This window comes from Bradyrhizobium sp. NAS96.2, assembly GCF_001908235.1.
Taxonomy (GTDB): Bacteria; Pseudomonadota; Alphaproteobacteria; order Rhizobiales; family Xanthobacteraceae; genus Bradyrhizobium.
Genome location: NZ_LGHK01000060.1, coordinates 1 through 57671 on the forward strand (window position 1 = coordinate 1; position 57671 = coordinate 57671).

Annotated in this window: 40 protein-coding genes and 7 pseudogenes (1 of these 47 running past the window's edge); 25 read left to right on the forward strand and 22 right to left on the reverse strand. The window is 64.1% G+C overall.

Features of this window, described 5'->3' with window-relative positions:
* Positions 1 to 106, reverse strand: a pseudogene (locus tag AC628_RS46130) (hypothetical protein); the annotation flags it as partial.
* Positions 107 to 671: 565 nt separating this feature from the next.
* Here AC628_RS46130 and AC628_RS46135 point away from each other — a divergent pair.
* Positions 672 to 875 (forward strand): annotated as a pseudogene (locus AC628_RS46135) (tetratricopeptide repeat protein); the annotation flags it as partial.
* Positions 876 to 1481: 606 nt separating this feature from the next.
* Here AC628_RS46135 and AC628_RS14330 read toward each other — a convergent pair.
* Positions 1482 to 3611, reverse strand: coding sequence for an acetate--CoA ligase family protein (locus tag AC628_RS14330; protein WP_074127454.1), 2130 nt, complete (start codon positions 3609 to 3611; stop codon positions 1482 to 1484).
* Positions 3612 to 3828: 217 nt separating this feature from the next.
* Between AC628_RS14330 and AC628_RS14335 the strand changes: the two genes are divergently transcribed.
* The 3 genes from AC628_RS14335 (at position 3829) to frc (ending at position 7682) form a co-directional block, all read left to right on the forward strand.
* Positions 3829 to 4524, forward strand: coding sequence for a GntR family transcriptional regulator (locus tag AC628_RS14335; RefSeq protein ID WP_074127455.1), 696 nt, complete (start codon positions 3829 to 3831; stop codon positions 4522 to 4524).
* Positions 4525 to 4613: 89 nt separating this feature from the next.
* A complete protein-coding gene (gene oxc / locus AC628_RS14340; protein ID WP_074127488.1) occupies positions 4614 to 6344 on the forward strand; it encodes an oxalyl-CoA decarboxylase in 1731 nt (576 codons plus the stop codon).
* A gap of 60 nt (positions 6345 to 6404) precedes the next feature.
* Positions 6405 to 7682: a formyl-CoA transferase gene (gene frc, locus AC628_RS14345; protein ID WP_050630319.1), complete on the forward strand. Its 1278-nt coding sequence runs from the start codon at positions 6405 to 6407 to the stop codon at positions 7680 to 7682.
* Positions 7683 to 7919: 237 nt separating this feature from the next.
* Here frc and AC628_RS14350 read toward each other — a convergent pair whose 3' ends face one another.
* Together AC628_RS14350 and AC628_RS14360 are read right to left on the reverse strand one after the other, a co-directional pair.
* Positions 7920 to 8495, reverse strand: coding sequence for a YybH family protein (locus AC628_RS14350; protein ID WP_083632900.1), 576 nt, complete (start codon positions 8493 to 8495; stop codon positions 7920 to 7922).
* A gap of 192 nt (positions 8496 to 8687) precedes the next feature.
* On the reverse strand, positions 8688 to 10229 hold the full coding sequence (locus AC628_RS14360) for an ABC transporter substrate-binding protein (protein ID WP_083632903.1): 1542 nt from the start codon (positions 10227 to 10229) through the stop codon (positions 8688 to 8690).
* A 373-nt stretch (positions 10230 to 10602) separates the two neighbouring features.
* On the opposite strand from AC628_RS14360, the pseudogene AC628_RS14365 reads away from it, so the two are divergent.
* The 4 genes and pseudogenes from AC628_RS14365 to AC628_RS14380 all read left to right on the forward strand — a co-directional run.
* A pseudogene (locus tag AC628_RS14365) lies at positions 10603 to 10892 on the forward strand (formyl-CoA transferase); the annotation flags it as partial.
* Between the two features lie 262 nt (positions 10893 to 11154).
* A complete protein-coding gene (locus AC628_RS14370; RefSeq protein WP_074127458.1) occupies positions 11155 to 11670 on the forward strand; it encodes an inorganic diphosphatase in 516 nt (171 codons plus the stop codon).
* 208 nt (positions 11671 to 11878) lie between these two features.
* Entirely contained in the window at positions 11879 to 12361 is a 483-nt protein-coding gene (locus AC628_RS42885; RefSeq protein WP_143201601.1) for a hypothetical protein, read from the forward strand.
* 235 nt (positions 12362 to 12596) lie between these two features.
* A pseudogene (locus AC628_RS14380) lies at positions 12597 to 13581 on the forward strand (cysteine synthase A).
* Between the two features lie 37 nt (positions 13582 to 13618).
* On the opposite strand, the gene AC628_RS14385 reads toward AC628_RS14380, so the two are convergent.
* Positions 13619 to 15058 carry an amidase gene (locus AC628_RS14385; RefSeq protein ID WP_074127460.1) on the reverse strand — a complete coding sequence of 480 codons (1440 nt, stop codon included), beginning with the start codon at positions 15056 to 15058 and terminating at the stop codon, positions 13619 to 13621.
* Positions 15059 to 15408: 350 nt separating this feature from the next.
* Here AC628_RS14385 and AC628_RS14390 point away from each other — a divergent pair, with 350 nt between their 5' ends.
* The gene (locus AC628_RS14390) at positions 15409 to 16227 is read left to right on the forward strand and encodes a hypothetical protein (RefSeq protein ID WP_143201602.1); all 819 of its coding nucleotides are present in this window, start codon (positions 15409 to 15411) and stop codon (positions 16225 to 16227) included.
* A gap of 73 nt (positions 16228 to 16300) precedes the next feature.
* Here AC628_RS14390 and AC628_RS14395 read toward each other — a convergent pair.
* Both AC628_RS14395 and AC628_RS14400 read right to left on the reverse strand, forming a co-directional pair.
* Positions 16301 to 16550 (reverse strand): annotated as a pseudogene (locus tag AC628_RS14395) (helix-turn-helix domain-containing protein).
* Positions 16551 to 16554: 4 nt separating this feature from the next.
* Positions 16555 to 17112, reverse strand: a complete 558-nt coding sequence (locus AC628_RS14400; RefSeq protein ID WP_050423973.1) for a DUF2975 domain-containing protein — start codon at positions 17110 to 17112, stop codon at positions 16555 to 16557.
* A 134-nt stretch (positions 17113 to 17246) separates the two neighbouring features.
* Here AC628_RS14400 and AC628_RS14405 point away from each other — a divergent pair, with 134 nt between their 5' ends.
* The 8 genes from AC628_RS14405 (at position 17247) to AC628_RS14435 (ending at position 25890) form a co-directional block, all read left to right on the forward strand.
* Positions 17247 to 17753, forward strand: coding sequence for a DUF2147 domain-containing protein (locus tag AC628_RS14405; RefSeq protein WP_083632905.1), 507 nt, complete (start codon positions 17247 to 17249; stop codon positions 17751 to 17753).
* Between the two features lie 242 nt (positions 17754 to 17995).
* Positions 17996 to 19219: an MFS transporter gene (locus AC628_RS14410; protein ID WP_074127462.1), complete on the forward strand. Its 1224-nt coding sequence runs from the start codon at positions 17996 to 17998 to the stop codon at positions 19217 to 19219.
* A 262-nt stretch (positions 19220 to 19481) separates the two neighbouring features.
* Entirely contained in the window at positions 19482 to 19634 is a 153-nt protein-coding gene (locus AC628_RS43985) for a hypothetical protein (protein WP_168193376.1), read from the forward strand.
* Positions 19635 to 19890: 256 nt separating this feature from the next.
* Entirely contained in the window at positions 19891 to 21186 is a 1296-nt protein-coding gene (gene oxlT, locus AC628_RS14415) for an oxalate/formate MFS antiporter (protein WP_074127463.1), read from the forward strand.
* A gap of 239 nt (positions 21187 to 21425) precedes the next feature.
* Positions 21426 to 22745, forward strand: a complete 1320-nt coding sequence (gene oxlT, locus AC628_RS14420; RefSeq protein WP_074127464.1) for an oxalate/formate MFS antiporter — start codon at positions 21426 to 21428, stop codon at positions 22743 to 22745.
* Positions 22746 to 23016: 271 nt separating this feature from the next.
* Positions 23017 to 23451, forward strand: a complete 435-nt coding sequence (locus tag AC628_RS14425) for a CBS domain-containing protein (RefSeq protein ID WP_074127465.1) — start codon at positions 23017 to 23019, stop codon at positions 23449 to 23451.
* Positions 23452 to 23698: 247 nt separating this feature from the next.
* Positions 23699 to 24694, forward strand: a complete 996-nt coding sequence (locus tag AC628_RS14430; RefSeq protein ID WP_074127466.1) for an NAD(P)H-dependent flavin oxidoreductase — start codon at positions 23699 to 23701, stop codon at positions 24692 to 24694.
* 227 nt (positions 24695 to 24921) lie between these two features.
* Entirely contained in the window at positions 24922 to 25890 is a 969-nt protein-coding gene (locus AC628_RS14435) for a zinc-binding dehydrogenase (protein WP_074127492.1), read from the forward strand.
* 143 nt (positions 25891 to 26033) lie between these two features.
* On the opposite strand, the gene AC628_RS14440 is transcribed toward AC628_RS14435, so the two are convergent.
* Together AC628_RS14440 and AC628_RS14445 are read right to left on the reverse strand one after the other, a co-directional pair.
* Complete coding sequence (locus AC628_RS14440; RefSeq protein ID WP_074127467.1) at positions 26034 to 26690, reverse strand: phosphoribosylanthranilate isomerase; 657 nt, start codon at positions 26688 to 26690, stop codon at positions 26034 to 26036.
* 59 nt (positions 26691 to 26749) lie between these two features.
* Positions 26750 to 27244 (reverse strand): RlpA-like double-psi beta-barrel domain-containing protein, encoded by a 495-nt coding sequence (locus AC628_RS14445; protein WP_210190205.1) that lies wholly within the window; start codon positions 27242 to 27244, stop codon positions 26750 to 26752.
* A 452-nt stretch (positions 27245 to 27696) separates the two neighbouring features.
* On the opposite strand from AC628_RS14445, the pseudogene AC628_RS42890 reads away from it, so the two are divergent.
* A pseudogene (locus tag AC628_RS42890) lies at positions 27697 to 28510 on the forward strand (L,D-transpeptidase).
* A 64-nt stretch (positions 28511 to 28574) separates the two neighbouring features.
* Here the strand turns inward: AC628_RS42890 and AC628_RS14455 are convergent.
* Complete coding sequence (locus AC628_RS14455; RefSeq protein ID WP_074127470.1) at positions 28575 to 29168, reverse strand: SH3 domain-containing protein; 594 nt, start codon at positions 29166 to 29168, stop codon at positions 28575 to 28577.
* A gap of 521 nt (positions 29169 to 29689) precedes the next feature.
* Positions 29690 to 30715, reverse strand: coding sequence for a pyridoxal-phosphate dependent enzyme (locus AC628_RS14460; protein WP_083632907.1), 1026 nt, complete (start codon positions 30713 to 30715; stop codon positions 29690 to 29692).
* A 745-nt stretch (positions 30716 to 31460) separates the two neighbouring features.
* On the opposite strand from AC628_RS14460, the gene AC628_RS14465 reads away from it, so the two are divergent.
* A complete protein-coding gene (locus AC628_RS14465; protein ID WP_074127472.1) occupies positions 31461 to 32849 on the forward strand; it encodes a cation-efflux pump in 1389 nt (462 codons plus the stop codon).
* Between the two features lie 193 nt (positions 32850 to 33042).
* On the forward strand, positions 33043 to 35364 hold the full coding sequence (locus AC628_RS14470; RefSeq protein ID WP_074127473.1) for a sensor histidine kinase: 2322 nt from the start codon (positions 33043 to 33045) through the stop codon (positions 35362 to 35364).
* Positions 35365 to 35371: 7 nt separating this feature from the next.
* Here the strand turns inward: AC628_RS14470 and mdoH are convergent, their stop codons facing one another.
* From mdoH to AC628_RS14485, 3 genes are all read right to left on the reverse strand, one after another.
* Positions 35372 to 37492, reverse strand: a complete 2121-nt coding sequence (gene mdoH, locus AC628_RS14475; RefSeq protein WP_074127474.1) for a glucans biosynthesis glucosyltransferase MdoH — start codon at positions 37490 to 37492, stop codon at positions 35372 to 35374.
* Positions 37480 to 38994 (reverse strand): glucan biosynthesis protein G, encoded by a 1515-nt coding sequence (locus tag AC628_RS14480; RefSeq protein ID WP_074127475.1) that lies wholly within the window; start codon positions 38992 to 38994, stop codon positions 37480 to 37482. The genes mdoH and AC628_RS14480 overlap by 13 nt, the downstream gene beginning before the upstream one ends.
* 160 nt (positions 38995 to 39154) lie before the next feature.
* On the reverse strand, positions 39155 to 40051 hold the full coding sequence (locus AC628_RS14485; protein ID WP_021082045.1) for a LysR family transcriptional regulator: 897 nt from the start codon (positions 40049 to 40051) through the stop codon (positions 39155 to 39157).
* 255 nt (positions 40052 to 40306) lie between these two features.
* Here AC628_RS14485 and AC628_RS14490 point away from each other — a divergent pair.
* The 5 genes and pseudogenes from AC628_RS14490 to AC628_RS14510 all read left to right on the forward strand — a co-directional run bounded on the left by AC628_RS14490 (position 40307) and on the right by AC628_RS14510 (position 46283).
* A pseudogene (locus tag AC628_RS14490) lies at positions 40307 to 40784 on the forward strand (formate dehydrogenase subunit gamma).
* The gene (locus AC628_RS14495; RefSeq protein WP_074127476.1) at positions 40781 to 42349 is read left to right on the forward strand and encodes a formate dehydrogenase beta subunit; all 1569 of its coding nucleotides are present in this window, start codon (positions 40781 to 40783) and stop codon (positions 42347 to 42349) included. The pseudogene AC628_RS14490 and the gene AC628_RS14495 overlap by 4 nt, the downstream one beginning before the upstream one ends.
* A 13-nt stretch (positions 42350 to 42362) precedes the next feature.
* The gene (gene fdhF / locus AC628_RS14500) at positions 42363 to 45239 is read left to right on the forward strand and encodes a formate dehydrogenase subunit alpha (protein ID WP_074127477.1); all 2877 of its coding nucleotides are present in this window, start codon (positions 42363 to 42365) and stop codon (positions 45237 to 45239) included.
* A 2-nt stretch (positions 45240 to 45241) separates the two neighbouring features.
* Positions 45242 to 46078 (forward strand): formate dehydrogenase accessory sulfurtransferase FdhD, encoded by an 837-nt coding sequence (gene fdhD / locus AC628_RS14505; RefSeq protein ID WP_074127478.1) that lies wholly within the window; start codon positions 45242 to 45244, stop codon positions 46076 to 46078.
* Positions 46062 to 46283 (forward strand): formate dehydrogenase subunit delta, encoded by a 222-nt coding sequence (locus tag AC628_RS14510; protein WP_074127479.1) that lies wholly within the window; start codon positions 46062 to 46064, stop codon positions 46281 to 46283. The genes fdhD and AC628_RS14510 overlap by 17 nt, the downstream gene beginning before the upstream one ends.
* Before the next feature lie 157 nt (positions 46284 to 46440).
* Here AC628_RS14510 and AC628_RS14515 read toward each other — a convergent pair whose 3' ends face one another.
* The 8 genes from AC628_RS14515 to ccmI form a co-directional block, all read right to left on the reverse strand.
* Positions 46441 to 49398 carry a bifunctional [glutamine synthetase] adenylyltransferase/[glutamine synthetase]-adenylyl-L-tyrosine phosphorylase gene (locus tag AC628_RS14515; protein ID WP_074127480.1) on the reverse strand — a complete coding sequence of 986 codons (2958 nt, stop codon included), beginning with the start codon at positions 49396 to 49398 and terminating at the stop codon, positions 46441 to 46443.
* Positions 49395 to 50849, reverse strand: a complete 1455-nt coding sequence (locus AC628_RS14520; RefSeq protein ID WP_074127481.1) for a sensor histidine kinase — start codon at positions 50847 to 50849, stop codon at positions 49395 to 49397. The genes AC628_RS14515 and AC628_RS14520 overlap by 4 nt, the downstream gene beginning before the upstream one ends.
* A complete protein-coding gene (locus tag AC628_RS14525) occupies positions 50833 to 51513 on the reverse strand; it encodes a response regulator transcription factor (protein ID WP_029878846.1) in 681 nt (226 codons plus the stop codon). The genes AC628_RS14520 and AC628_RS14525 overlap by 17 nt, the downstream gene beginning before the upstream one ends.
* Positions 51514 to 51835: 322 nt before the next feature.
* Positions 51836 to 53425: a Do family serine endopeptidase gene (locus tag AC628_RS14530; RefSeq protein WP_074127482.1), complete on the reverse strand. Its 1590-nt coding sequence runs from the start codon at positions 53423 to 53425 to the stop codon at positions 51836 to 51838.
* A gap of 170 nt (positions 53426 to 53595) precedes the next feature.
* A complete protein-coding gene (locus tag AC628_RS14535) occupies positions 53596 to 54102 on the reverse strand; it encodes a cytochrome c-type biogenesis protein (RefSeq protein ID WP_074127483.1) in 507 nt (168 codons plus the stop codon).
* Positions 54102 to 56087 (reverse strand): heme lyase CcmF/NrfE family subunit, encoded by a 1986-nt coding sequence (locus AC628_RS14540; protein WP_074127484.1) that lies wholly within the window; start codon positions 56085 to 56087, stop codon positions 54102 to 54104. Before AC628_RS14540 ends, AC628_RS14535 begins: the two co-directional genes overlap by 1 nt.
* A complete protein-coding gene (gene ccmE, locus AC628_RS14545) occupies positions 56084 to 56593 on the reverse strand; it encodes a cytochrome c maturation protein CcmE (RefSeq protein ID WP_074127485.1) in 510 nt (169 codons plus the stop codon). The genes AC628_RS14540 and ccmE overlap by 4 nt, the downstream gene beginning before the upstream one ends.
* Before the next feature lie 59 nt (positions 56594 to 56652).
* Positions 56653 to 57671: the 3' portion of a c-type cytochrome biogenesis protein CcmI gene (ccmI, locus tag AC628_RS14550; protein WP_074127486.1), read on the reverse strand. It continues 112 nt past the right edge of the window; the window shows 1019 of its 1131 coding nt (coding positions 113-1131); its start codon lies beyond the right edge, outside the window — the gene reads right to left on this strand; its stop codon occupies positions 56653 to 56655.

The following is a 57671-nucleotide window of genomic DNA, read 5'->3' on the forward strand; positions in this document are numbered from 1 at the left end:
CCCACTTGTACTTGGCGCCCAGCACCTCGACCGGCAATTCGGTCGAATAGGCGTAGGCCGGAATGCCGTTCTGATACAGGTACTCGGCAGCCTCCTCGACCTTGACAGCCTGTTGCTACGAAAACGATGCATGCTAAGGTTGCACAAGTGAAGTCCAGAGATTGCTGATGTACTCATACCATCTATCGAGGATATTGCTTGATTCCGCTGCAATGAAAGTCCCGCCGCCGCACCGCCGGTTCTTGCGGACCATTGTCCGACTGCAGTACCTGGTTCTTGTTCTTTCGGCACAATTGCTGATCGTGGGTGCACTGGGAGGCTCTGCCCAAGCGGAGGAGCCGCCGCCCCAAAAGATCCTTTCAGCGTGTCGTGTGCCGCCACAAGCGGCGCTTGGGGAGATTCGGAAACCGTCACCCGAATTCAGGCAAGGCTACCCCTTCATCCTGGCTGCAACCCGATTCAAATTCACGGGCGCCTACGATCAGGCCATTGAGCAGATCGACCAAGCCATCAACATCGATCCGGCAAACCCGCGCTTCTATTCCGAGCGGGCCGCCGTTCGTGCAGCCAACCACCAGCTAGGCGAAGCCATGGCGGATGTCGATCGTGCAATCAGCCTCGATCCCAGTTCCTCCGTCGCAATTTTGCAACGAGCGGGCCTCTATGTGGCGATGAGCGAATTTGGCCGCGCCATCGAGGACATCGACGAGGCCATCAAGCTCTACCCGAGCAACGCCAGCGGCTATCTTCTCCGCGGTTCCGTCCACCTCGCCACACGCGAGTACGACCGAGCCATCGAGGATATGGATCAGTCGATCAAACTGGACCCACTTTGCCCGGCCGGTTTCTCCGCCAGGGGTCATGCTCACGATCTGAAGGGCCAACGCGATCTCGCCACCGCTGACTTCGATCGGGCGATTGAACTCGATCCAAACCCCGGGAATGGTTTCGCTTTCATGCGTCGGGCCTATTCCTACCAGGGAAAGCGCGATTATGACCATGCCATCCAGGATCTTGGCCAAACGTTGAAACTCGAGCCCAGAAATGCCTTTGCACTAAACAGCCGCTGCTTCATCCGTGCAATCGCAGGTGCTTTCGACAGCGCCCTCGCGGATTGCAATGAAGCGCTGCAGATACGGCCTCGCGATATCCGCATTCTCGATAGTCGCGCCTTCACCTATCTCAAGAAGGGCGCGCTTGACGACGCCCTTGCCGACTATGACGTGATACTTCGCGTCGACCCAAGATATGCCGTCTCACTGTACGGACGCGCTATCGTCAGGAGGCAGAAGGGGGGACATCGCGGGCAGCGAGGCCGATATCGCGGCAGCAATAGCGATCCGGCCGAATGTGGCAGACGACATGGCGCGATACGGCATCAGATAGGCGTTGCCAGCGGCGACAGCCGCGATTTGATTCTCACGACCATATCTCACGACCATAGCGCCGCTCCGGCGAACCGGAGCGGCGCGTTGATCAACTCAGAGCAGGCCCGCGCCGCGCGCCCACTTGTACTTGGCGCCCAGCACCTCGACCGGCAATTCGGTCGAATAGGCGTAGGCCGGAATGCCGTTCTGATACAGGTACTCGGCAGCCTCCTCGACCTCGACGTCGCCGGCGAGCGAGGCGACGATCGGCTTGACGAAGCCCTTGGCCTCCATCTCCTTCTTCACCTCGACCATGTTGCGCGCGAACACCATCGGCGGCGTCACGATGGTGTGCCAGTAGCCGAGGATCAGCGCGTGGATGCGCTCGTCCGACAGGCCGAGCTTCACGGTGTTGACGTAGGTGATCGGCGGCTCGCCGCCGGTGATATCCACAGGATTTCCTGCTGCGCCGAACGGCGGGATGAACTTGCGGAACGCCGCATCGAGATCCGGCGGCATCTGCATCAGCGACAGGCCGTTGTCGACGACGGAGTCGGAGAGCAGCACGCCGGAGCCGCCGGCGCCGGTGATGATCAGCACGTTCTCGCCCTTCGGCGTCGGCAGCACCGGCACGCCGCGGGCGAACTCGAGCAGCTGCCGGAGCGAGCGCGCGCGGATCACGCCGGACTGCTTGAACACGTCCTCGTAGATCTTGTCGTTGCCGGCGAGCGCGCCGGTGTGCGACGACGCCGCCTTCGCACCCGCAGAGGTGCGGCCGGCCTTGAGCACGACCACCGGCTTCTTCTTGGAGACGCGCTTGGCGGCCTCCGCGAAGGCACGGCCGTCCTTGAGGTCCTCGCAGTGCTGCGCGATCAGGTTGGTGTTGGGATCCTGCTCGAAGAAAGCGAGCAGATCGTCCTCGTCGATGTCGGACTTGTTGCCGAGGCCGACGATCGCCGACACGCCCATCTTGGCCGAGCGCGAGAAGCCGATGATCGCCATGCCGATGCCGCCCGACTGCGACGACAGCGCGGCGTGGCCCTTGACGTCATAGGCGGTGCAGAACGTCGCGCAGAGATTGGCCGGCGTATAGTAGAAGCCGTAGATGTTCGGCCCCATCAGGCGGATGTTGTACTTCTTGCCGACCTCGACGATCTCGGCCTGCAATTCCGGCGCGCCGGCTTCGGCAAAGCCCGAGGGAATCAGCACCGCGCCCGGGATTTTCTTCTCGCCGCATTCGGCGAGCGCGCCGGCGACGAATTTCGCGGGGATCGCGAACACCGCCGTGTCGATCACGCCGGGCACGTCCTTGACGCTCTTGTAGGCCTTGTAGCCGAGAATCTCGTCCGCCTTCGGGTGGATCGGATAGATCTCGCCCTTGTAGCCGCCGTTGATGAGGTTCTTCATCACCGAGTTGCCGATCTTGCCGTCCTCGGCGGAGGCGCCGATCACGGCAACGCCCTTCGGCTGCATGATGCGGCTCATCGCGGCGACGATCTCTTCGGTCGGACGCGGCGCCGGGCGCGGCTTGTAGTTGAAGTCGACGACGATGCGGACGTCGGCCGCGATCGCGTTCTTGCTGGTGGCGAACACCGGGTTGAGGTCGAGCTCGACGATCTCCGGGAAGTCGCTGACCAGCTGCGACACCTTGACGATGACGTCGGCGAGCGCCTCGCGATTGACCGCCTCGCCGCCGCGCACGCCCTTCAGCATCTCATGGGCCTGGATGCCGTCGAGCATCGACAGCGCATCTTCCTTGGTCGCGGGCGCGAGGCGGAAGGTGATGTCCTTGAGGATTTCGACCAGCACGCCACCGAGGCCGAAGGCTACCAGCTTGCCGAACGAGCCGTCGGTGATCGAACCGACGATCACCTCGGTGCCGCCGCCCAGCATCTGCTGGACCTGGATGCCCTCGATCTTGGCATCGGCCTTGTACTTCCTGGCGTTGGCGAGAATGGTCTCGTAGCTCTTCTCGGCGTCCGCGGCGCTCTTGACGCCGACCACCACGCCGCCGGCCTCGGTCTTATGCAGGATATCGGGCGAGACGATCTTCATCACGACCGGGAAGCCCATGTCGGAGGCGATCCGGGCGGCCTCGGCCGCCGACTTGGCAACGCCTTCCTTTGGCACCGGAATGCCGTAGGCGTCGCAAACCACCTTGCCTTCGGGCGCGGTGAGGCTCGTTCGCTTGTCGGCCCTGACCGCATCGAGAATTTTGCGGACCGCATCCTTAGAATTTGACATCGGCTTCCTCCTGGGACAAATTTCGTGGCATTTGGTATGCCAAAAACGCAATTGTCAAGGTCGGTCGACGATCAAAAAGTCCGAAAAATAAGGGCAGCTTGACATTCTGGTATTTGGCATGCCAAAAATCTAGGGTAATTTCTTCTGCTAAGAAGACGTCTCCAAGAGGAGGAGACGAGTCGTGCCAGAACCGAAACAGACCAAGGCGTCGCCCACCATGGCTGACACAGATATTGCCATCGTCCGGATCGCGCCGGAGACGAGCTTCAAGAACAAGGCCTATGAAGCCTTGAAGGAAGCGATCCTGAAGATGGACATCTACGCGACGCCGGAGCCCGTGATGCTCGACGAGCGCGCGCTGTCCGAGCGCCTCGGCGTCAGCCGCACGCCGATCCGCGAAGCGATCGCAATGCTCGAGCAGGACGGCTTCGTGAAGACCGTGCCGCGCCGCGGCATCGTCGTGGTCCGCCGCACCAAGGCGGAGATCGTCGACATGATCCGCGCCTGGGCGGCGCTGGAGAGCATGGCGGCGCGCCTGATCACGACCACCGCGCGCAAGAAGGACATCTCGTCGCTGCGCGACTTCTTCAAGGACTTCAGCGACGACCGCCTGCCGCAGGATCACATCGAGGAATATTCCAGGGCCAACATCGCCTTCCACCAGGCCCTGATCTCTTTGTCGGAATCGCCTGTGCTGGTCGATCTGACCAATGACCTGCTGCTGCACGTGCGCGGCTATCGCCAGCTCACGATCGGCCGCAAGGACCGCACCGCAACCTCGCTGCCCGAGCATCTCGGGATCATCGAGGCGCTGGAAGCGCGCGACACCGAGCTCGCCGAGAAGCGCGCGCGCGATCACACGCTCGGCCTTGCCGCCTATGTCGAGGCGCACGGCCAAGAGTTGTTCAGGTAGAGAGCTGTTCACGCAAGTTTGAGAATCCACACACGCTTCAGACGACAATCAGATCGTCCGAACAAAGAACGATCAGGGAGACGATGCCGATGCTGAATACCGCTACGAAGTCCGAGGCACCGGGCACCGAGCAGGAACTTACCGATGGCTTCCACCTCGTCATCGATGCGCTCAAGCTCAACGGCATCGACACCGTCTATGGTGTGCCGGGTATCCCGATCACGGACCTGGGCCGCATGGCCCAGGCGGCGGGCATTCGCGTGCTCTCGTTCCGCCACGAGCAGAATGCCGGCTATGCGGCCTCGATCGCCGGCTTCCTGACCAAGCGTCCCGGCGTCTGCCTGACGGTCTCGGCGCCCGGCTTCCTCAACGGCCTCACCGCGCTGGCGCACGCCACCACCAACTGCTTCCCGATGATCCTGATCTCCGGCTCGTCCGAGCGAGAGATCGTCGACCTGCAGCAGGGCGACTATGAGGAGATGGACCAGCTCGCGATCGCCAAGCCGCTCTGCAAGGCGGCGTTCCGCGTGCTGCACGCCCAGGACATCGGCATCGGCCTTGCGCGCGCGATCCGCGCCGCGGTGTCGGGCCGTCCGGGCGGCGTCTATCTCGACCTGCCGGCAAAGCTGTTCTCGCAGGTGATGAACGCCGATGCCGGCCAGAAGTCGCTGGTCAAGGTGATCGACGCGGCGCCCGAGCAGATCCCCTCCCCGTCTTCGGTCAAGCGCGCGCTGGATGTCCTCAAGAGCGCAAAGCGTCCGCTCATCATCCTCGGCAAGGGCGCGGCCTACGCGCAGGCCGACGAGGCGATCAAGAATTTCGTCGAGAAGAGCGGCGTGCCGTTCCTGCCGATGAGCATGGCCAAGGGCCTGCTGCCCGATCTGCATCCGCAATGCGCGGGCGCTGCACGCTCGACCGTGCTGAAGGAAGCCGACGTCGTGATGCTGATCGGCGCCCGCCTCAACTGGCTGCTCTCGCACGGCAAGGGCAAGACCTGGGGCGAAGCCCCGAAGAAATTCATCCAGGTCGACATCGAGCCGAAGGAAATGGATTCCAACGTCGAGATCGTCGCCCCCGTGGTCGGCGATATCGGCTCCTGCGTGTCCGCGTTCCTCGATGCGATGGGCGCGAACTGGTCGGCCGCGCCGAGCGATTGGCTCGCGACCGTCGCGAAGAAGCGTGACGACAACGTCGCCAAGATGGCGCCGAAGCTGATGAGCAACGCTTCGCCGATGGATTATCACGGTGCGCTCGGCGCGCTGCGCGCGATCATCGCGGAACGCCCCGACACCATCTTCGTCAACGAGGGCGCCAACACGCTCGACCTCGCCCGCGGCGTCGTCGACATGCACAAGCCGCGCAAGCGGCTCGACGTCGGCACCTGGGGCGTGATGGGCATCGGCATGGGCTATTCGATCGCAGCTGCGGTCGAGACCGGCCTGCCCGTGCTCGCGGTCGAAGGCGACAGCGCGTTCGGCTTTTCGGGCATGGAGGTCGAGACCATCTGCCGCTACAAGCTGCCGATCTGCGTCGTGATCTTCAACAATGACGGCATCTATCGCGGCACCGACGTCAACAGCGCCGGCGACGATCCGGCGACCACCGTGTTCGTCAAGGGCTCGCGTTACGACAAGATGATGGAAGCCTTCGGCGGCGTCGGCGTCAACGCCACCTCGCCCGACGAGCTGAAGCGCGCGGTCAATGCGGCGCTGGATAGTGGCAGGCCGACCCTGATCAACGCGGTGATCGATCCGGCGGCGGGCTCGGAGAGCGGGCGCATCGGCAACCTCAATCCGCAGAGCGTTTTGAAGAAGAAGTAACCCCCAAACCCACATCACTCCCTGCGGGTGCAGGGGCAGACAGAGTACGGAGCAATAGATATGACCAAGGCGCTCAAGGGCGTTCGCATTCTCGATTTCACCCACGTCCAGTCGGGTCCGACCTGCACGCAATTGCTGGCCTGGTTCGGCGCCGACGTGATCAAGGTCGAGCGTCCCGGCGTCGGCGACATCACGCGTGGCCAGCTGCAGGACATCCCGAACGTGGACAGCCTGTATTTCACCATGCTGAATCACAACAAGCGCTCGATCACGCTCGACACCAAGAACCCGAAGGGCAAGGAAGTGTTGACCGCGCTGATCAAGCAGTGCGACGTGCTGGTCGAGAATTTCGGGCCCGGCGTGCTCGATCGCATGGGCTTCCCCTGGGAGAAGATCCACGCCATTAACCCGAAGATGATCGTCGCCTCGATCAAGGGCTTCGGCCCCGGCCCGTATGAGGATTGCAAGGTCTACGAGAACGTCGCGCAGTGCACCGGCGGCGCCGCCTCGACCACCGGCTTCCGCGACGGCCTGCCGCTCGTCACCGGCGCGCAGATCGGCGACTCGGGCACCGGTCTCCACCTCGCGCTCGGCATCGTCACCGCGCTCTACCAGCGCACCCATTCCGGCCAGGGCCAGCGCGTCACGGCGGCGATGCAGGACGGCGTGCTCAACCTCGCCCGCGTCAAGCTGCGCGACCAGCAGCGCCTCGCCCACGGCCCGCTGAAGGAATACAGCCAGTTCGGCGAAGGCATTCCGTTCGGTGATGCCGTGCCGCGCGCCGGCAACGATTCCGGCGGCGGCCAGCCGGGCCGCATCCTGAAGTGCAAGGGCTGGGAGACCGACCCGAACGCCTACATCTACTTCATCACCCAGGCGCCGGTCTGGGAGAAGATCTGCGACGTGATCGGCGAGCCGACCTGGAAGACCGACCCGAACTACGCCAAGCCGCCGGCCCGCCTGCCGCGCCTCAACGAGATCTTCGCCCGCATCGAGCAGTGGACGATGACCAAGACCAAGTTCGAGGCGATGGAGATCCTCAACAAGGACGACATCCCCTGCGGCCCGATCCTGTCGATGAAGGAGATCGCGGAAGACCAGTCGCTGCGCGCGACCGGCACCGTGGTCGAGGTCGATCACCCGACCCGCGGCAAGTACATCTCGGTCGGCAACCCGATCAAGCTGTCGGATTCGCCGAGCGAAGTCGCCCGTTCGCCGCTGCTCGGCGAGCACACCGACGAGATCCTGCGCGAGGTGCTCGGCTTCTCAGATCACCAGGTCGCCGAGATCCACGACTCCGGCGCGCTCGATCCGCCAAGGAAGCAGGCCGCCGAGTAACCCGCACGCTCGAGCAACACGCCAAAATGGCCGCGGGCAACCGCGGCCATTTTTGTTTGCTTGAAATCACGGAATGCGTTGGTCCGCCAACGGTCATCTTCGACCGATCCAGCCGGATTTGCCTGCCGGTTCATGTCCACTCCGCTCCGAGCATGACCATGGCGCAGTGTCGCCGCGAACCGACGCGATGCGCGATCAGAAGCGGAATATTCGCCACCGTTCGGCGTCAGCCCGAATTTATTTCGTTATCGGCGCTGCGGATCGTACTGCGCTCTGATAGTCACCAAGGAGTTTGGCGTCTTCGATTGATCCGTGATGATGCATCTGGCGCCAGCGACCATTCATCAGTTGAAAAATTCGGCTGGTGCGGATGTTCAGATTTTTTACGACATCACCATCATGGTAGGTGCCGCGCTCCCGCCCCACGGCCCAAAAGACGTCGCCCGCGCGATGTATCGTATAGTCCCAAAATTCAACGTGAACGTCCGCCGAACTCTTGAAGACTCCCTGGTACATCAAGTGCGGCTGATCTGCTCCTCGCCGGATCCCTCCGAGAGGATTGTCTATTGCGACCTCATCGGAATCAGCAAAGTTCTCGTCGATCATCTTCAGATCGCGAGTGTTGAACCCGCGGTAAAATTGGGCCAGGGCCTGTTGAGGCTGGCTTAGGTCACCGAGATCTTCGTTACCTGTGATGGGATCTTGTATCGGTTTTTGCCCCTCGGCGAGAGGCGTCGAAATCAAAGCACAATTGGCAGCCAATCCGAATATCGCCGAGATGAGCAGGCTCCTTTGGTGCAGCGTTGTCGACATGGTCCGTCTCCTCGTACTGCTATCGATATCTCCATTTCGATCGATCTCGTCCCAGCGCGTCATCACCTTTTGCCCTGGCGAGTTGGTCGTGATGACCCAACAGTTCCTGCCATGCGCGATCACTGAGTGCGGTCAGCCGCAAATCCGGCGCCAGTTGCAGGAGCCTGCGGGCGAGAACCCCTGACATGGCGTTTATTCCAGCCAGGCGTTGGAGACGTCGATCACCCCGCTAAAGAGTTTCGGCAGGCCTTTCAGCCTGCTGGCTGAGATGGCGTAATACGTATTCTGAAAAGTCCAGAACCAGATCGCTTGCTTGTTGATCATGCGGCCGACCGCGCAATAGTCCTCAGTGCGACTGTCCAACTCGGCCGTGGATCTGGCGTGCTCGAGCAAGCGGTCCAATTCGGGATCGGAATAATTGGCGAGCGCGACCGGACTGCCGGTGTGGAAATTGGCATACATCTGCGGACTGGGATCGGGGAAATCGACGATGCGCCAGGGCGTCAGCTGGAATTGGCGCATGAAGGCGCGCGGCGGGATAGTCGCCTGATCGACCTGCTCGATCTCCATGTTGGCGCCGACCTGCTTCCAAAACTGCTGCAGCACCTGGCCGACGGCACGACCGCGCGGCGTGGCCGTAGCCAGCATCTTGAATTCGACCGGCTTGCCGTAGTCTCTGAGCAGCGCCTTCGCCTTTTCGACGTCGTAAGGCAGCGCACCGTCGTCCTTGCATTTGACCCAGGAGCCGTCGCCGTAAGGATTCGTGGCTGGCCTACTCAGACCATTGGTGATGGCTTGTGACATCTTCTTGCGGTCCAGCGCCATGACCAGCGCCTGCCGCACGCGCACGTCGTCAAACGGCGCGAGCTTGGTGTTGAAGGCATAGACCTGTGCACCCGATCCGGAATAGGTATGCGTGGTCAGCCTCGGATCTTTCTGCGCCCTCAGAATATTGTCACCGTCGTATTCATCATCCCAGATGATATCGACTTCTCCCGATTGGACGCTGGCAAAGCGCGACTGCGCGTCGGGCAAGGGTTTCAGGATGATGCGATCGAGGTAGGGATGGCCCTTGTTCCAGTAGTTGGGATTTTTCTCCAGCACGATCCGGTCGCCCGCGCTCCATGACTTCGGAATATATGGCCCGGTGCCGACGGGATTGCGATTGTAGTCGTCGCCCTTGTTCTTCCAGGCGGTCGGCGAATGAACGACATTGGTCGGACTTGGAAAGCTGAGATTGGCCGGCAGGGTTACCGTTGGATCGTTGAGATTGTAAACCAGCGTCAGTTCGTCTGGGGCCTGCACGTCATGGATGAAGGATATGTAGAATGCGCACCGGCATTTGTTCGCGGGATCCTTCCAGCGATCGAAACTCTCTTTCGCCGCCTGCGCGTTGAACGGCGTGCCGTCATGGAAAATGACGCCCGGGCGCAGCTTGAAGGTCCAGGTCTTGTAGTCGTCGGAATGGGTCCACGATAGCGCGAGTTTCGGTTGCGGGGCACCCTTGTCGTCGAGGAAGGTTAGCGTGTCGAAGATCAATGCGGCTGCGGATTGCGCGGATGTATCGTAGACGCCAACCTTCAGCGGATCGAAGCCAGGAATATCCAGCTCCTGGCCGACGGTTATGCTGCCGCCCAGCTTTTGTGCTTCGGCCGTTGCCGGCGCCACCAACAAGCTCGCTCCGGCGGCGAGCACGGTCCGCAGAATTGAATATGAAAAAAATCGCTTCTTCACGGTAGTCCTCCTCGGGGAGCGACGACCTCTAAGCGCGCTGCCTCTGCTCCTCTTGCGGCTCGCGCCTGCCTGAGTGCAAAAGGACTCCGAAAAAGAGCGGGTCCGAAGGAAAATTGGATTAAAAAATAGGTCGCCTGAGAGGCGACTCCGTCTTTGTCCCACCAAGCCAAAATGCCATTAGGGCGAAAAAAGCTACCTCAATCTCAGGACAAAGTCACTCGTTCGGTGGTGGTGTGCCTGCTATTTGGAGGTAGGAGCGCGACATAACGCAAGGCATTGGCCCGGTAGCCCGCGCCTACTCGAGATGATCGAGTTGGGTCTCAGGCAGACTTGCGAGCAGCTGAGAACGCGCGACTTCGTCGAAGCACCGCAGCGCGTCAACGAGATCTTCGCCCGCATCGAACAGTGGACGATGACCAAGACCAGTCGCTGGGCGCAACCGGCACCGTGGTCGAGGTCGATCACCCGACCCGCGGCAAGTACATCTCGGTCGGCAACCCGATCGAGCTGTCGGATTCGCCGAGCGAAGTCGCCCGCTCTCCGCTGCTCGGCGAGCACACCGACGAGATCCTGCGCGAAGTGCTCGGCTTCTCAGATCACCAGGTCGCCGAGATCCACGATTCCGGCGCCCTCGACCCACCGCACATGCAGGTCGCCGAATAAAGGCCGCGCTCAATCAACCCGCCAAATGGCCGCGGGCAACCGCAGCCATTTTGTTTGCATGACGGAAACGCCGCGCGGGCCTGACATCCGATTTCGCCGTTGGCTGCGGAGATCAATGAAATCGACGCCCACGTCCGCCAGGGGCCAGGAGCAGCGATCGAAGACTCCGCGATCTATCGTCCCGCTTCGGGTTGGAACATTCGCAACAGCGTCCGTGTTCTAAGGACGTTGAGCGAGGAAACCATTGCGAGCGCGAAGGGCGATGACCAATCTTTTCAAGCTACCGACCTGGGCCGACAAAAGGCATATCCACGCCGTTGTCGAGACCCCTCGCGGGAGTTGCTGCAAATTAGAGTTCGATTGCAAGCTGCGTGCATTCATACTCTCAAAGCCCTTGATGACCGGACTAGCCTATCCCTACGACTGGGGGTTTATTCCTTCGACGAAGGCCGATGACGGAGACCCGCTGGATGTGCTGATGATCCACGATGCCGCAACGTATCCCGGCACGGTGCTTCGCTGTAAGCCCATCGGTATTCTCGAAGTCGTGCAGGTAACCGGGCGCAAGAGGAAGAGAAACGATCGGATTTTCGCGGTCCCGGGACGCTCGCCGTTTGCTGGTAACCTGCCGGACATCCGCAGCCTTCCAGCGAGAGCCATTGACGAATTGGAGAAGTTCTTCTCCGCGACAGATGCACTCAAGAAGAAAGAGCTCGAGTTTCTCGGGTGGTACGGGCCAGGTCGTGCGATGAAGGCGATCAATCGATCTCGTTGTTAAGCATTTCAACACCCGTACGATGACACTCGCAGGTACGGAAGCTGCCGTTGAGGGGGCACAATCAACCGACGCGACAGCCGGCCGATGGACGGCGCTGGCGCGTCGCAGCAATTGATACCTCTCATCAACGTCCGATCACTGTGCTACCCTTCACTGTCCCGCTTTCGTGGGACAGATATTTTGAATCCATTTTCAGGAGGGGAATGCCATGCGAACTTATGTATTGGCCGTATTGATCGTCACCCCTGTGCCTTCAGCGTTTGCAAGCGAACTACCGAAGGAGGGCAACTACGACTACACCGCGTGCTGGTCCGGCACGAACAACGTGATCACCTTCTCCAAGACGCACACTGCGGCCAGTTACGAAATGACGGGGGCTATCCGAAGCACCACTCCGGGCGGTATGTTTGACAAGCACACCTTCCGCTGCGTTGGGATGAATGCTTCGCTCGACGGCAAGAACACCGGATCCACGGTGTGCGAGGCCATTGATGCAGATGGTGACAAGCGCTTGTCATCGTTTACTCTCGGGAGCGACGGCAAGGTCACTCGCGAGAATGTCGTCGGCACTGGAAAATACGAAGGCATGGTTGCAAGCGGCACGGTCCAGCCGCTCGGACCTTTTCCGGTCATCAAGCCCGGAACATTTCAGGACTGCAATCACCAAACCGGCACCTATAAGCTGAAATAGCATACAGGCCGCGGAATGCCGCCGCTTGAACGGCGGCATTTCGTCTGGAGCCATGGCGCCTGGATTGCCCTCTGCGAAGCGAAAGCTCGTGTGACTCGTGCCCCTTCAAAAAGAACGAAATCGCCGGCATCGCCGCACAGACGATAGAGATGCTTCCCCAAATCACCGCGAGAACAGCACCAACGCTCTGACCGGCCCGGCGTAAGATAGCCGTGGAAACGAAGGGTGGGGCACCATGACTGTTCGTTCGGGTCTGTTGGAGGCGATTGGCAACACGCCCTTGATCAAGCTGCGCGGGCCATCGGAAGCCACCGGCTGCGACATCTACGGCAAGGCCGAATTCCTCAATCCGGGCGGCTCGATCAAGGATCGGGCGGCACTGGCGATCATCAACGACGCCGAGCAGCGCGGCCTGCTCAAGCCGGGCGACACCATCGTCGAAGGCACGGCCGGCAATGTCGGCATCGGCATTGCGCTCGTGGCCAATGCGCGCGGCTATCGTTCCGTGATCGTGATGCCCGACACGCAAAGTCAGGAGAAGCAGGACCTGCTGCGGCTCTACGGCGCCGATCTGCGCCTGATACCAGCGGTGCCCTATTCCCACCCGAGCCACTATGCGCGCTATTCCGCGCGCCTCGCCGCGGAGCTGGAAGCATTTTGGGCGAACCAGTTCGACAACGTCGCCAACAGCGATGGCCACTATCGCACGACCGGCCGCGAGATCTGGCAGCAGACGGACGGCAAGATCGACGGCTTCACCTGTGCCGTCGGCAGCGGCGGGACCCTGGGCGGCGTTGCACGCGCCCTCAAGGAACGCAATCCGAACGTGAAGATTGCGCTCAGCGATCCAATGGGCGCCGCCCTCTACAACTGGTTCACCAAGGGCAAGCTGACGACGGAGGGCGACTCGATCACGGAGGGCATCGGCCAGGTCCGCGTGACGAAGAATCTCGAAGGCGCGTCGATCGACATGGCCTACCAGATCACGGATGAGGAGGCGCTCCCCGTCCTGTTCGACCTGATCGAACATGAGGGGCTGGTGCTGGGCGGCTCGAGCGCGATCAACATCGTGGGGGGCGATGCGGCTTGCACGCGACCTCGGCCCCGGCAAGACCATCGTCACCATCCTCGCCGACGGCGGCCAGCGCTACCAGTCCAAGCTTTTCAATCCGGATTTCCTCCGCAAGAAAAACCTGCCGCTGCCGCGCTGGATGAATTGAGGCGGGCATTCTTCGTCATGAACAGCAACCTGACCTCTTATTGCAACTGACCAGCGCGCAAATCCGGCCTCATCACCGGATCGATCGGCGTAGCCAAGCCGAGGCGCGCCTCGATTGCTTCGGCCGCCTCGAGGCATAGGTCCTCGCGGAATCGCGAGCCGGTAATCAGCAGCCCGATCGGGAGTCCGGTTTCCTCGTCCCGTCCGGCCGGGACACATGCCGACGGCAGTCCTAGCAGATTTGCAGGAACCACCGGGCGCATCAGCTCCTTGGCCGTCGCGGCGCCGGTCTCCGTCGCCGTGTCAAAGCCGTGCTCGAACGGCAATTGAGTCCACGTGGGTGACAACAGCAACGGCCTTTCGGCCATAAACACCGACCAGGCCCGCGCAATCGCATGGCGCTCCATCATCAGGGCGGACCACGCCGCAGGGTCGGGCAGCACCGGCACCAGCGCGTCGAATCTATTCAGGAACCCGAGCGCATCTGCGCCCATGATCTGCGACAACGGGCCAATCATCGACCTGAGGTCGCCCAAGATGAAGCGCGCCCAGCAACTCACGGCCTCCTGGTAGCGCGGCGGGCATACCTCTTCGACCTCATAGCCGGCCTCGACCAATGCATCCGCGGCACGTCGAACCGTGGCCGCTATCGCTGGATCAGTGCTGCCTCCCGGCGGCTCGGCGATGACGGCCACGCGGGTCGGCCGGTGCGACGGTCCCTCAAACGGCGCATCGATCGACCACGGATCGCGCGCATGCGCCCCCATCAATATGCGCAGCACAAGGCGCACATCGGCGACCCGGCGCGCCATTGGACCTTGGACATTCATGAGTTGGACTGCCAGCAATTGCCCCTCGGCAGGGCCACAATCCGCATCCGGCACGCGGCCAAGCGAAGGACGTATCGAGGCAATGCCACAGGCGTTAGCCGGATTTCGCAACGAACCGCCGATGTCATTGCCCAACCCGATCGGGCTCATACCGCTGGCGATGGCAGCTGCCTCACCTCCGCTCGATCCGCCGGCCGTACGATTGGGGTGCCATGGATTGCGGGTCAGCCCATGGAGTGAGCTGACCGTGTGCAAGCGCAACGCCATGTCGGGCAGATTGGTCCGGCCGATCGGTATTGCACCGGCGGCGCGCATCCGCTCCACGACCGGCGCGTCCATCGGAACAATTGCCTCTGCCAATGCGGGCACGCCCCATGTGGTGGGCAGACCCGCGATGTCGATGTTCTCCTTCACCGTGAAGGGCACACCGTGCAGAGGACCCACCGTCTCGCCGGCAGCAAGTCGCCGGTCAGCCAAGTCCGCCGCCGCGCGAGCCTGTTCGGCCAGGACTCGCACTACGGCGTTCAACGTCGGATTGACAGCATCGATACGGGCGAGATGGGCGTTCACCACCTCTGCGGAGCTTAGCTGCCGCTGCGCGATGCGTTGGGCAAGTTCGGTCGCAGACAGCCGCCAGATATCGCTCATCGGGGAGCTCCCAAGTGTGGCCGCGAACTCCGTCCATAGTACGTGACGATCCCGACGAAGCAATGAGATGAAATTGCCCTGGAAAGGCGGCAAACAAACGACAAGCGGGCGATGAACGTTTTGCAGGGCCAATGCCACTAAGCTCAAGACGAGCGCCTGCCCTCAGGGCTCTCGTCGATGCCTCGTGCACATTGGATTCGGCGATGAAGCGTCGAACGACAGTGGTTTTGGTCGTCGGGTGCCTGGCCGTCGTGACGGCGGCAGCGAACGGTCGTCGCGCTGATGGCGGCGCTGGATCCTCATGAATATTGCGCGACCGGCTTTTCGCCGCTGGTCAGTTGCAACCTCGGATGGTGGTCGAGAACCACCGGCCAATCGGATCCGATATTCGCTACCCCATCGAGCTCGCAAAACGCCACGTCGAGCCCGCGTCCGGCGTTGCAGCCGACGTCCGTCGACGTCACATCCTGGGCGATCGCCCAATGTCCCGGGAACAGCATCGGCAGGCGCCTGCTCTGTCGGCTCCTGCGGCCGAGGCATCGGTCGAGGCTGCGAGCGACGATCTCGCGACCGGACTGCCCAGGCCCAAACCCTGGCTGCTGACGACGGCGAGGAATTCACCCCTCATCGAGGCGGTTCGCGTCGAGACGGCGCTTGGTCTTGCGGCCGTGCTCAGCTTCTATCGTGGCGCACTCGGCAAGCGCGGCTGGACCGAGAACGGCGTTCCGGTCGTCGAGCCCGACAGGGCAATGGTCGCGTTCACGACGTCAAGCGGTCCCGCGCTCCTCCGGCTCATTCGCCAGCACGACCGGACGGTCGCCGGGCTATTGGTGCGCAAATCTGCCGCAGCGAATGCCGAACTCCAGCCAGCGCAGGGGCAGGTGCGCCTCCTGTTCGGCAATACCACGGATGAAACGGCCGTCATCACCATCAACGAGCAGACCATCAAGCTGGACGCACGCGCCGGGCGTCATCTGACCGACGCCCCTGCAACCGGACGCAGATCGCCGGACGGTGCGGAAATCAATCTGCCGCCGGGCATGTACAAGGTCGCCCTCCAGATCGCGGGCGGCGCGGCGCAGACCTTGGAATTCGCGGTTGCTGCCGACGAGACCTGGGGCCTGCTCGTCGGTCCGGACGGCGTCGCCCTTCCGATGCGCCTCTACTGAAGTCCAGTTGTCACTAAAACCAGGACACCATGTGTGCGATCGATCCATCGCACACGCGTAAACGCGCGCCGCATCAACCACCCTCGCCGCTCTCGGCATCGCCGCCCTCATCGCCCGGCACATACTCCAATATGTCCCCCCGGCCGGCAGTCCAGCTCGCGGCAGATCGCCGACAGCGTCGAGAAGCGCATCGCCTTGGCCTTGCCGGTCTTCAGGATCGACAGGTTCTGAATCGAGATGCCGATCGCGTCCGCGAGGTCTCCGAGGCGGCGCTTGCGCTTTGCGAGCATGACATCGAGGTTCACCACGATGGGCACCGGCATCACCTCAGATCGTCAGCTCGTTTTCGGACTGCAACAGGATGGCGTGCTCGATCACGAACTTCAGCGCCATCAGGAAGACGCCGCCAGCGACGGTGCTGACGTCGACGCCGTAGCTCGGCAGGAAGAATTTGACGTCGCCGAGTTGATACAGGGCATAGCTCACCGCAACGGTCGTGATCGTATCCACAAACGGCCAGACCACCAGGAAGATCCCCATCCACCAGACACCTTGCAGCGTTTCGGACACGAAGATCCGCCCGTTGGCGAATCGATTGACCATGCGATGCAGGATGCCGATCAACACGGCGTAAAACGATACCCCAAGCGCGAACAGCGACCAGAACAGCACCTGGCCCTTGGCCGACATGGTGAGCGGGTTGGCGACAATGGCGGCGCATTTGGCCTGCTCGCCGGTGAGGCTTTCGGCGATCGTGGCAGAGGCGGTGGTGGTGCGGTAATAGGCGAGCCACAGCACCACCGGCAGCGCGGCCCAGATCACCCAGAATGCCCGATCGAGCCTTCGAAACCAAAGCTGGCGCTGCTCGCGAACCGATTTCCCCATCGCACCCACCTGAAAAAATTTTTGCCAAACAGGCCATTATGGCTGGGATGCATCATGCCTTGGTAATGTTGTTGACTCAACTTAAAACGTGATTTATTTCATGTTTATCATGAAATTTTTCATGAAGAAGGTGGATGATGACATTAGCCCCCGATAATGACGGCCAGCTCAAGGCCCTAAAGCAGTTGATCCACGCTCACCTGACCCGCCGCCTGATCGTGGCGGCGTTGCACATCCCGCTCCTCGGCGGCACCGCCGACGCCGCCAAAGCCACCGACAAGGCGAGCGATCCGGCCGGCGTCTGGCTGACTCAGTCCGGCGACGCCAGGATCAAGGTCCACCGCTGTGGCGCCGCGCTGTGCGGCCGTGTCGTCTGGCTGAAGGAGCCGACCGACAAGGCCACCGGCAAGCCGCAGCTCGACGACAAGAATGCCGATCCCGCGCAGCGCACCCGGCCGGTGATGGGCATCTCGCTGTTCATCAACATGCAGCCCGCAGGCCCGAACAAATGGGCGGGCCGGATCTACAACGCCGATGACGGCAAGACCTATGAGAGCTCGGTGACGCTGGTGTCGTCAGGCACGCTGAACGTACGCGGCTGCATGGGAACGCTGTGCGCGGGCGAAGACTGGACGCGGTGAAGGGATCTGGCCCCGACCCTTCACTCGGCCAAGAAGAAAAGCAAACCCAGTCACTCAAGGCCGCCCATCGGGGCGGCCTTCTTTATGGGCCACCTCGCTTACGCTTCCGCCTCGCGCCACCTGAATGCTAACATGTGCAAACGGGATGGCGGTGAAGTCCGCCGATGCTCACCGGCCGTGAGTTGATGGCTCATGCCAGTTGAGCCGGCAACTGTGCCATGGCGGATTGCCCAGTGAGGAGGATGGTAACGGCCGAACCCAACCCACCTGCCTCACCGCCCCGAATCCCTGCGGGAATCTGGGCGCTGGGCTTCGTGTCGATGCTGATGGACATCTCGTCGGAGATGATCCACGCGCTGCTGCCGGTCTATCTCGTCACCGTGCTCGGCACCTCGATGGTGACGGTCGGCTTCATCGAGGGCATCGCGGAAGCGACCGCCTCGATCACGAAAATCTTCTCAGGCGCGTTGTCTGACTGGCTCGGCAAGCGCAAGCTTCTGGCGGCAATCGGCTACGGACTTGCCGCCTTCACCAAGCCGGTATTTCCGCTGGCGCCGACGGTCGGCTGGCTGATTGCCGCCCGCTTCATCGATCGCGTCGGCAAGGGCATCCGCGGCGCGCCACGCGACGCGCTTGTCGCCGATATCGCGCCCGCCGAATTGCGCGGCGCGAGCTTCGGCCTCCGGCAGTCGCTCGACACGGTAGGCGCCTTCGTCGGTCCCCTGCTCGCCATCGCCCTGATGTGGGTCAGCGCCGACAATTTCCGCGCGGTGTTCTGGCTCGCCGTCGTTCCGGCCTTCCTCTCGCTCGCCCTGATCGTGCTTGCCGTCGAAGAGCCGAAGCGTCACGCCGACGATGGCGGGACGAAAAACCCCCTGAGCCTCGCCGCTGCGAAGCAACTCGGGACATCCTACTGGCGCGTGGTCGGGATCGGCGTCGCATTCACGCTCGCCCGCTTCAGCGAAGCGTTCCTGATCCTGCGCGCACAAGATGTCGGACTTGGCGCGATGTGGGTCCCCGCGGTGCTCGTGCTGATGAACATCGTCTATGCACTATCGGCCTATCCGGCCGGCGTGCTGTCCGACCAGATCAACCGCACCGGCCTGCTCGCACTCGGGCTCGTCTGCCTCGCCGCCGCCGATCTTGCGCTGGCCACCCTTGCGAATCTCGGCGGGCTGGCGCTCGGCGTCGTCCTTTGGGGTCTGCACATGGGACTGACGCAGGGCCTGTTCGCGACGCTGGTCGCCGATGCCTCGCCCGCTTCGCTGCGTGGCACCGCCTACGGGTATTTCAACCTGCTGACCGGCGTCGCGATGCTTGGCTCGAGCGTCATCGCAGGCGCGCTGTGGGACGCGCTTGGCCCTGCGGCCACGTTCCTTAGTGGTCTCGGCTTTGCCCTGCTGTCGCTCGCCGGACTGCTCGCGATCGATACGATCAGCAAGCGTGCGAACGATCAAGACCGTTGAGGAGACGTCAGGCGAACTACACGACCAGCAGCGGCCTGACCTCGCCACCGAAGGCCGGTGATCGAACAATACCTAGCGCAGGTCCACAGCCGGGTTCCGCATCCGCTCCCCACGATCTGGGATGCTAGGCGGCTTTTGTTGCATTGCACAATTGTGCATGCTGCTATGCAAACAAGTCCGTTGTATCTGGCATCTGGTATACATAGTTTGGCTGCAGATGATGCGCCGGCCCATTGCTGGCCTCCAGTGAAAGGGGACGACAATGTCCAAGACGACTGCCATCAAGACTTCCGCCATCGCGCTCGCGCCGGCCTCGACCCTGTTCAGCCGCCTGCTCGCCTCGATCGACCGCCTGCTGATGAAGAGCGCGGAGATCTCCAACCGCAACGGCGACCTGCCGCGCTTCGGCCTCTGAGGCACAGCGATTTCCGGCGCTCTTCGCCGGGCGTGTTTCGCTGCAAGATGCGACCTGACATTGAACCTTCGACCAATGGCCCCGATTTCCGGGGCCATTTTTTTTGCGCGCTGAACTAGTGTTCGCGCGGGCGCCCGAGTCTTCTGCGGCATATGCGCACGCTGCCCCTGCGACAGCTTGAACCTTGGCATATCGGATACCAAGATGATCGCGCCGCGCCACAAGCAGAATGACAAAGCGCGCACTGGGAGGATGAATGTCGGACATGGTTCAGGCAACAGCGGCCCCCGCGGCCGCGCGTGTCAGCGACACCTATCGCTGGACGCAACTTGCGATCGGCGTCGCCGCAATGGTGATGATCGCAAACTATCAATACGGGTGGACGTTCTTCGTGCCCGACATCCAGAAGAAATTTGGATGGGATCGCGCATCGATCCAGTGGGCCTTTACGCTCTTCGTGCTGTTCGAGACCTGGCTGGTGCCGGTCGAAGGCTGGTTCGTCGATAAATACGGCCCGCGCCTCGTCGTGCTGATCGGCGGCATCCTCTGCGCGATCGGCTGGGCGATCAACGCGCAGGCGACCTCGCTGAACGGCTACTATCTCGGCATGATCATCGCTGGCATCGGCGCCGGCGGCGTCTACGGCACCTGCGTCGGCAACGCGCTGAAATGGTTTCCCGACAAGCGCGGGCTTGCAGCGGGCATCACCGCAGCCGGCTTCGGCGCGGGCTCCGCGCTCACGGTCGCGCCGATCCAGGCTATGATCAAGGACTCCGGCTTCCAGACCACCTTCCTCTATTTCGGTCTCGGCCAGGGCATCATCATCGTGCTGCTCGCCTTCTTCCTGCTCGCGCCGAAGGCCGGACAGGTGCCGGCCGTCGTGCAGAACGCCAACATCATCCAGACCCGACGCAATTATCAGCCGACCGAAGTGCTGCGGCAGCCGATCTTCTGGCTGATGTACTTCATGTTCGTGATCGTCGGCGCCGGTGGGTTGATGGTGACGGCGAACCTGAAACCGATCGCGGTCGACTGGAAGGTCGACAGCGTGCCGGTGACGCTGATGGCGGTGACGATGACGGCCGTGACCTTCGCAGCCACGATCGACCGCGTCCTCAACGGTCTGACGCGTCCGTTCTTCGGCTGGATCTCCGACATGATCGGCCGCGAGAACACGATGTTCATCGCCTTCGGCATGGAAGGCATCGGCATCTGGATGCTCTATCTCTGGGGCCACGATCCGATCTGGTTCGTGCTGCTCTCGGGCTTTGTGTTCTTCGCGTGGGGCGAGATCTACTCGCTGTTCCCCTCGACCTGCACCGACACCTTCGGTGCCAAGTTCGCGACGACGAATGCGGGCCTGCTCTACACCGCGAAGGGCACCGCGGCGCTCCTGGTGCCGATCGCCAATTACATGCAGCAATCGTCGGGCAATTGGGACAACGTGTTCATCATCGCAGCCGGCGCCAACATCCTGGCCTCGCTGCTCGCGATATCCGTGCTCAAGCCATGGCGGAAAATCGTGGTCGCGAAATCAACCGCGATGGCTTAGGCAACGCGGCACTTCTGCTGACGAAAACGCCCGGCCAAAGCCGGGCGTTTTTCATTTTGCGGCACCGATCGCGAGCCCAGATCAGCCCAAAGCATGCCAGTTTTGCTGCGGCGCAGCAGAAAGATGGGCTTGCTTTCTGGGATATAGTATACCAACCTCCCGCCAAGTGCTTGCGACGATACGCCACAATAATTGCGACACTGGGTCACAAGAAGACCAGGCGCGCTCGGGAGGATTTGATGGTTTCCAGCAATACTGCCGCAACACAAGCTCAACCTTCGTTCAGCGGGTTCCGCTGGCTGCAGCTTGTCATGGGCATCGTCTGCATGGCGATGATCGCCAACCTGCAATATGGCTGGACGCTGTTCGTCGATCCGATCGACGGCGCGCATCACTGGGGCCGCGCGGCAATCCAGTTCGCCTTCACGATCTTCGTGGTGACCGAGACCTGGCTGGTGCCGGTCGAGGCCTGGTTCGTCGACAAATACGGCCCGCGGATCGTCATCATGTTCGGCGGCGTGATGATCGCGCTGTCCTGGGTGCTGAACTCCTACGCTGATTCACTCACCATGCTGTATGCCGCGGCGGTCATCGGCGGCATCGGCGCCGGCTCGGTCTACGGCACCTGCGTCGGAAATGCGCTGAAATGGTTTCCCGATCGCCGCGGCCTCGCCGCCGGCGCCACCGCCGCAGGCTTCGGCGCGGGTGCAGCGCTGACTGTGGTGCCGATCGCCAACATGATCGCCTCGAGCGGCTACCAGACCGCGTTCTTCGATTTCGGCATCGGGCAAGGCCTGATCGTGTTCCTGCTCGCCTTCTTCATCCAGAAGCCCGCCGTCTCGATCCCGCCGAAGAAGAAGCAGCTCAACCTGCCGCAGACCAAGATCGACTTCACGCCGCCGCAGGTGCTGCGCAGCCCGATCTTCTGGGTGATGTATCTGGTGTTCGTGATGGTCGCCTCCGGCGGCCTGATGGCGGCGGCGCAGATCGCGCCGATCGCGCACGACTACAAGATCGCCACGACGCCGGTCTCGCTCGCCGGCTTCCAGATGGCCGCGCTGACCTTCGCGATCTCGCTCGACCGCATCTTCGACGGTTTCGGACGGCCGTTCTTCGGCTGGGTCTCCGATAACATCGGCCGTGAGCACACCATGTTCATCGCGTTCGGCACCGGCGCGCTGATGCTGCTGACGCTGTCGACCTGGGGCCACAACCCGCTGGTGTTCGTGCTGGCCACCGCGGTCTATTTCGGCGTGTTCGGCGAGATCTACTCGCTGTTCCCGGCGACCTGCGGCGACACCTTCGGCTCGAAATTCGCGACCACCAACAACGGCATGCTCTACACCGCGAAAGGCACCGCAGCGCTCCTGGTGCCGGCCGCCAGCATCGTTGCCGCCAGCTATGGCTGGCAGGCGGTGTTCGTGATCGCGGTCGCCCTCAATGCCACCGCGGCGCTGATGGCGCTGTTCGTGATCAAGCCGTTGCGCCGCGCGTTCATCAACGGCAACGAGGCGGCTGCGGCCGCAGCCGAGACCGCGACCAACGCCAAAACGGCCTGAGATGTCGGCCTGATTCGACTGCCGGATTTCGGGAACTGATGGAGGCGCACTTCGGTGCGCCTCTTTCTTTTTGACAAGTCAGGGATACCAGATACCAGATACTTCCGGAACGACCGATGACCTGCCCCATCACTGGCGGTCCCAATCGTCTGAAACGTCAGCTATTCTGCCTATTTTGGCTGTTTCCAGGTGGTAGATTTCTGCGACGGCGGCGTTGACAATTGGCATTTTGTATACCAGAATCCCGCCAACGATAACCAAGGAGGTTGCCATGCAAGTCGGAGATATCCTGCGCAAGAAAACCCCTCGCGTCGCTACGGTTCGCATGAACGAGACGGTGGCGATCGCCGCGCAACTGATGCGCGCCAGCAATATCAGCGCGCTCGTGGTGAAGGATGTCGTTCGCACCGAGGGCAACACCGCCGTCGGCATGTTCACCGAGCGCGATGTGGTGCGCGCGATCGCCGAGCACGGCGCGGCCGGTGCCAGCATGAAGGTCTCGCAGCTGGTCTCGGTGCAGCAGCTGGTGTCGTGCAGCTCGAGCGACACGCTCGAGCACATCCGTCACCTGATGACCAAGCACCACATTCGCCACGTGCCAGTGATCGACAATTACAGCCTGATCGGCGTCGTCAGCATGCGCGACATCGCGGCCGCGTTCGACGAGGAAACCGCCGCGTCGAAGAAGGACGCTGTGCCGGCGTAACAAACATCCCGGCTGTCATTGCGCTCGGCCAGGCGCTGCGTGTGTGATCACCGGCGCCTGAGCAGATGACGAAAGACTTCTGCCCCACCTTCGCCTGACCTCCGCGCCCCGTCATTTCCGCATGGGCACGCCGCAGGTCACCGGTAGACATTTGCCGGACAGGACTGCATCCTTCCCTCGACATCCAAAAACAACACCGTGCGCGGCCGTCCGCGTCGCGGAAAATTCCGATGGAAACGAGGGCAGAATGATCAAGACACGCTTCACCGAAATATTCGGCGTCGACCACCCGATCGTGCAGGGCGGCATGCAATGGGTCGGCCGCGCGGAGCTGGTTGCCGCCGTCGCCAATGCCGGCGCGCTCGGCATGATCACCGCGCTGACGCAGCCGACGCCGGACGATCTGCGCAAGGAGATCGCGCGCTGCCGCGAGCTGACCGACAAGCCGTTCGGCGTGAACCTGACCATCCTGCCCGCGATCAAGCCGCCGCCTTACGCCGAGTATCGCCAGGCCATCATCGAAAGCGGCATCAAGATCGTCGAGACCGCCGGCAACAAGCCGCAGGAGCATGTCGACGAGTTCAAGAAGCACGGCGTCAAGGTGCTGCACAAATGCACCAGCGTCCGCCACGCACTGTCCGCCGAGCGGATGGGCGCCGACGCGATCTCGATCGACGGCTTTGAATGCGCCGGACATCCCGGCGAGGACGACACCCCCGGCCTGATCCTGATTCCGGCCGCCGCCGACAAGGTGAAGATCCCGATGATCGCCTCAGGCGGCTTCGGCGATGCCCGCGGCCTCGTCGCAGCGCTGGCGCTCGGCGCCGAAGGCATCAACATGGGCACGCGCTTCATGTGCACCAAGGAGAGCCCGATCCATCAGCTCGTCAAGGAACGCATCGTCGCCAATGACGAGCGCGAGACCGAGCTGATCTTCCGCACCATGCGCAACACCTCGCGCGTCGCCAAGAATGCGATCTCGACCAAGGTCGTTGCGATGGAGAAGGAAGGCGCCAAGTTCGAGGACGTCCGCGAGCTGGTCGCCGGCGCCCGCGGCAAGATGGTCTACGCCACCGGCGATGCCGACGAGGGCATCTGGTCGGCCGGCCAGGTGCAGGGCCTGATCCACGACATCCCGTCCTGCGCTGAACTGATCTCGCGCATCGTCCACGAGGCGGAAGCGATCATCCGCGAACGGCTCGAGGCGATGATGTCCGGGGCTAAGCGCCAGGCTGCCGAATAGCTTCTGACCGAAGCAGGAAATGTTATCCGTCACCCTGAGGTGCTCGCGAAGCGAACCTCGAAGGGCGACGGCCACCAGCTGGGCCGTTCATCCTTCGAGGCTCGCCGAGCGGCGCAATTGCGCCGCAAGGCTCGCGCCTCCAGCGACAAAGGCGTAGCCTTTGCGCGGGGATGACGGTGCTCCAGCGTCATCTCGCGTTAGACGACACAAACGAGAAGAAGAAGCCCATGAAAGCCTATGTGTACGGAGCCAATGGCCCTGAAATCACCGACGTCGCAAAGCCCGTGCCGAAGGGCACGCAGGTGCTGGTCAAGGTTCACGCCTGCGGGCTGAACCGCGCCGATCTCGGCATGACCAAGGGCCACGCGCACGGCGCAGCCGGCGGCGTCGGCACCGTGCTCGGCATGGAATGGGCCGGCGAGGTTGCCGAGCTCGGCCCCGACGCCAAAGGCGTCAAGGTCGGCGACAAGATCATGGGCTCCGGCGGCGCCGCGTTCGCCGAATACACGCTCGCCGACCACGGCAGGCTGTTCCGCAGCCCTTCGAACATGAGCTTCGACGAGGCCGCCACCCTGCCCGTCGCACTCGCCACCATGCACAACGCCGTCGTCACCAACGGCGCGTTGCAGCCGGGACAGACCGTCATGATCCAGGGCGCGAGCTCCGGCGTCGGTCTGATGGCGATGCAGATCGCAAAGCTGAAGGGCGCCAAGCTCGTCGTGGGCTCCTCGACCGATGCGATGCGCCGCGGAAGGCTCAAGGAATTCGGCGCCGATCTCGCGGTGGATTCCAAGGATCCCGCCTGGGTCGATCAGGTGCTGCAGGCGACAGGAGGAGAAGGCGTCGATCTGATCGTCGACCAGGTCTCCGGATCGGTCGCCAACCAGAATTTGAAGGCGACCAAGGTCAAGGGCCGCATCGTCAATGTCGGCCGGCTCGGCGGCACCCATGGCGACTTCAACTTCGACCTGCACGCGGCGCGCCGCATCCAGTATATCGGCGTCACGTTCCGCACCCGCTCGATCGAGGAAATCAGAGAGATCTTCGAGGAGGTGCGCAAGGACATCTGGCCCGCGGTCGAGGCGCGCAAGCTGCAGCTGCCGATCGACCAGGTCTACAAATTCGCCGACATCGGCAAGGCGTTCGAGCACATGGAAGCCAACAAGCACCTCGGCAAGATCGTGGTGACGCTGTAGCGGGGTGCGGATTAGCTAAGCGCAATCCGCCATCTTCTGCCGGATGCACCGCGGATCATGCTGGAGCCTGTCATCGGGCCGCGCTTCGCGCGGACCCGGTGGACTAGTCCGCCCCCGCACTGCTATTGCGGAAGAAGCGCGATCTAACCGCTCTGCGCCGCGGCATAGAACGCTCGGACCTTCGCCAAGTCCTTTGCGTGGGTGCCTTCTCGGTCGGTCTTCGTTTTTGAGTCAACGCCCGCAGGCCGGACCGACCGGATGGCTTGCTTGACATTGTCTGGTCCGAGGCCACCAGCGAGGATGACCGGGCTACGAACGGTCTCGACAATCGTTCGACTGATGCTCCAGTCGTGCGTCACGCCCTGCGCACCGATCTGGACGTCACCAATGCGATGACTATCAAGCAGGATCCAGTCGACAATTCCATCATAAGCGCGCGCCACGTCCACCGCTTCAGGTCCCGTTACAGGTACGCTGCGCATGATTTTGGTTGTTGGCAGCAACCTTCGTAGCGCTACAACATGATCAGGCATGATCAATTCGTTTGAAGCGCCAAGATGCACGACGGGCGGATCAAGTTCCCTGACCATCCGTTCGATGAGGGCGACATCCGCCGAGAGGAACAGCGCCGAAAGCACGGACGGTGCCCGGATCGCTTTCATGACAGCTGCTGCTTTGTGAACCGAAAGTTCGCGAGGGAACGCGCCGTCGCCGACGAGCACGCCGACATGATCCACACCGATCGCGGAAATCGCCTCGGCTTCGAACGGTGTCGCCACTTCGTAGATTTGCGTCAGCATTGTTCTGCACCAGCCCCACGCACTTGAATAGGAGCGACAGCCCTCGGTCAATAGCCGGTTCAGCCGACCGGTCCGGGGACCCAATAATCCCCCGCAAGCGGGCTAACTTTTACATCGCTGATGACTCCGAGCTCCAGACTTGGATCGAAATAACGCATCGTCCGCTCATTGAGATCAATGATGCGGCCAGGCCTGAGTGGCCCCACATCATTTATCTTGACGATGACCTTCTTGCCTGCAGCCTCGACCAGCGCATATTTCGGCCTCGCGCCGAATTCGACCCCACCAAACTTCCGACGCAGACTTGTCTTGATGGCGGCCGCCCAGGCCGAGCGATCATAGCGCTCGCCGGAAGCAGTGCTCGGACCGCCCTCCTCCTTGCCGGGCTTGAACGGATTGTACATGGATGCTGCGCCAACGATCGCATCCCCGCAAGCAGCATTGACGACATCGCTTGAATGAACCGCACCGATTTCACTTCCAGCAGCTCGGCCAAAAATGGTGAGCGCAACTACGGCGCCGCAAACTGCGGCGCTCGAGCCGAACAGCATCATAACTCCTTGACTGATTTTTTCTCGATCGTTCGGTTCCCGATTTCGCAAAACATCGCCGAGTGAACGTGGAGACGTTAACCCGGTGCCAGTTCTTTGCGGATTCGTGCCAATTCCGGCGACGGAACCATTGTGGGAACCGCAGCCGGTCCCACACAGTGTTTTTAGTTCTCGCCCGACTAAGACAGAGAATGCGTCAGCAACATGACTGAACAGAACGTCCTCGACGGCGCGTGAACAGTGCATCGGCGTCACCTTCCGCACCCGCTCGATCGAGGAGATCCGCGAGATCTTCGACGAGTGTGCAAGGAGATCAGGCCCGCCGTCGAAGCGCGCAAGCTGCAGCCGCGCTGGCGTTAACGATGCTTAACGACTTCCGGCCTGAGCGAGATCGCTTCGCAGTTTGTTAGAATTTGCTCGCTACCTCGTCCAGGCACAGGGACCTGGGGAAAGACATGGCAAAGCGGGCAAAGCGTGCGAAGACAGAGACGCTCGCACTACCGACGGCCGGAAGAGTTGCAATCGGCGTCATGGCCGTTGCCGCATTGGGGTACGGTTTGCTGTCTCGCCCGGCGAGCATTCAACCGACAAAAAAAATCGACCGCGCATCAAGTCCTCGCGCTGTCAGCTCCAGCTCCAGCCCGCACGCCAACTCCAGTTCACGTACCAGTGCCAGTTCCCGCTCCAGTCCCGGCCCCGGCGCCTCGGATCGAAACACCAAAAGCCGCTGTCGCACCCGGAAGACTTGATCGGCAGATGGTTGACTACGTCAGCCACCAGACGCCGGGCACCGTCGTCATCGATACTGAAAACACATTCCTCTATCTCGTTCTGAACGACGGGCAAGCACTGCGCTACGGCATCGGTGTCGGTCGCGAGGGTTTCACGTGGTCCGGTGAACAGACCGTGGCCCGCAAAACAGCATGGCCGGATTGGCGTCCGCCTTCGGAGATGATTTCGCGTCAGCCTTATCTGCCGCGGTTCATGGCAGGCGGTCCCGGAAATCCGCTTGGCGCTCGGGCGATGTATCTGGGCGAGACTGAATATAGAATTCACGGCACCAACAAACCCGACACGATCGGGAAGCGGGTCTCATCCGGCTGCATCCGGCTGACCAATGACGACGTCATGGACCTCTATGAGCGGGTGAAAATCGGAGCGAAAGTGATCGTGCTTCCAGCAACATCAGCCCATCGATCGTCCCCGGGAACGCCGCCCGACGCCGCCTTCCAAACACCGGACCAGGCATCCCCGTCGCAACGCTCATGACGTGCCTGGTCTTCGCGATCATCACCTGTGCTGCGGTGAGATTCGATGATCGCCACATCGACGGCTACCAGTCGTCGTAGAGCCATTCCCTTGGCGGCATCCGAGGCGGCCCTCTCGCGTAGGGCGGCTCATATGTCCGCTGGGGCTTGCGAGGGCTCGGAGCCGGCTGCGTCGAAGGTGGCTGCGTCGGAGGCGCCGACGCCTTCTGCTCGGAAACCTTCGCGAGCGCCCGTTTCAATTCCTCCTGGCTTGCCTTGAGCTCCTCGATGGCTTTGGAGCTCTCGCGGGCCGTCTGTTGCTGCTCCGCCTTGAGCTGTTCGATGTTTCGCTGCACGTTGGCGAGATCGCGCGCAATGGTTTGCAGCAGCTCGGTCCGATCCGGAGCCGCTGCAGGAGCCGGCGGCGCTGTGTCCGGCGTTGCCTTCGGCGCGGCGTCCTGCGTTGCGACCGGCGGCGCGGGCGTCGGTTGCGGTGGCGCAGGCTCCGCCGCGGCAACTTGAACGGCCGATGGGGCTCGCCGCACGGGAAGCGGCGGATCATTCGGCGGCGATGATGGAGCCGAAGCGAGCTGCGGCACCCAGCGGGCGACAACCAGCTTGGCTTTCGCACCATAGGACGACTGCGAAGCCAGCACTGCGACAACGACGCACGCCGCCATCGACAAGGCGGCAAGGGCCCGGAAAGCCGGCCTTCCGGACGATGATGGCGAGCCAGGTCCGGACGAAGCAGGTCCGAACGAAGCACCAGGACCGGACGGAGCCGCAGGACCGGATGAAGCAGCAGGTCCGACCGAGGGCAGGACGGGTGCAGCCGACGCCGGCGACGGTGGCGGCGCAGCGTCGCGCTCCAGCTTTGCAAGCTGCTCGCTCAAGCGCGTGAGCTCCTCATCCGCGCGGACGATCTGCTTGTGGGCTTCCGCTAATCGTTCATCGGCGCTCGCGGTCGGGCCCGCGCCAGCTTCACCTGCATTCGGAGTGGTTGTGGAGCTCATTGGCGTGTCCCTCTTCCGTCCAATGTCATCCAAGACTGCCGTCTCGGTATCGGTCAGCGTTGATCAGCGCCCAGCCTCCCGCTCAGTCTTGTCCAAGCTATGGCATGATAGCGTGCTCGACGGCTCCTGATAAGCAGGATCGCCCTCCCGTTTTTGGCGCGGACTACCGGACCCCGGCTAGCCATAAGTCAGGTCCGCCAGGGCATTCGCCGCGCAACCAACCAGTGGGCTCCGGGGAGAGCGGAAGCCTGATCAGAGCACCGCTGAAGCGATGCTACGCGGTCAGCATTTGGGCTCCACATTCCCCCGCAGGCAATGACCCATACTCGGGCGTGCTTCTCGGCGACGACGCCTGCCAAAACTGCCCCCAACGCAACCGCTCCACTCGGCTCAACCTGGATGCCGCAAACGTCGCGCAAGAGGCAACGTGCGTCCTCCACCAACTTGTCGCTGACCGCGCACAGCCGGACTTCCGATTTCTCCAAAATTTCGAACGCACGTACGCCAATCTTGCGAGACCGCAAGGCATCACATGAGGTGTCGCCAACGGGATCGATCCGGATGGGCGCGCCCAGCGCACGCGCGCGAGCATATCGTGGGTGGGTTTCCGGCTCGACAACATAGATCTCCGCAGAAATAGATCTGGAGCGCAGGGCCAGCGCCACGCCAGCCGCCAATCCGCCGCCGCCACAGGCCACGACGACGGCGTCAGACTTCGAATTACTTGCGTCGATCGCAGCGGCGATCTCCGAGCCCAGTGTGAAGCTGCCCGCAATCATCTCCATATCTTCGAAGGCATGGAGGTTACGCCAACTGCGCTTTCGTGCCTCGACTTCGGCGCGTTCTGCCAACTCCGAGCGTTCCGCGAGATGTATCTCTGCTCCAGTTCTTCGAGCCTGCTCTAGTTTGAAGGCCGGTGCGTCGCTTGGCATAATCAAAGAGGCCGGCTTGCAAAGTGTTTGGGCGGCCAAGCCAACTGCAATTGGGAAGTTTCCAGCTCCCGCGGCTACGACGCCTTGTGAGGCATTGCGGACCCCCAGTATTGCGCCCCGAAACTTGAACGATCCACTGCGTTGGAGGGTTTCATCTTTAACGTAGACTGTGTATCCGACCCGAGCATTTAACTCGGACGAAGATCGCATGGGGGTTCTGCAAGCTTGCTGCGAAATAAATTCAAGGTCTCGCGGCAGCAGATCAAGGGAGTGACCAAGCATCGTTACCTTCCGTGAACACGGCAAGACAGCCTAGACAAATATCGACCGCGCTCAAATCTGTGTCGGGTCAATTATTGTGACGATTCGATTCAATTGGCGTGTGGCGCAGGGAATGCCGGAGTGTCTCCCGCGTATGCTCGTGTGCGTTTTTGTTTCCGCTTTTGCACACGAGACCGCGGGTGCAGCGCGCACCCGGCATTCCCTGCGCCCTCTGTTGTCAGAGCAGCGAAACGAAATGCAGAGCTCGGGCAGATCATTTCGCGAGAATGCGATGGTGCGTCCTCACTCGCAGCTGTCATCGCCCGCGAATGCGGGTGATCCGGTACGCCGCGGCTTCTCGGTTCAATAACGACTGCCTCTGGAATACTGGGTCGCCCGCTTTCGCGGGCGATGACACCGGAGACAGGTACGTAATGATGGCGGGCCGTATCGCGCGAGAACCATCGGTGTCGTCCTGGCGAAAGCCAGGACCCATTACCCCGAATGCCAGTTACGACGCGATGCAGTTGCTACAGCTCACCTCAACAACACGACCCAGTGGTTGTGGGTCCTGGCTTTCGCCAGGACGACGGCGTGATTGGCGCAAACAGGTGCGACCGATGAACTGCGCGGTGCCGTCTTGAGATTCGGAATAGTTCGCAACAACTCCACTACCGAGACACGCACTTGCAAGTGAGTTGCGATTGCGCATGGCGAACGACGACTGGCACTTGATGTTCACGGACTCCCTGCTACACCGCCGCCCATGACCTGTTCAAACACCAGCACATCCTCGACCAAGACATCCGTCGCCGCGATCTCGATCCTTGCCAGCGGCAGCATGGCCGTCGCGAAATTCGTCGTCGGCATCGCCATCGGATCGCTGGCCTTGATCTCCGAGGCGCTGCACTCGTCGATCGACCTGGTCGCCACCATCATCACCTGGGCGGTGGTGCGGGTGTCGGATCAGCCGGCCGACGCCGAGCATCATTACGGCCACGGCAAGTTCGAGAGCGTCTCGGCGCTCGGCATCATCGCCATGCTCTATGTGCTGGCCGGCGGCATCCTGGTGCAGGCTTACAGCCATTTGCGCGAGGGCGCGCCGCCGCCGTCGATCTCGGCCATCCCCTTCATCGTTCTCCTCCTCGATATCGGCGTCAATCTGTGGCGCGCCCGCGCGCTGCACCGCGCCGCGCGCGATACCAAGAGCCAGGCGCTGGCCGCCGACGCGCTGCATTTCGCCTCCGACGTGATGGGCTCGACCGCCGTCATCGTCGGCCTGGTGCTGGCAGGCCTCGGCTTCTGGTGGGGCGACGCGGCGGCGGCGATCGCGGTCGCCGTGATGATCGCCCTGCTCGGCCTGCGCATGGCGCGGGAGACGGTCGAGACCCTGCTCGACCGCGCGCCCGAAGGCGCGCTGGAAGAGGCCACCGCCGCCATCAAGGCCGTGCCGGGCGTGGTCGACGTCGACCGCTTGCGGGTCCGCATGGTCGGCGCGACGCATTTCATCGATGCCATCGCCAAGGTGCCGCGCACCTACCCGATCGACCGCGTCGAGGACATCAAGCGCCGGGCGCAGGAGGCGATGACCAAGGCGTTCGGCGACGCCGACCTCACCTTCACCGCGGTGCCGGTGGCGCGCGACAATGAGAGCGTGCGCGAACGCATCATGGTGATCGCGCGCAATTCCGGCCTCGCCATCCACCACGTCACCGTCCACGACATCGACGGCAAGCTGATCGTCGGCATCGACCTCGAGCTCGACAGCGACATGGCGCTGGATGCCGCACACGACATTGCCCACGAGCTCGAGCGCGCGATCCGCGAGGATTTCGGCGAGGACGTCGAGGTCGACACCCATATCGAGCCGCTGCAGCCGGAACTGCCGTGGGGAACCGATGCCGCGCCCGACCGCGTCGAGGCCATCAAGACCGCGCTGACCGGATTTGCCGATGGCGGCGCGATCCATGACATTCACAATGTACGGGTCCGCAACACCGACGCCGGCGAGATCGTCAACTTCCATTGCCGCGCCGAGCCTTCGATGAGTGTGATCAAGGTGCACGAAAGCGTCGACGAGATTGAACGCAAACTGCGCCGCGCGTTCCCGACCGTGAAGCGTGTGATCAGTCACGCAGAACCGGCGCGCGCGTAATTCTACGGAGCCGTTCCTGTTTCGGACTCACTTTGCGCAACCCGATTCTGTTTTGGGCAAGAATTATTTCGCATTAACGAATCGTTGACTCTCGACAGTCCCGGAAATCTGGATTCAAATGATCATGATTCGGATGCGACGTGGGGAGCATCCGATCCTGGTAAAAAATCAAGCTTAGATGGGGGTCTAAGGCATGGCGCGCGCGCATGCAGCGAACGCTTGCGTCCAATCCGATTCGATCAAAGGATTGGCGCAGTCGATCGCGAAACCGGCCTATCACAGGCTGTTGACGGCCGAGCCTGCACTGCGCCGCGCTGTCCCGACGCTCATCATCGCCTTCCTCATCACGATCTGCCTCGGCGCCTTCGTCCAGGTGATCGACCAGAACCGGCAGAAGCGCGGCGCGATGAAGCGCGATCTCGCCGCACTCTCCGACATCCTCGCCGAGCGTCTCGACCGCCTGACCTCGGTGCGCCGCGAGCGGCTCGCCAATATCGAGAAGCTGCAGGAGCTGCTGCCGGATCTGATCCCGTCCTGGGGCATCACCTATGGCCGCCACGTCATCATCACCAGCGCCGATCACCGCGTGCTGGCGCGCGTGCCGATCGACGGCGCCGGCGAGAACGACCGCATCCTCGACATCGTCTCCACCGCGCAACTCCTGATCGCTCCGGGCCAGCAGGGCGCGGTCAGCGACATGACGCTGCCGAGCGGCACCGGCGCGCTGGCGATCTCGCAACTCGTCAAGTCGCTGCCCGGCCAGGTCGTCGTCATCCAGGAGATGAACGAGCCGATCTGGGGATCGGACGCCGCACTCTCGGTGACGCTGTCGGCGACCACGAGCTTCGTGGTGCTGATCCTCGGCTTCGCCTTCCACTGGCAATCGACCCGCGCCCGCGAGGGCGACCTGATTAACGACGCCGTGCGCGGCCGGATCGATACCGCGCTCAACCGCGGCCGCTGCGGCTTGTGGGACTGGGACCTGTCGCGCGGCAGGATCTTCTGGTCGCAGTCGATGTTCACCCTGCTCGGCCTTGACAGCCGCAACGACCTCCTCACCTTCGGCGAGGTCAACGCGCTGGTGAACTCCGACGACATCAACCTGTTCGACATCGCCGACCAGCTGATCTCGAACAAGATCGATCACATCGACCAGAGCTTCCGCATGCGTCATGTCGGCGGCCACTGGATCTGGCTGCGCGTGCGCTGCGAGCTCAGCCACGCCGCCGCCGACAACGGCCTGCATCTGATCGGCATCGCGGTCGACATCACCGAGCAGAAGAGCCTCGCCGAAAAGTCGGTGGAAGCCGACCTCCGGCTGCGCGACGCGATCGAGACCATTCCGGAAGCCTTCGTGCTCTGGGATGCCGACGACCGCCTCGTGCTCTGCAACTCGCACTTCCAGCGGCTGCACAAGCTGCCCGATACCGCCGTCAGCCCCGGCACCTCCTACGAGACCGTGATCGAGGTCGGCAGCATGCCCGAGGTGCGCACCCGCCTGCACGAGAGCGGCGTGCCGGCGCCGGGCGCCCGCACCTTCGAGGCCCAGCTCGACGACGGCAGCTGGCTGCACATCAGCGAGCGCCGCACCAAGGACGGCGGCTACGTCTCGGTCGGCACCGACATCACCCGCATCAAGGCGCACGAGCAGAAGCTGGTCGACAACGACCTGCGGCTGCGCGCCACCGTGATCGACCTGCAACGCTCGCAATCCGAGCTGGAGCGGCAGGCGGTCGAGCTCGCCGACCTCGCCGAGAAGTATTCACAGGAGAAGACCCGCGCCGAGGACGCCAACGCCGCGAAGTCGAAGTTCCTCGCCAATATGAGCCATGAGCTGCGCACGCCGCTCAACGCCATCATCGGCTTCTCCGAGATCATGGGCAGCGGCCTGTTCGGGACGCTCGGCTCGGACAAATACGCGGAGTACTGCCACGACATCCTGACCTCGGGGAAATACCTGCTCGAGGTCATCAACGACATTCTCGACATGTCGAAGATCGAGGCCGGCCGGATGAAGTTCGACATGGAGCCGCTCGACCTCTCCGGCATCCTCGCCGAGTCGCTGCGGGTGGTCTCGGGCCGCGCCGAGCACAAGGGCCTGTCGCTGGAATCGGATATCGAAAGCACGATCTCGGTTGTCGCCGACCGCCGCTCGGTCAAGCAAATCATCGTCAACCTGCTCTCCAATGCCGTGAAATTCACGCCCGACAACGGCCGCGTGCTCGTGCGCGGCCAGATGCTCGACGACTCGATCGTGCTCTTGATCGCCGACAGCGGCATCGGCATCGCGCCGGAATCGCTGCGCCGGCTCGGCAAGCCGTTCGAGCAGGTCGAGAGCCAGCTCACCAAGAGCTACCAGGGCTCGGGCCTCGGACTTGCGATCGCCCGCTCGCTCACCAACCTGCACGGCGGCTCGATGAAGCTGCGCTCCAAGCTCGGCGTCGGCACCGTCGTCCGCGTCACCCTGCCCCGCGATCCCCGCTCGCTGCAGACCAGGCTGCCAGTAGCGGCCTGAGCCCCACCTACTTCGCGAGTGCCTCTTCCAGCAGCGCCGGATCGCCGAGAACGGCGAGCGTCTCGCGCGGCGTCAGATGATCGACTACCTCGTCGAAGCTGTCGCTTGCTTCGATCCGCGCGCGCGCCACCGCGCGGTGAAGATCGATCTCGCCCGGACCGTCGCGCCGCGCCGGTGGAAGCGACGACAGATGCCGATGCAGCAGGCCGGTATCCTGCCGCAGCGCCGCAAGCGCCGGAGCCGATGCGTGGGCAGGCGCCGCCGCCAGCTCGTTGGCGCGGATCAGCACGCCCGGCGGCCCGCTCTCTTCCGGCGTCACGAACAGCGAGCGCATCGCGGGCTTGGCCGTCCAGGCTCCGATCGGGATCGCAAACAGGAGGCCAACGATCACCGGCGACATCCACAGCAGCAGCGGCAACGACACGGCATAGGCGCTGGCGGCCATCGCGACGCCGCAGGCGGTCGGGACGCCGTATTTGCGATATAGCTCCCGCCGTTCGACCTCGCCGTCATCGCGCCGCTGCGTCTGCCAGCCTGCGTCACGGCCGAGCAGGATCTCGACGACCGCGATCGACTGGAACACCATCATCACGGGCGCGATCATCGCCGAGATCAGCACCTCGGCGATGACACCGGTAAAGGTCCGAAGGCCGCCGCCGAATTGCCGGCGCATGTCCGAGCGCGTCAGCAACAGGATGAAGCCGAGCAGCTTCGGCACGATCAGCAGCGCCATGGTGAGGCCGAACACCCAGGCGGCGAGCACGGGATCCTGCGCCGGCCAGTTGGGAAACAGCGAAAAGCCCTTCGGAAAATACTCCGGGCGAATGAAGCGCGCCTGCAACGAGATCAGGATTCCGAGCAGCAGGAACGACAGCCACATTGGCGCGGTGATGTAGGAGCCGATCCCGGTCATGAAATGCAGCCGCGAGATCCAGTGCAGGCGGCGCGTGGTCAGCACCGCGAGATGCTGCAGATTGCCCTGGCACCAGCGCCGGTCACGCGCGGCGAAATCCAAGAGCGACGGCGGCACCTCCTCGAAGCTGCCGCCAAGCGTCGGCGCCATGTAGATGCCCCAACCGGCACGCCGCATCAGCGCCGCCTCGACGAAATCGTGGCTCAGGATATGTCCGCCGAAGGGCTTGCGTCCGGAGAGTTCAGGCAGACCCGCCTGCTCCGCAAAGGCCTGGATCCTGATGATGGCATTGTGCCCCCAGTAATTGCCTTCGGAACCGTGCCACCACGCAACACCGGCGGCGACCATCGGCCCGTACAGCCGTCCGGCGAACTGTTGCAGGCGGCTGAACAGGCTGCGCGCATTGACGATGACGGGCAGCGTCTGCAGCAGCGCCGCCTGCGGATTGGTCTCCATGGCGTGAACCATCCGCACCATGGTGTCGCCCGACATCAGGCTGTCGGCGTCGAGCACGATCATGAACTGGTAGGCGCCGCCGAAGCGCGTGATCCACTCGCCGACATTGCCGGACTTCCGCGCGGTGTTGTCGGCACGATGCCGGTAGTAGAGCCGTCCGCCGCCGCAGGCATCACTGAGCGCGAGGAACGCCTGTTCCTCGGCGATCCAGATATCGGGATCGCGCGTGTCGCTGAGCACGAACCAGTCGAAGCGCTCGGCCTGTCCGGTCGCCTCGACGGACTCATAGATCGCGCGCAGGCGCGCCATCAATTGATGCGGATTCTCGTTATAGGTCGGGAGCAGCACCGCGGTCCGGCTCGCGAGTTGCGGCAACGGACCATCGACGCGGATCGGCAAGGCATTGCCCTTGCGCCGAAGCAGAACGAAGAAGCCGGCCAGCGCCGAAGCGAACGAAAACGCGATCCAGGCGAGCAGCGCCACGAACAGCACCAGCACCATCCATTCCATGATCGTCACGCCGCCGACCTGGACCACCATATACATCTCGTAGGCGCCGGCGCCGGTCAGCACCGCCGTCAGCACCAGAATGAACGCGCGGCGCATGAACATGCCGGCACCGACCGGCACCGGCTTGCTCACCGCGCGCGGCGGCTGACCCAGATCAGCGGCCGACATCGCAAGCGGGCTCTCTTGCGGCAGGAAGCCGTCGACCGCTGGCGCGATGACGGCATGAGGCGACGCGACTATGGCGCCCATCGATAGACCCAGATCTCCGAGAGCGGCTTGTCATCCTGCGCCAGATGCGCGCGCAGCTCGATCGGGTCCTTCTTGACGGCACACTGGAAGCTGAGCCGCCAGCCGCCCGTATTCGGATTCGGCTGCGTGACGATATTGGTGATCTCGGCCTTCTCGGCCGACACCACGCCCCTGATGCTATCGGGATCGATCCCCTTCAGATTGTCTCCGATCAGGTCGAGCACGAACAGCTTGCTGTTCTCGCCATGCGCGCCGATGCCGGTGCGTGTGACCCGCGCCAGCGAGTGTGGCTTCGGCGCGTCGGGCCCCCAATGCAGCCGATAGGTCAGATTGGTCTCGCTCTTGGCCTTGAGCGGCGCCTTCGGCCGCCAGAACGCGGCGATATTGTCGTGGATCTCTTCCTTGGTCGGAATCTCGAACAGGATGACCGCACCCTCGCCCCAGTCGCCGATCGGCTCGACCCACAGGCTCGGGCGCTTCTCGAAGCTCGACTCGATGTCTTGATAGGCGAAGAAATTCTTCTCCCGCTGCATCAGCCCGAAACCGTGCGGATTGATGTCCTGGAAGGTGCTGATCTGGAGATCGCGCGGATTGCTCAGCGGACGCCACAGGCTTTCGCCCTTGCCGTTGTAGATCGCAAGCCCGTCGGAATCGTGCACCGACGGCCTGAAGTCATCGACCTCGTTGCGATCGTTCGGCCCGAAGAAGAACATGCTCGTCATCGGCGCGAGGCCGGCATGCTCGAGATCGACACGCGGATAGACCGATGCCTCGACATCGAACACCGTGGTCTTGCCGGGTCTGATCGTGAAGCGGTAGCTCGCCGCGCAGCTCTTGCTGTCGAGCAAGGCGTGAATGACCAGCGAGGTCGCGTTGGGCACGGGACGCTCGAGCCAGAACGCCTTGAAGACCGGAAACTCCTCGCCCTTCGCTTCGCCGGTGTCGATCGACAGGCCGCGCGCCGACAGGCCGTAGGTCTCATCCTTGGCGACGGCGCGGAAATAGCTCGCGCCGAGGAAGACGCAAACCTCGTCGTAATAGTCCGGCTTGTTGATCGGCGCGTGGATACGAAGTCCGGCAAAACCAAGATCGGTCTCGGTGAATGCGGGCACGTCCTTGCCGAACGAAAAACTGTCCTTGCTGTAGCCGACTTCGCTGACCTTGCCGTCCGCGACCTCGAAGATCTGGACCTTGTTCTTGTAGAAGAAGCCGCGATGGAAGAACTGCGCTTCGAACGGCAGCTTCTGGCCGCGCCACAGCGCGCGCTCGGGCACGAAGCGGATGGTGCGGTACTGATCGTAGGTCAGGTCCTTCAGACCGCTGGGCAACTTCTCGTCGGGCGCCTCAAACGGCTTGGCGGCGAGGTTGCGGGCGAGGTCCCTCACCATCGACGGATCGAAAGGTGCGTCCGAATTGTTCCCAGCGGCTGCGGCTTCTCGCTGCGGCAACAGCAATAGTGTCGGCAACACGGCCGATCCGTGGAGTAACTGGCGACGATTCAAAGCGGCTCCTCTCGCTTGCCGGGACGCCGCAATGAAACCACCGAGCCGCCGCTGAGTTCCCCGATTGCCGCGCGCACGAGAAGATTGCTTCGCGGCGGGCGGGCCCGGCGAATGCCTCAAGCGGGAACCGTCGTGAGAGAGCTCGGCTGATCGCCGCGCGCTACGCGCTCTCCAGCTTGGGCGCGACCTCGCGCGCGACCTGCACCAGGGCGGCGATCAGCGGCGTCATCGGATCGCGCTGCGGGATCACGAGGCCGATGCTGTAGTCCACCACCGGATCGACGATCGGAATGCTGCGCACGGCGTCCGCAAGGCCAAGCGTCTCGGCGAGCTTGGCCGGCATCACGCTGGCCCAGCGCCCGGTCTTCACATGGGTGTAGAGCACGAGCAGCGAATTCGAGGTCAGCGTCGGCGTCGCTTCCGCACCGACCGAGGTCAGCGCGCGATCGATGATGCGGCGGTTCTGCATGTCGGGCGTGAGCAGGCAGAGTGGCACGGTGCCGACTTCCTTCCACGTCACCTGCTTGCGGTCGCCGAACATCGCATCCGGCGCGGTCAGCAGCCGATAGCTCTCATTGTAGAGCGGGATGGTGCGGACCTTGCCGATCGGCTCGTTCTCGATGTAGGTCAGTCCGGCATCGACCTCGAGATTTTCGAGCAGGCCGAGCACGTCGGCGGACGTGCAGGACTGGATGCGGAAACGCACATCGGGATGGCGTGCCCGGAACGGCGTGGTCAACGAGGCCACCATGCCGAGCGCGGTCGGGATCGCCGCGATCCGGATCTCGCCGGACAGCTTGTCCTTGAGGCTGTTGATCTCCTGCTTCATCGCCCGCGCGTCGCCGACGATGCGCCGCGCCCAGTCAAGCGTCCGTTCGCCCTCCGGCGTGAAACCCTGGAAGCGCGATCCGCGCTGCACCAGCATGACGCCGAGGATCTCCTCGAGCTGCTTGAGGCTGGTCGACATGGTCGGCTGGGTGACGCCGCAGGCCTCCGCAGCCCGGCCAAAATGCCGCTCCTTGGCCAGCGCCAGCAGAAGTTCCAGCTTGTCGATCAAGGTTCAAACCCCCTCGGAATACGGCGCCCCAAGCGGCAGCCCACGTGTCCATAGGTAGCACGATCGGGGTGCGATCCCGAAATCCAAAGCGTCCCGGAAGTGCGTGATTCCAGAACATTATTGCGATCCCGGATCGACCCATTCGGCAACGCTATTAATCGCGTTTCGCAATCGCCGCATGAGACAGCTTTATTGATGTTTCGAACGATTCCAACTCTGATGCGCGCAGCAAAAAATGGATCGTGGGAAGCACGGATGACGGTGGGATACGAACCTTGGGACACGGCGCGCGGCGCTGAAATCATTGCCGAGCATACCGCGCTTGAAGGCGCCACGTTGGTGATCCTGCACGCGCTGCAGGAAGCCTTCGGCTACGTGCCGGAGCCCGCGATCCCGATGGTCGCGGAGGCGCTCAATTTGTCCCGCGCCGAAGTGCACGGCGTGTTCACCTTCTACCACGACTTCCGTAAGGCACCCGCCGGACGCCATGTCCTCAAGCTCTGCCGCGCCGAGGCCTGCCAGGCCGCCGGCGGCGACGCGCTGGCGGCGCGGGGCGGAGGCCAAACTGGGTGTCTCACTCGGACACACCACGGCGGATGAGCGCGCGACCTTGGAGCCGATCTACTGCCTCGGGCTCTGCGCCACTGCGCCGTCGGCGATGCTGGATGGCCGCGTGGTCGGCCGGCTCGACGAAGCGCGGATCGATGCGCTGGTCGCGGAGGCACAGCGATGACACTGCGGATCTTCGTTCCCCGCGATGCCGGCGCTATCGCCGTCGGCGCCGACGAGATCGCCCTCGCCTTCGCGCAGGCCGCAGCGGCGCGCGGCACGCCGATCGAGATTATCAGGACTGGTTCGCGCGGGCTGTACTGGCTGGAGCCGATGGTCGAACTGGCGACTACGCAGGGCCGCGTCGCATACGGCCCGGTGACCGCGGCGGAAGTGCCATCCCTGCTCGATGCGATGGCCGGCAATGGCCAGCATGCGCTGCGGCTTGGTGTCACGGACGAGATCCCCTGGCTGAAGCGCCAGACCCGGTTGACCTTCGCCCGCTGCGGTGTGATCGATCCGCGCTCGGTCGACGACTACCGCGCCCATGGCGGCTACAAGGGCCTCGAGCGGGCGCTGACGCTGAGCTCCGACCAGATCCTTGCCGACGTCACCACGTCCGGCCTGCGCGGCCGCGGCGGCGCCGGCTTCCCGACCGGCATCAAGTGGAAGACCGTTGCGCAGGCCAGCGCCGATCGCAAATTCATCGTCTGCAACGCCGACGAAGGCGACAGCGGCACCTTCGCCGACCGCATGATCATGGAGGGCGACCCCTTCGTCGTGATCGAAGGCATGACGATCGCGGGTATCACGGTCGGCGCGACCAAAGGCTACATCTACATCCGCTCGGAATATCCGCACGCGGTCGAGGCGATGAACGCGGCGATCGTGGCCGCGCGACGCGCCGGCTTGCTCGGCAAGCGCATCGGCGGCTCTGCGCACGAATTCGATCTCGAGGTGCGGGTCGGCGCCGGCGCCTATGTCTGCGGCGAAGAGACCTCGCTGCTGGAGAGCCTCGAGGGCCGCCGCGGCATCGTGCGGGCCAAGCCGCCGCTGCCCGCGCACAAGGGCCTGTTCGGCCGTCCGAGCGTGATCAACAACGTGCTGTCGTTCGCGGCGATCCCCTTCATCCTCGACAACGGCGCCAAGGCCTACGCCGATTTCGGCATGGGCCGCTCGCGCGGCACGATGCCGCTCCAGCTCGCCGGTAACATCAAGTACGGCGGGCTGTTCGAGACCGCGTTCGGCGTCACGCTCGGCGAACTCGTCGACGAGATCGGCGGCGGCACCTTCACCGGACGCGAGGTGCGCGCGGTGCAGGTCGGCGGCCCGCTCGGGGCCTACTTCCCCCGCGCACTGTTCGACACGCCGTTCGACTACGAGGCGTTTGCCGCGCGCGACGGCCTGATCGGCCATGGCGGCATCGTGGTGTTCGACGACACCGTCGACATGGTCAAGCAGGCGCGCTTCGCGATGGAGTTCTGCGCGATCGAATCCTGCGGCAAGTGCACGCCGTGCCGGATCGGCTCGACCCGCGGCGTCGAGACCATCAACAAGATCATCAACGGCGAGCGCGTCGCTGAGAACCTCGCGGTGATCGAAGACCTCTGCAACACGATGAAATTCGGCTCGCTGTGTGCACTCGGCGGCTTCACGCCCTACCCCGTGATGAGCGCACTGAAACACTTCCGGGAAGATTTTGGCGGAGATTTAGGTCCCGCACCGGCCCACCTGCAGGCCGCGGAATAGCAAGGAAATCACGATGTCGCTGATCCAGGAAACCGATTTCGGCACGCCCAAATCCAAATCCGAGACGATGGTCACGCTGACCATCGACGGCAATCAGATCACCGTGCCCGAGGGCACCTCGATCATGCGCGCGGCGATGGAAGCCGGCACCCAGATTCCAAAGCTCTGCGCGACCGACATGGTCGACGCCTTCGGTTCCTGCCGGCTCTGCCTCGTCGAGATCGAGGGCCGCGCCGGCACGCCCGCCTCCTGCACCACGCCGGTCATGCCCGGCCTCATCGTGCACACCCAGAGCGAGCGGCTGAAGAAGCTGCGCAAGGGCGTGATGGAGCTCTACATCTCCGACCATCCGCTGGACTGCCTGACCTGCGCCGCGAACGGCGACTGCGAATTGCAGGACATGGCGGGCGCCGTCGGCCTGCGCGACGTGCGCTACGGCTATGAGGGCGAGAACCATGTCTTCGCCAAATCTCACGGCTGCGAAAACGACAACTGGATGCCGAAGGACGAGTCCAATCCGTACTTCACCTACGATCCCTCGAAATGCATCGTCTGCTCGCGCTGCGTCCGCGCCTGCGAAGAGGTGCAAGGCACTTTCGCGCTGACGATTTCCGGCCGCGGCTTCGACAGCCGCGTCTCGCCCGGCATGAACGAGAGCTTCCTCGGCTCCGAATGCGTCTCGTGCGGCGCCTGTGTGCAGGCTTGCCCGACCGCGACGCTGACCGAGAAATCCGTGATCGAGATCGGCCAGCCCGAGCACTCGGTCGTCACCACCTGCGCCTATTGCGGCGTCGGCTGCGCCTTCAAGGCCGAGATGCGCGGCGAGGAAGTCGTGCGCATGGTGCCGTGGAAGGACGGCAAAGCCAATCGCGGCCATTCCTGCGTCAAGGGCCGCTTCGCCTGGGGCTACACCACCCACAAGGAGCGCATCCTGAAGCCGATGATCCGCGAGCGGATCGAGGATCCCTGGCAGGAAGTGTCGTGGGACGAGGCGTTGAATTTCGCCGCCGCGAAGTTCAAGGGCATCCAGCAGAAATACGGCCGCGACGCGGTCGGCGGCATCACCTCGTCGCGCTGCACCAACGAAGAGACCTATCTGGTGCAGAAGCTGATCCGCGCCGGCTTCGGCAACAACAATGTCGACACCTGCGCCCGCGTCTGCCATTCGCCGACCGGCTACGGCCTGTCGCAGACCTACGGCACCTCGGCCGGCACCCAGGATTTCGATTCGGTCGAGGACACCGACGTCGTGCTGATCATCGGCGCCAATCCGGCCTCGGCCCATCCGGTGTTCGCCTCGCGGCTGAAGAAGCGGCTGCGCCAGGGCGCCAGGCTGATCGTGATCGATCCGCGCCGCACCGAGATGGTGGAATCGCCGCATGTGAAGGCGCTGCACCTGCCGCTGATGCCCGGCACCAACGTCGCCGTGCTCACCGCGCTCGCGCATGTCATCGTCACCGAAGGGCTCGCCGACGAGGCCTTCGTGCGCGAGCGCTGCGACTGGAGCGAGTTCGAGGACTGGGCCGCCTTCGTCGCCCAGGACAAGCACAGCCCCGAAGCCACCGCGAACATGACCGGCGTCGATCCGAAGGCGCTGCGCGAAGCGGCGCGGATCTATGCCACCGGCGGCAACGGCGCGATCTATTACGGGCTTGGCGTCACCGAGCACAGCCAGGGCTCGACCACGGTGATCGCGATCGCCAACCTCGCGATGGTGACCGGCAATATCGGCCGGCCCGGCGTCGGCGTGAACCCGCTGCGCGGCCAGAACAACGTGCAGGGCTCCTGCGACATGGGCTCGTTCCCGCACGAACTGCCGGGCTACCGCCACATCGCCGGCGACGCGGTGCGCGAGCAGTTCGAGGCGATGTGGAACGTCAAGCTCAACAACGAGCCGGGCCTGCGCATCCCCAACATGTTCGACGCCGCGATCGAGGGCAGCTTCATGGGGCTCTACGTGCAGGGCGAGGACATCCTGCAGTCGGACCCGAACACCAAGCACGTGGTGGCGGCGCTGTCGGCGATGGAATGCGTCATCGTCCATGACCTCTTCCTGAACGAGACCGCGAACTACGCCCACGTCTTCCTGCCCGGCTCGACCTTCCTCGAGAAAGACGGTACCTTCACCAATGCCGAGCGCCGCATCCAGCGCGTCCGCAAGGTGATGACGCCGCTCAACGGCTATGCCGACTGGGAAGTGACGATCATGCTTGGCAAGGCGATGGGCTTCACGATGAACTACTCTCATCCGTCCGAGATCATGGACGAGATCGCCGCGCTGACGCCGACCTTCGCCGGCGTCTCCTACGCCAAGCTTGATGAGCTCGGCTCGGTGCAGTGGCCCTGCAACGAGAAGGCGCCGGAAGGCACACCGGTAATGCATATCGGCGGCTTCGTGCGCGGCAAGGGCAAGTTCATCCTCACCGAATATATCGCGACCGACGAACGCACCGGCCCGCGCTATCCGCTGCTGCTCACGACGGGACGCATCCTCAGCCAGTACAATGTCGGGGCGCAGACCCGCCGCACCGAGAACGTGGTATGGCACGCCGAGGACCGGCTCGAGATCCACCCGCACGACGCCGAGCAGCGCGGCGTGCGCGACGGCGACTGGGTGCGGCTGGCGAGCCGCGCCGGCGAGACCACGCTGCGCGCTGAAATCACCGACCGCGTGGCGCCGGGCGTGGTCTACACCACGTTCCACCATCCGGACACCCAGGCCAACGTCATCACGACCGACTTCTCGGACTGGGCGACCAACTGTCCGGAGTACAAGGTCACCGCCGTGCAGATCTCGCCGTCGAACGGTCCGTCCGACTGGCAGAAGGCCTATGACGAACAGGCACGCAACTCCCGCCGCATCGCGCCCGTCGTGGAAGCTGCGGAGTAGCGATGCGCGAGCCCGTCCACAAGGCGATCCGGAAGGTCTGGCGCGACAGCGTTTTCAGCGACGGTGCGCGCCTGATCCCGGAGGAGACGCCGCTGGCGCTGACCTATAATGGCGGCACCTATGCCGTGATGATGGGCTCGCCCGAGGACCTCGGCGACTTCGCCGTCGGATTCAGCCTGAGCGAAGGCATCGTGCAATCGGCCGACGAAATCGAGACCCTCGACATCGTCGAGCTCGACGACGGCATCGAGCTGCGGATGTGGCTCAAGCCTGACAAGGCCGAACGGATCGCCGAGCGGCGGCGCAACATCGCCGGCCCGACCGGCTGCGGCCTGTGCGGCCTCGATTCGATCAGCGAGGCGATGCGGCCCGCCGCGGTGGTGCCGGCGGGTCGCGTGTTCTCGCCGCGCGAGATCATGGCTGCGGTGGCAGCGGTCGCGCCGCTGCAGGAGATCAACCACCAGACCCGCGCCGTGCACGCCGCCGCGTTCTGGACCGCCTCGCGCGGCATCGTGGCGCTGCGCGAGGATGTCGGCCGCCACAATGCGCTCGACAAGCTCGCCGGCGCGCTGGCCCGCGACAAGGTCATGGCCAGCGACGGCATCGTGCTGCTGACCAGCCGCGTCTCGGTCGAAATGGTGCAGAAGACCGCCGCGATCGGCGCGCCGCTGATATCAGCCGTGTCGGCGCCGACGGCGCTTGCGGTGCGGATGGCGGATGCCGCCGGCATCACGCTCGCCGCGATCGCCCGCGCCGATGGATTTGAGATCTTTACCCATCCGGAACGCGTCACAGGCGCGGTGGCCGGCAAGGAGTCCGCTTATGTCGTCGTCGCCTGACAAACTGGTCTATATGGCGAACCAGATCGGAAAGTTCTTCCACAGCCAGGGGCACGAGCGCGCCGTGCAGGGCATCTCCGAGCACATCTGGAAGTTCTGGGACCCGCGGATGCGCAAGCAGATCTTCGCCCATCTCGACGCCGGCGGCGCCGGCCTCGAGCCCGACGTGCTCGACGCGCTGCTCAAGCTGAGACAGCAGGCGTAGCGAATAGCGCGCGACCTTCCCTCACCGTCACCCTGAGGAGCGCGCTCTTGCGCGCGTCTCGAAGGGTCGACGGACCGGCTGGTGGCCGTGCATCCTTCGAGGCTCGCTCTGCTCGCACCTCAGGATGACGGGATTCAAGCCGGAGATTGTCGCTAGACTAACCCACGATCGCGTTGAACACCCGGCGCACCTCGCTCTGCGTCTCACGCAGGCGCGCCTCCAGCGCGGAGAAATCCGGTGCATCGCCGGCGCGCGCCATGACGCGCCGCAGATCCTCGCCCGCGGTCTCCGGATTGAACTTGCCGGTGACGCACAGCCGCAGGATCTGCGTCAGGTCATGATACAGCCGCGCCGCCGAGCGCAATATCTCGGCCTCGGACTGGCCGAGCAGGCCGAGCTTGGCGGCATTGTCGAGCACTTGAAGCGTCGAGACGCTGAGGATCTCCGGCTTCGCCGAAGCATGTGCGAGCTGGAGATATTGCGCAATGAAATCGATGTCGACGAGCCCGCCGGCGGCGAGCTTGAGGTCCCAGACATCATCCTCGCCCTTCTCCAGCGCGATCGCCCGCCGCATGTCGGCAACATCGGCCGCGGTCGACGCCGCATCGCGCGGTCTCGTCAGCACGCTGCGGATGATCGCCTCGATCTTCTCGCGGAATTCCGCTGACGACGAGATCACGCGGGCACGCGTCAGCGCCATATGCTCCCAGGTCCAGGCCTCGCGCTCCTGATAGTCGGCGAACGAATCGATGCGCGAGGCGACCGGGCCAGCGCGCCCCGAGGGGCGCAGCCGCATGTCGACCTCGTAGAGCACGCCGTAATTGGTCCGGGTCGTGAAGGCGCTGATCAGGCGCTGGGTGAAGCGGGCAAAATATTGCGCACCATGCAGCGAGCGCTCGCCGTCGGAGTCCGGCGCCTCGCTGTCGAAATCGTAGAGCGTGATCAGATCGAGGTCGGAGGACGCCGTCATCTCGCGGCTGCCGAGCCGGCCCATCGCGATGATCGCGGTCTCCTGCCCCTTGATCCGGCCGTATTGCGCGGCGAACTGGTCGGTGACGAGGCCGTGCACGGTGTGCACGATCCCCTCCGCGACATCGGCAAAGGCCGTGCTGGCGTGCTGCGCCGACACCGTGCCGGACAGGATCCGCGTGCCGATCAGAAACAGGCTCTCCTGGCCGAACAGCCTCAGACGATCGAGGAAGTCCTCGTAGGACGAGGCATCCTGCAGCGTGGTCGCAAGCCGCTCCGACAGCTCCTTCTTGTCCGGCATCGCGCCGAAGAAGCGCGGATCGACCAGGCCGTCCATGATCTGCGGCTGCCGCGCCAGCATGTCGCCGAGCCGCGGCGCAGCGCCGAGGATCAGCGCCACCAGCGCAACGAAATCGCGGTTCTGGCTGAGCAGCGAGATCAGCCGCCCGCCCCGCTGCAGCGCACCGAGGAAGCGGTCGAATGCCGCCACCGCATCGTCCGGCTCCTCGGCATGCGCGAGGCCGTCGATCAGGCCAGGAATGAATTCGAGGAACGCCGCCCGCGTCGCCTCGACGCGCAGCGCGCGATAATCGCCCGCGATCCACTGCTGCACGGTGCCGGCCACCGCAACGGGCTTCTTGAAGCCGAGTTGAGCGAGATGTTCGATCAGGCGGCCGTCTTCCGGCCCGGCGCCATAATCGAGATCCGGCAGCTTCGCGGTGCCGGTCGGATCGTCGCCCTCGAACAGCTTGCCGTAGTGGTTCTGCACGATCTTGAGCTGACCGAGCAGGTCCCTGGCGAAGGCCTCGCGATTCTCGTAGCCGAAGAAATGCGCGAAGCGCTCGACGTCCTCGGGCGCTTCGGGCAGCGAATGGGTCTGCTCGTCGGCGATCATCTGCAGCCGGTGCTCGACCCGGCGCAGGAATTCGTAGGCCGTCGTCAGTTCGTCGCGCGCCTCGAAGGTGATCCAGTTGCTGTTGGCGAGCACATTGAGCGCCTCCAGCGTCGGCCGCACCCGCAACTCGGGATGGCGGCCGCCGGCGATCAGCTGCTGGGTCTGGGCGAAGAACTCGATCTCGCGGATGCCGCCGCGGCCGACCTTGACGTTGTGCCCCTCGACCGAGATCTCGCTCTGGCCGCGATAGGTCTGCATCTGCCGCTTCATGTCGTGGACGTCGGCGAGCGCGGCAAAATCCAGGTGCTTGCGCCAGACGAACGGCGCGAGCTCGGCGATCAGCGCCTCGCCGGCCTTGGGATCGCCGGCGCAAGGCCGCGCCTTGATCATCGCGGCGCGCTCCCAGGTTCGCCCCTCGCGCTCGTAATAGTGCAAGGCCGCGTCGGTCGAGATCGCGACCTGGGTCGAGGCCGGGTCCGGGCGCAGCCTGAGATCGACCCGAAACACATAGCCCTCGCCCGAGCGCTGCTGCAGCATCCGCGCCATCGCCTGGGTGACGCGGACGAAGAACGGCTGCGGCTCGATATCCTCGGCGAGCGAGGTCGCCGTGCGATCGAAGAACACGATCAGATCGATGTCGCTGGAATAGTTCAGCTCGCCCGCGCCCATCTTGCCCATCGCAAGCACGATCAGGCCCGAGCCGACTTCCGGATGCTCGGCATCGACGGCGCTCATCAGGCCGCGGGCGACCTCCTGCCGGAACAGATAGCGCAGCGCCGATTGCACCGAATTCACCGCGATGTCGGTCAGCGCCGCCGTCACCCGCATCACCGGCCAGACGCCGCCGATATCGCACAGTGCGATCATCAGCGCGGCCTCCGCCTTCATGCGGCGAAGCAAGACCATCACGTCGGCCTCGCTGCCGGCGGCGAGCACGCCGCGCGAGGTGGCCTCGATCAGGCCGGCCAGATGCGACTCCGGGTCGCATGACAGGATCCGGATCAACCGCGCGGCATCGGCCCGCGCGAGCTCGAACAGATAGGGCGAGAACTCGGCGATGCCGCGCAGGATGTCCCGTGCGAACGGATGCTCCAGCAATGCTGCGAGCGCGGCCGATTGCGCCGGCTCGAGCTCGGCGAACCAGTCAGTCAGGCGCTGATCGGCGGATTCGGGCGCGGCGACACGCGGTCCATCCGCGAACCGCGCGGCCAGACGGTGTCGATCCGCGTTTCCCGGCGCGGCGGCATTCATGCCGCCTTCTGTGGCACATCCTGCGTTTGAGCCGCAAGCCTGTCACTGCCGCCCGCCCGCGCGGGCAGCACCAGGGTGGCCACCAGCCCGGGATGGGCATCGCCGAACCGCAGTTCGCCGCCATGGAGCGTGGCGACCGCCGAGGCCAGACTGAGGCCGAGACCGGAACCGGGTAAGGTGCGGCTCGCCTCGAGCCGCACGAAGCGCTCCACCGCATGCTTGCGGTCGCGCTCGGGGATACCAGGACCGTGGTCGGTGACGCTGAGCAGGACCTGATCGCCCTCGCGCCGCGCCTCGATCAGGATCTCCCGTGCATCCGCCTTCATCGGCTCAACGCCCGCGTCGGGCTTGCCATATTTGATAGCGTTCTCGACCAGGTTGGCGACCGCCTGGCTGATCAATTCGCGGTTGCCGTGAATCGGCGCCGGCGCGGTCTTCACCTGCAGCGTCATGCCGTCGTCCTCGGCCAGCGGCTCGTACAATTCGTGGATGCCGTTGGCGACGTCGGCGCCGTCGAAATCGTCCATGTTGCCGCGCGCCTGGCCGGACTCGGCCCGCGCGATCATCAACAGCGCGTTGAAGGTGCGGATCAGCCCGTCGGATTCCTCGATCGTCCGCTCCAGCGCCGCGCGGTAGTCGGCCTCGCTGCCCGACCGCGCCAGCGCCTCCTCGGCGCGGTTGCGCAGCCGCGTCAGCGGCGTCTTCAGGTCGTGGGCGATGTTGTCCGAGACCTCCTTCAGCCCCGTCATCAGCGCCTCGATGCGCTCCAGCATGACATTGAGATTTTCCGCGAGACGGTCGAGCTCGTCGCCGCTGCGGCCGACCGGCAGCCGGCCCGACAGATCGCCCGCCATGATGCGCCTGGTGGTGCCGGTCATGGCGTCGATCCGGTGCAGCACGCGGCGGGCGACGAAGATGCCGCCGCCGATGCCGAGCACGACCACGACGAGGATCGACCATTGCGCGGCCTTGGCGACGATGCCGAACAGCCGCCGCCGCTCCTCGAGGTCACGCCCGACCAGGAGGCGGAAGCCGTTGTCCATCTCGGCGACCCGCACCAGCGCGCGATGATCGGTCTTGTCCTGGTCGTCGATCCGGCGATAGGCGGTCTCGCTCCAGCCCTGGACGCTCATCACGCCCGGCGCCAGCGAGCCGACATTGCCGGCCAGCGCCTGCCCGTTCGGCGCGGTCAGGAGATAGAGGTTGGCGCCCGGCCGCAGCGCACGATTGCCCATGGTGGTCAGCAGGCCGTGCAGGCCGCGGCGGTTATAGATGGACGTGATCTCGCCGATCTCGACGTTGACGGTCGTCGTGATCTGCTCGGTGATCAGCCGCCGTGTGTTCCAGGCGAAGTAAGCCAGCAGCGAGGCGGCGAACAGCGCGAACAGGAACAAATAGACCAGCGTCAGCCGAAACGCCGTGGTCCGGATCAGTTTACCGAATGCCGTCACGGATCATATACCCCGCGCCGCGGATGGTATGGAGCAGCGGCCGCTCAAAACCCTTGTCGATCTTGGAGCGCAGCCGCGAGATGTGCACGTCGATGACGTTGGTCTGCGGATCGAAATGATAGTCCCAGACATTCTCGAGCAGCATCGTCCGCGTCACCACCTGCCCCGCATGCTTCATCAGATATTCGAGCAGGCGGAATTCGCGCGGCTGCAAGGTCAGCTCGTCCTTGCCGCGGGCGACGCGATGCGACAGCCGATCGAGCTCGAGGTCGCCGACCTTGTAGGTGGTCTCCTCGGCCGGCCCGACATTGCGCCGCGACAGCACCTCGACGCGCGCGAGCAACTCGGCGAAGGAATAGGGTTTCGGCAGATAGTCGTCGCCGCCGGCGCGCAGGCCCTTGATGCGGTCGTCGACCTGGCCGAGCGCCGAGAGGATCAGGACCGGCGTCCGGTTGCCCTTGTCGCGCAGGCTGCCGATCAGCGACAGGCCGTCACGCTTCGGCAGCATGCGATCCACCACCAGCACGTCGTAATCGCCGGTTTCAGCCATCGACAGGCCTTCCTCGCCATCGGAGGCGAGATCGGCGATGTAGCCGACTTCACGGAATGCCTTGACCAGATAGTCGGCTGACTCGCGGTCGTCTTCGATGATCAGGATGCGCATTTGCGGAGCGGTGGCGGTCACGGGAATGGGCCCTCTGTCAGCATGGCGCGGCCGGCCTGCACATGCAAGACGACCGCGCATATTCTGTAATTTGAGCTGCCGCATGATCTGACCGGAAAACCGGTTTCCACTTTTCCGGATCATGCGGGTTGGGAAAAAGTGGGCGGTGAAGCTGGGGGACTCCACCGCCCTGAGACCTTCCGACGGAGGGGGGCATATTCCATCGAAAGGCAACATAGGGAGCGAGCAAGGGGCCCACCCCCCGGAAAGCGCCGTCGGCGGGGGCGACTAATGCCGGCGACGCTTTCCAACTCATAGATAGTTATCCCTTGGCCAGCGGCACTGCCACAAAGCGCGACGAACCGCCGCTCTTCACGCGCATGAGAACGCTGTTCTTGTTGTCATTGCGCGCCGCGGTGATCGCATCTCGCACCTCGCCGGCGCTGCCGACGGACTTGCCGGCAACCTCGAGGATCACGTCGCCTTCCTTGAAGCCCCGCTCGGCGGCAGCACTCTTGGGATCGACTTCGGTCACGACCACGCCTTCCTTGCCGGCGCCGGCCACGCTGTTGGCGGGCGCCACGGTGAGGCCGAGCTTCGGCACGTCGGTGCCGCGGGACGAGTTGCCTTTGTCGCTGTTGTTGTCGGTGTCAGCCTTGGCTTCCAGGCTGTTCGGCAACTGGCCGAGCGTCAGGTTGACGGTCTTGTCCTGACCCTTGTGCAGCACGTTCAGCTTCACCGCATTGCCGGGCGCGAGGCCGCCGATGGTGCGGGCGAGTTCGCGCGCATCCTTCACCGGCTCGCCATTGACGGCGGTGATGACGTCACCGGACTCGATGCCGGCCTTGGCCGCGGGGCCGTTGGCCTGCGGTTCGGCAACCAGCGCGCCTTCGGCCTTCTTCATGCCGAGGCTGTCGGCGATGTCGGACGTCACCGGCTGGATCTGGACGCCGATCCAGCCGCGGCTGACCGAGCCCTTGTCCTTCAGCTGGGCAACGACGCTCTTGACGGTCTGGGCCGGGATCGAGAACGCGATGCCGACGCTGCCGCCGGACGGCGAGTAGATCGCGGTGTTGACGCCCATCACCTCACCCGACACGTCGAACGCCGGGCCACCCGAATTGCCCTTGTTCACGGGCGCATCGATCTGGATGAAGTCGTCATACGGGCCGTTGCCGATGTCGCGGCCGGAGGCGGAGACGATGCCCGCGGTCACGGTGCCGCCGAGGCCGAAGGGGTTGCCGACCGCCAGCACCCAGTCGCCGATGCGCGGCTTGCTATCGGACAGCTTGGCAAACTGGAAGTTGGAGCCGCCCTCGACCTTGATCAGCGCGAGGTCGGTGCGCGGATCGGTGCCGATCACCTTGGCGGAATAGGTCTTGCCGTCATCGGTCGTGACTTCGACCTTGTCGGCGCCGTCGACGACGTGATTGTTGGTCACGGCATAGCCGTCAGCCGAGATGAAGAAGCCGGAGCCCTGGCCCGTCACCACGCCACCGCCACGCGGTCCACCGCGCAGGCCCGGGGGCAAGCCATCCGGACCGCCAAAGCGGCGGAAGAAGCGCTCCATCGGCGAACCCGGCTGGAACGGCGAATCTTCGTTGTTGCCGCTGTCGTCCTTCGCGACCTTCTCGCGAATGTTGACCTTGACCGAGATCACCGACGGCTTCACGCGCTCGACGATGTCGGCAAATCCGACCGGCTGCTGAACCTTCTTGACCTCGTTATTGACCTGCGCATGCGCAGGCGTCGTGAACAGGTCGGCCGGGTTGTGGGTGGGGCTGAGGCCATAGGTGGCGGCACCGAGGCCGGCCACGACCGAGGCCATCAGCGCAAGTTTGCGGGCAGAGAACAGCGAGCGCTTCGGCGCCTTGTAGGACGGAAGGGACGAGAGGTCGGGACGATCGGTCATGTGTTGAAATCTCCAAGGCCAGAATCACCGGTGCGGGGGCGGGCACCTGATGCAGCTGAACATGGGGTCATCAGCCTTACGGCGCGCTGGCTGCGGAATTAAACTTTTGTAATCGAGCAGATCAGCGCTGCGGCAGAATAGCGCAGCCGAATTAAGGGCTTAGAAAGGAACTAAAGCGGCTTGTCCGGCGCGGATTCGGACGCCAGCAGCCGTTCGAGGCGGGCTTGCTCGTCGGACGTCAGTCCGGGGCCGGAATCGCCCCCGGCGGCGACCGGATTGCCCTTGCGCCGGCCAAGGCGCCAGAGCGCAAGACCGCCGAGGAGAAGCGCCAGCGGCGGGGTCAGCCACAGCACCAGCGTATGCTCGTTGAGACGCGGCTTCAGCAGCACGAATTCGCCGTATCTGGCCACCAGGAAATCGATCACCTGGCGGTCGCTGTCGCCGGCCGAGATGCGCTCGCGGACCAGGAGGCGGAGGTCGCGGGCCAGCGGCGCCTCCGAATCGTCGATCGACTGGTTCTGGCAAACCATGCAGCGCAGCTCTTTGGAGAGCTCGCGCGCCCTCGCCTCCTTGGCCGGATCCGCCATGATCTCGTCGGGCAGCACCGCCCGCGCGGGCATCGCGCCGAGCATCAGGCCCGCCGCAAGAAGAGCGGCTGCAAGCGCGCGCGACCGCATCACTCGGCCGCCTGCAATGCGCGGGCGGCTGCCTTCGCCGGCTTCGGCGCGCCGACCCGCAGGCGGCGGTCGGATAGCGACAGCAAGCCACCGAACGCCATCAGCACCGGTCCCCACCAGATCATCAGCACCAGCGGCTTGTGATAGATGCGCACCGCGATCGCGCCGTCGGCGGAGGTGTCGCCGAGCGAGATGTAGAGCTGGCTTGCGCCGCGGGTCAGCAGCGCGGCCTCGGTCGTCGAGGCGCCGCGGGTGGTGAAGTTGCGCTTCGACGGCGTCATCACGCTGATTTTGTCGCCGTCACGCGTCACGGTGAATTGCGCGACCATCTCGCGGAAATTCGGCCCCTGCCGCGGGTTCAGGCCGTCGAGCCGCAACTGGTAGCCGGCGACGCGGGCGACGTCGTCCGGCTTCATGGAGCCGATATATTCGCTGTTCCAGGTGGTCTCGCAGACGATCCCGATCAGCGCGACGCCAAGACCGGCATGCGCGAAAGCCGTGCCCCAGGTCGCGCGCGGCAGACCGCGTGCGCGGCGCAGCGAGAGCGAGAGCGGAATCCGGAACAGCGCGATGCGTTCGGCGAGATCGCACAGCGCACCCATGATGACGAAGGCCGCAAGCCCGATCGCGAGCGGCGCCAAAGTCGCGCCGCCATAGGTCCACGCCAACACCAGGGCCATTGCCACCAGCGCAACGATGCCGGCGACCATCAGCCGCTGCGCCGCGCCGAGCAGATCGCCGCGCTTCCAGGCCAGCAGCGGCCCGAACGGCACCGCGAGCAGCAGCGGCACGAACAGCGGCGCGAAGGTGAAATTGAAGAACGGCGCGCCGACCGAGATCTTCTCGCCGGTCAAGACCTCGAGCGCCAGCGGATACAGCGTGCCGATGAACACCGTCGCGCAGGCGGTGGTGAGCAGCAGGTTGTTGAGCACCAGTGCGCCTTCGCGCGAGATCGGCGCGAACAGCCCGCCCTGCTTCAGCGCCGGCGCGCGCCAGGCATAAAGCGACAGGCTGCCGCCGATGAAGACGAACAGGATCAGCAGAATGAACACGCCACGGGTCGGATCGGTCGCGAAGGCGTGAACCGATGTCAGCACGCCGGAGCGGACCAGGAAGGTGCCGAGCAGCGACAGCGAGAAGGTCAGGATCGACAGCAGGACGGTCCAGACCTTCAGCGCGTTGCGCTTCTCCATCACCAGCGCCGAATGCAGCAGCGCGGTGCCGGCAAGCCAGGGCATCAGCGAGGCGTTCTCGACCGGATCCCAGAACCACCAGCCGCCCCAGCCGAGCTCGTAATAGGCCCAGTAGGAGCCCATCGCGATGCCGAGCGTCAGGAAGATCCACGCCATCAGCGTCCACGGCCGCACCCAGCGCGCCCAGGCGGCGTCGATCCGCCCCTCGAGCAGCGCCGCCACCGCGAACGAGAACGAGATCGAGAAGCCGACATAGCCGAGATAGAGCATCGGCGGATGCACCGCGAGGCCGATGTCCTGCAGCACCGGATTGAGGTCACGGCCCTCGAGCGGCGGGTTGGCGATGCGCAGGAACGGGTTCGAGGTGATCAGGATGAACAGATAGAACGCGCTGGCGACCCAGGCCTGCACCGCCAGCACATGGGCGCGCAGCGACAGCGGCAGATTGTTGCCGAAGGCCGCGACGAGGCCGCCGAACAGCGCGAGGATCGACACCCACAGCAGCATCGAGCCTTCATGGTTTCCCCACACGCCGGTGATCTTGTAGAGCAGCGGCTTCAGCGAATGCGAGTTCTCATAGACATTGGCGACCGAGAAATCCGAGGTGACATGCAGCGTCACCAGCGCCGCGAACGACGCCGCGACGAACAGCAACTGGGCGAGCGCAGTCGAGCGCGCGACGTTCATCAGCGCCGCATCGCGCCAGCGCGCGCCGACGATCGGCACGATCGACTGGATCAGCGCGAGCCCAAGCGCGAGCACCAGGGCATAATGTCCGCTTTCGGCGATCACCGCATCGCTCCCTGGGTCGGCGCCGCCGAGGCGCTCGGCATTGCACCCGGCCTGTTGTCTGACTTGGCGCCGTAATCATCCTTCCAGTGGCCCTGCTTCTTCAGGGCATCGGCGACGTCCTTCGGCATGTAGTTCTCGTCATGCTTGGCGAGCACGGTGTCGGCGCGGAACACGCCCGACGCATCGAGCGCGCCTTCGGCAACGACGCCCTGCCCTTCGCGGAACAGGTCCGGCAGGATGCCCTTGTAGGCCACCGGCAGCGTCGCGCTGCCGTCGGCGACGGTGAAAGTCACGGCAAGGTTGTCGCCGCGCTGGAGCGAGCCAGGCTGCACCAGACCGCCAAGGCGGAAACGCTTGCCCGGGCCGAGATGCTTTTCGGCCACCATCGACGGCGTCGAGAAGAACACGATGGAATCGCGCAGCGCGTTCAGCACCAGCCCCGCGGCGATCGCGAGCACGACGAGCGCGCAACCGATCAGTGTCAAACGCCGTTGCTTCCTGGTCATGGTCCATCCTTGCGCTCGATGCCGTCCGAAAACCGCCGCGCATTGCTCCGCGTCATGGGTTATCCATCCAGCCCGAGATTCTTCAGTCCTTCATTGAGCTGACGCAACCGGTCCGCATCGTTGGCGACAGCCTGACGGGCATCCGCGCGCGCGCTCATCGCTTTGTCGCGCTCGCCCATCACGAGATAGGCGCGCACCAGCCGCAGCCAGCCCTCGACGTCGTCGCCATTGGTCTTCAGCCGCGTCGCCAGCCGATCGACCATGCCCTTGATCATGGTGCCGCGATCGGCCTCGCTCATGTCCTTGGCCGCCGCGACCGCGCCGTCAGGCAGCGCAGGTGCGCTAACGCCCGGGGCGACGTCGGGCACACTGCCGCCGACTCGGACCAGCGCGGCCTGCACCAGCGGCCGCCACGGCGCATCGGATGGCCCCTTCGCCAGCATCTTCTGCCAGAGCGCAGCCGCGTCGGCCTTGCGGCCGTCCTGCTCGGCGGCAAGGCCGAGGAAATAGTTCGCCTTGGCGTCGTCGCCATTCAGCGCGACCGAGCGCTCGAACTCCGCCTTGGCGTCCGCGGTGACGACGCCGCCGGCGCTCCCCATCAGCGCCTCGCCGAGATCGGCGCGGCGATCGGCACTGTCGCCGGCATAGGTGATGGCGTTGCGATAGGCGCGGACGGCATCATCGTAGCGGCCGAGCCGCGACAGCACCGGCGCCAGCACCGTCCAGCCGCGGCCGTCGGTCGGGTTCTTCTCCAGATGGGCCTCGACCTGCGCGACGAGGTTGGCGAGCGGCTGGTTGGCATCGGCCACCCGGCTGCGCTCGGCGAGCGGGAAGTCGCCGAGACGCGGCGAGCCGAGCGCGAGGTAGAAGCTCGAAGCAATGACCGGCAATCCGACCAGGGCGACGATCGCGGCAGTGCGCCGCAGGTTGAGACTGCCCTGCGCCGGTTGTTCGCGTCCGGTCTGGTCGGCGGCTGCCAGAAGCCGGCGGCTGATCTCGATCCGCGCCGCATCAGCCTCGGCGGCGCCGATGATGCCAGAGGCCATGTCGCGGTCGATTTCAGCGAGCTGGTCGCGGT

What these genes read in the sequence shown, in the direction of transcription:
- AC628_RS14330 (WP_074127454.1), bottom strand. Translation starts at nt 3,611, where the DNA reads ATGTCAAATTCTAAGGATGCGGTCCGCAAAATTCTCGATGCGGTCAGG.
- AC628_RS14335 (WP_074127455.1), top strand. Translation starts at nt 3,829, where the DNA reads ATGGCTGACACAGATATTGCCATCGTCCGGATCGCGCCGGAGACGAGC.
- oxc (WP_074127488.1), top strand. Translation starts at nt 4,614, where the DNA reads ATGCTGAATACCGCTACGAAGTCCGAGGCACCGGGCACCGAGCAGGAA.
- frc (WP_050630319.1), top strand. Translation starts at nt 6,405, where the DNA reads ATGACCAAGGCGCTCAAGGGCGTTCGCATTCTCGATTTCACCCACGTC.
- AC628_RS14350 (WP_083632900.1), bottom strand. Translation starts at nt 8,495, where the DNA reads ATGTCGACAACGCTGCACCAAAGGAGCCTGCTCATCTCGGCGATATTC.
- AC628_RS14370 (WP_074127458.1), top strand. Translation starts at nt 11,155, where the DNA reads ATGACCAATCTTTTCAAGCTACCGACCTGGGCCGACAAAAGGCATATC.
- AC628_RS42885 (WP_143201601.1), top strand. Translation starts at nt 11,879, where the DNA reads ATGCGAACTTATGTATTGGCCGTATTGATCGTCACCCCTGTGCCTTCA.
- AC628_RS14385 (WP_074127460.1), bottom strand. Translation starts at nt 15,058, where the DNA reads ATGAGCGATATCTGGCGGCTGTCTGCGACCGAACTTGCCCAACGCATC.
- AC628_RS14390 (WP_143201602.1), top strand. Translation starts at nt 15,409, where the DNA reads ATGGTGGTCGAGAACCACCGGCCAATCGGATCCGATATTCGCTACCCC.
- AC628_RS14400 (WP_050423973.1), bottom strand. Translation starts at nt 17,112, where the DNA reads ATGGGGAAATCGGTTCGCGAGCAGCGCCAGCTTTGGTTTCGAAGGCTC.
- AC628_RS14405 (WP_083632905.1), top strand. Translation starts at nt 17,247, where the DNA reads ATGATGACATTAGCCCCCGATAATGACGGCCAGCTCAAGGCCCTAAAG.
- AC628_RS14410 (WP_074127462.1), top strand. Translation starts at nt 17,996, where the DNA reads ATGGTAACGGCCGAACCCAACCCACCTGCCTCACCGCCCCGAATCCCT.
- AC628_RS43985 (WP_168193376.1), top strand. Translation starts at nt 19,482, where the DNA reads ATGTCCAAGACGACTGCCATCAAGACTTCCGCCATCGCGCTCGCGCCG.
- oxlT (WP_074127463.1), top strand. Translation starts at nt 19,891, where the DNA reads ATGTCGGACATGGTTCAGGCAACAGCGGCCCCCGCGGCCGCGCGTGTC.
- oxlT (WP_074127464.1), top strand. Translation starts at nt 21,426, where the DNA reads ATGGTTTCCAGCAATACTGCCGCAACACAAGCTCAACCTTCGTTCAGC.
- AC628_RS14425 (WP_074127465.1), top strand. Translation starts at nt 23,017, where the DNA reads ATGCAAGTCGGAGATATCCTGCGCAAGAAAACCCCTCGCGTCGCTACG.
- AC628_RS14430 (WP_074127466.1), top strand. Translation starts at nt 23,699, where the DNA reads ATGATCAAGACACGCTTCACCGAAATATTCGGCGTCGACCACCCGATC.
- AC628_RS14435 (WP_074127492.1), top strand. Translation starts at nt 24,922, where the DNA reads ATGAAAGCCTATGTGTACGGAGCCAATGGCCCTGAAATCACCGACGTC.
- AC628_RS14440 (WP_074127467.1), bottom strand. Translation starts at nt 26,690, where the DNA reads ATGCTGACGCAAATCTACGAAGTGGCGACACCGTTCGAAGCCGAGGCG.
- AC628_RS14445 (WP_210190205.1), bottom strand. Translation starts at nt 27,244, where the DNA reads ATGATGCTGTTCGGCTCGAGCGCCGCAGTTTGCGGCGCCGTAGTTGCG.
- AC628_RS14455 (WP_074127470.1), bottom strand. Translation starts at nt 29,168, where the DNA reads ATGGCGGCGTGCGTCGTTGTCGCAGTGCTGGCTTCGCAGTCGTCCTAT.
- AC628_RS14460 (WP_083632907.1), bottom strand. Translation starts at nt 30,715, where the DNA reads ATGCTTGGTCACTCCCTTGATCTGCTGCCGCGAGACCTTGAATTTATT.
- AC628_RS14465 (WP_074127472.1), top strand. Translation starts at nt 31,461, where the DNA reads ATGACCTGTTCAAACACCAGCACATCCTCGACCAAGACATCCGTCGCC.
- AC628_RS14470 (WP_074127473.1), top strand. Translation starts at nt 33,043, where the DNA reads ATGGCGCGCGCGCATGCAGCGAACGCTTGCGTCCAATCCGATTCGATC.
- mdoH (WP_074127474.1), bottom strand. Translation starts at nt 37,492, where the DNA reads ATGGGCGCCATAGTCGCGTCGCCTCATGCCGTCATCGCGCCAGCGGTC.
- AC628_RS14495 (WP_074127476.1), top strand. Translation starts at nt 40,781, where the DNA reads ATGACACTGCGGATCTTCGTTCCCCGCGATGCCGGCGCTATCGCCGTC.
- fdhF (WP_074127477.1), top strand. Translation starts at nt 42,363, where the DNA reads ATGTCGCTGATCCAGGAAACCGATTTCGGCACGCCCAAATCCAAATCC.
- fdhD (WP_074127478.1), top strand. Translation starts at nt 45,242, where the DNA reads ATGCGCGAGCCCGTCCACAAGGCGATCCGGAAGGTCTGGCGCGACAGC.
- AC628_RS14510 (WP_074127479.1), top strand. Translation starts at nt 46,062, where the DNA reads ATGTCGTCGTCGCCTGACAAACTGGTCTATATGGCGAACCAGATCGGA.
- AC628_RS14515 (WP_074127480.1), bottom strand. Translation starts at nt 49,398, where the DNA reads ATGAATGCCGCCGCGCCGGGAAACGCGGATCGACACCGTCTGGCCGCG.
- AC628_RS14525 (WP_029878846.1), bottom strand. Translation starts at nt 51,513, where the DNA reads ATGCGCATCCTGATCATCGAAGACGACCGCGAGTCAGCCGACTATCTG.
- AC628_RS14530 (WP_074127482.1), bottom strand. Translation starts at nt 53,425, where the DNA reads ATGACCGATCGTCCCGACCTCTCGTCCCTTCCGTCCTACAAGGCGCCG.
- AC628_RS14535 (WP_074127483.1), bottom strand. Translation starts at nt 54,102, where the DNA reads ATGCGGTCGCGCGCGCTTGCAGCCGCTCTTCTTGCGGCGGGCCTGATG.
- ccmE (WP_074127485.1), bottom strand. Translation starts at nt 56,593, where the DNA reads ATGACCAGGAAGCAACGGCGTTTGACACTGATCGGTTGCGCGCTCGTC.